General features: G+C 72.1%; 48 protein-coding genes. 26 read left to right on the forward strand and 22 right to left on the reverse strand.

Annotated features, from left to right (window positions below; all coding sequences use genetic code 11):
• Positions 1-801: 801 nt before the first annotated feature.
• Positions 802-1,449 carry an NAD(P)H-dependent oxidoreductase gene (locus tag ACIGEZ_RS26510; protein ID WP_399835408.1) on the reverse strand — a complete coding sequence of 216 codons (648 nt, stop codon included), beginning with the start codon at positions 1,447-1,449 and terminating at the stop codon, positions 802-804.
• Between the two features lie 175 nt (positions 1,450-1,624).
• On the opposite strand from ACIGEZ_RS26510, the gene ACIGEZ_RS26515 reads away from it, so the two are divergent.
• Positions 1,625-2,554: a DMT family transporter gene (locus ACIGEZ_RS26515; protein WP_399835410.1), complete on the forward strand. Its 930-nt coding sequence runs from the start codon at positions 1,625-1,627 to the stop codon at positions 2,552-2,554.
• On the opposite strand, the gene ACIGEZ_RS26520 is transcribed toward ACIGEZ_RS26515, so the two are convergent.
• Positions 2,457-3,341, reverse strand: a complete 885-nt coding sequence (locus ACIGEZ_RS26520; RefSeq protein ID WP_399835413.1) for a LysR family transcriptional regulator — start codon at positions 3,339-3,341, stop codon at positions 2,457-2,459. The two genes, ACIGEZ_RS26515 and ACIGEZ_RS26520, sit on opposite strands and share 98 nt — an antisense overlap.
• The gene (locus ACIGEZ_RS26525; protein ID WP_399835415.1) at positions 3,341-3,739 is read right to left on the reverse strand and encodes a PLD nuclease N-terminal domain-containing protein; all 399 of its coding nucleotides are present in this window, start codon (positions 3,737-3,739) and stop codon (positions 3,341-3,343) included. Before ACIGEZ_RS26525 ends, ACIGEZ_RS26520 begins: the two co-directional genes overlap by 1 nt.
• A gap of 91 nt (positions 3,740-3,830) precedes the next feature.
• On the opposite strand from ACIGEZ_RS26525, the gene ACIGEZ_RS26530 reads away from it, so the two are divergent.
• Together ACIGEZ_RS26530 and mqnP are read left to right on the forward strand one after the other, a co-directional pair.
• On the forward strand, positions 3,831-5,288 hold the full coding sequence (locus tag ACIGEZ_RS26530; protein WP_399835418.1) for a menaquinone biosynthesis decarboxylase: 1,458 nt from the start codon (positions 3,831-3,833) through the stop codon (positions 5,286-5,288).
• Positions 5,285-6,187, forward strand: coding sequence for a menaquinone biosynthesis prenyltransferase MqnP (gene mqnP / locus ACIGEZ_RS26535; protein WP_399835420.1), 903 nt, complete (start codon positions 5,285-5,287; stop codon positions 6,185-6,187). The genes ACIGEZ_RS26530 and mqnP overlap by 4 nt, the downstream gene beginning before the upstream one ends.
• A gap of 15 nt (positions 6,188-6,202) precedes the next feature.
• Here mqnP and ACIGEZ_RS26540 read toward each other — a convergent pair whose 3' ends face one another.
• Positions 6,203-6,799 (reverse strand): rhomboid family intramembrane serine protease, encoded by a 597-nt coding sequence (locus ACIGEZ_RS26540; RefSeq protein WP_399835423.1) that lies wholly within the window; start codon positions 6,797-6,799, stop codon positions 6,203-6,205.
• A gap of 94 nt (positions 6,800-6,893) precedes the next feature.
• Between ACIGEZ_RS26540 and ACIGEZ_RS26545 the strand changes: the two genes are divergently transcribed.
• Positions 6,894-7,571 (forward strand): UbiX family flavin prenyltransferase, encoded by a 678-nt coding sequence (locus ACIGEZ_RS26545; RefSeq protein ID WP_399835425.1) that lies wholly within the window; start codon positions 6,894-6,896, stop codon positions 7,569-7,571.
• Here the strand turns inward: ACIGEZ_RS26545 and ACIGEZ_RS26550 are convergent.
• Positions 7,568-7,693 (reverse strand): hypothetical protein, encoded by a 126-nt coding sequence (locus ACIGEZ_RS26550; protein ID WP_399835880.1) that lies wholly within the window; start codon positions 7,691-7,693, stop codon positions 7,568-7,570. The genes ACIGEZ_RS26545 and ACIGEZ_RS26550 overlap by 4 nt on opposite strands.
• A 126-nt stretch (positions 7,694-7,819) precedes the next feature.
• Here ACIGEZ_RS26550 and ACIGEZ_RS26555 point away from each other — a divergent pair, with 126 nt between their 5' ends.
• Together ACIGEZ_RS26555 and mqnE are read left to right on the forward strand one after the other, a co-directional pair.
• Positions 7,820-8,275, forward strand: a complete 456-nt coding sequence (locus ACIGEZ_RS26555) for an Lrp/AsnC family transcriptional regulator (protein WP_031013392.1) — start codon at positions 7,820-7,822, stop codon at positions 8,273-8,275.
• Between the two features lie 67 nt (positions 8,276-8,342).
• Positions 8,343-9,506, forward strand: a complete 1,164-nt coding sequence (gene mqnE / locus ACIGEZ_RS26560; protein ID WP_399835428.1) for an aminofutalosine synthase MqnE — start codon at positions 8,343-8,345, stop codon at positions 9,504-9,506.
• 7 nt (positions 9,507-9,513) lie between these two features.
• Here the strand turns inward: mqnE and ACIGEZ_RS26565 are convergent, their stop codons facing one another.
• Positions 9,514-10,056, reverse strand: coding sequence for a GNAT family N-acetyltransferase (locus ACIGEZ_RS26565; protein WP_399835430.1), 543 nt, complete (start codon positions 10,054-10,056; stop codon positions 9,514-9,516).
• A 108-nt stretch (positions 10,057-10,164) separates the two neighbouring features.
• Between ACIGEZ_RS26565 and ACIGEZ_RS26570 the strand changes: the two genes are divergently transcribed.
• Both ACIGEZ_RS26570 and ACIGEZ_RS26575 read left to right on the forward strand, forming a co-directional pair.
• Positions 10,165-10,431, forward strand: a complete 267-nt coding sequence (locus ACIGEZ_RS26570) for a DUF4229 domain-containing protein (protein WP_399835433.1) — start codon at positions 10,165-10,167, stop codon at positions 10,429-10,431.
• Between the two features lie 361 nt (positions 10,432-10,792).
• The gene (locus ACIGEZ_RS26575) at positions 10,793-12,124 is read left to right on the forward strand and encodes a dicarboxylate/amino acid:cation symporter (protein WP_399835436.1); all 1,332 of its coding nucleotides are present in this window, start codon (positions 10,793-10,795) and stop codon (positions 12,122-12,124) included.
• 83 nt (positions 12,125-12,207) lie between these two features.
• On the opposite strand, the gene ACIGEZ_RS26580 is transcribed toward ACIGEZ_RS26575, so the two are convergent.
• Both ACIGEZ_RS26580 and ACIGEZ_RS26585 read right to left on the reverse strand, forming a co-directional pair.
• Positions 12,208-15,420: a tetratricopeptide repeat protein gene (locus ACIGEZ_RS26580; RefSeq protein ID WP_399835439.1), complete on the reverse strand. Its 3,213-nt coding sequence runs from the start codon at positions 15,418-15,420 to the stop codon at positions 12,208-12,210.
• Positions 15,420-15,770: a hypothetical protein gene (locus ACIGEZ_RS26585; protein ID WP_399835441.1), complete on the reverse strand. Its 351-nt coding sequence runs from the start codon at positions 15,768-15,770 to the stop codon at positions 15,420-15,422. Before ACIGEZ_RS26585 ends, ACIGEZ_RS26580 begins: the two co-directional genes overlap by 1 nt.
• A 139-nt stretch (positions 15,771-15,909) precedes the next feature.
• Between ACIGEZ_RS26585 and ACIGEZ_RS26590 the strand changes: the two genes are divergently transcribed.
• Complete coding sequence (locus ACIGEZ_RS26590) at positions 15,910-16,455, forward strand: TetR/AcrR family transcriptional regulator (protein WP_399835855.1); 546 nt, start codon at positions 15,910-15,912, stop codon at positions 16,453-16,455.
• A 137-nt stretch (positions 16,456-16,592) separates the two neighbouring features.
• Here ACIGEZ_RS26590 and ACIGEZ_RS26595 read toward each other — a convergent pair whose 3' ends face one another.
• Both ACIGEZ_RS26595 and ACIGEZ_RS26600 read right to left on the reverse strand, forming a co-directional pair.
• Positions 16,593-17,831, reverse strand: coding sequence for an ATP-binding protein (locus tag ACIGEZ_RS26595; protein ID WP_399835443.1), 1,239 nt, complete (start codon positions 17,829-17,831; stop codon positions 16,593-16,595).
• Positions 17,828-18,487 carry a response regulator transcription factor gene (locus tag ACIGEZ_RS26600; protein ID WP_399835445.1) on the reverse strand — a complete coding sequence of 220 codons (660 nt, stop codon included), beginning with the start codon at positions 18,485-18,487 and terminating at the stop codon, positions 17,828-17,830. The genes ACIGEZ_RS26595 and ACIGEZ_RS26600 overlap by 4 nt, the downstream gene beginning before the upstream one ends.
• A gap of 89 nt (positions 18,488-18,576) precedes the next feature.
• On the opposite strand from ACIGEZ_RS26600, the gene ACIGEZ_RS26605 reads away from it, so the two are divergent.
• Genes ACIGEZ_RS26605 through ACIGEZ_RS26620 form a run of 4 tightly spaced genes read left to right on the forward strand, consistent with a single transcriptional unit; the run spans position 18,577 to position 22,287 of the window.
• Positions 18,577-19,080 (forward strand): hypothetical protein, encoded by a 504-nt coding sequence (locus ACIGEZ_RS26605; protein ID WP_399835446.1) that lies wholly within the window; start codon positions 18,577-18,579, stop codon positions 19,078-19,080.
• Positions 19,077-20,216 carry a peptidoglycan-binding protein gene (locus ACIGEZ_RS26610; RefSeq protein WP_399835449.1) on the forward strand — a complete coding sequence of 380 codons (1,140 nt, stop codon included), beginning with the start codon at positions 19,077-19,079 and terminating at the stop codon, positions 20,214-20,216. Before ACIGEZ_RS26605 ends, ACIGEZ_RS26610 begins: the two co-directional genes overlap by 4 nt.
• Entirely contained in the window at positions 20,213-21,046 is an 834-nt protein-coding gene (locus tag ACIGEZ_RS26615) for an ABC transporter ATP-binding protein (RefSeq protein ID WP_399835452.1), read from the forward strand. Before ACIGEZ_RS26610 ends, ACIGEZ_RS26615 begins: the two co-directional genes overlap by 4 nt.
• Positions 21,046-22,287, forward strand: a complete 1,242-nt coding sequence (locus ACIGEZ_RS26620) for an ABC transporter permease (RefSeq protein WP_399835455.1) — start codon at positions 21,046-21,048, stop codon at positions 22,285-22,287. Before ACIGEZ_RS26615 ends, ACIGEZ_RS26620 begins: the two co-directional genes overlap by 1 nt.
• 56 nt (positions 22,288-22,343) lie before the next feature.
• Here the strand turns inward: ACIGEZ_RS26620 and ACIGEZ_RS26625 are convergent, their stop codons facing one another.
• The 4 genes from ACIGEZ_RS26625 to ACIGEZ_RS26640 all read right to left on the reverse strand — a co-directional run bounded on the left by ACIGEZ_RS26625 (position 22,344) and on the right by ACIGEZ_RS26640 (position 29,113).
• Positions 22,344-23,006 (reverse strand): pyridoxal 5'-phosphate synthase, encoded by a 663-nt coding sequence (locus ACIGEZ_RS26625; RefSeq protein WP_399835458.1) that lies wholly within the window; start codon positions 23,004-23,006, stop codon positions 22,344-22,346.
• Between the two features lie 53 nt (positions 23,007-23,059).
• The gene (locus ACIGEZ_RS26630; protein WP_399835460.1) at positions 23,060-26,440 is read right to left on the reverse strand and encodes a hypothetical protein; all 3,381 of its coding nucleotides are present in this window, start codon (positions 26,438-26,440) and stop codon (positions 23,060-23,062) included.
• Positions 26,441-26,584: 144 nt separating this feature from the next.
• Complete coding sequence (locus tag ACIGEZ_RS26635; protein WP_399835463.1) at positions 26,585-27,826, reverse strand: FAD-dependent monooxygenase; 1,242 nt, start codon at positions 27,824-27,826, stop codon at positions 26,585-26,587.
• A gap of 120 nt (positions 27,827-27,946) precedes the next feature.
• Positions 27,947-29,113: a thiolase C-terminal domain-containing protein gene (locus ACIGEZ_RS26640; protein WP_399835465.1), complete on the reverse strand. Its 1,167-nt coding sequence runs from the start codon at positions 29,111-29,113 to the stop codon at positions 27,947-27,949.
• 108 nt (positions 29,114-29,221) lie between these two features.
• On the opposite strand from ACIGEZ_RS26640, the gene ACIGEZ_RS26645 reads away from it, so the two are divergent.
• Together ACIGEZ_RS26645 and ACIGEZ_RS26650 are read left to right on the forward strand one after the other, a co-directional pair.
• Positions 29,222-30,421 (forward strand): acyl-CoA dehydrogenase family protein, encoded by a 1,200-nt coding sequence (locus tag ACIGEZ_RS26645; protein ID WP_399835466.1) that lies wholly within the window; start codon positions 29,222-29,224, stop codon positions 30,419-30,421.
• The gene (locus ACIGEZ_RS26650; RefSeq protein ID WP_399835468.1) at positions 30,422-30,895 is read left to right on the forward strand and encodes a nitroreductase family deazaflavin-dependent oxidoreductase; all 474 of its coding nucleotides are present in this window, start codon (positions 30,422-30,424) and stop codon (positions 30,893-30,895) included.
• A 110-nt stretch (positions 30,896-31,005) separates the two neighbouring features.
• Here the strand turns inward: ACIGEZ_RS26650 and ACIGEZ_RS26655 are convergent, their stop codons facing one another.
• Positions 31,006-31,653, reverse strand: a complete 648-nt coding sequence (locus tag ACIGEZ_RS26655) for a TetR family transcriptional regulator (RefSeq protein WP_382541633.1) — start codon at positions 31,651-31,653, stop codon at positions 31,006-31,008.
• Positions 31,654-31,895: 242 nt separating this feature from the next.
• Here ACIGEZ_RS26655 and ACIGEZ_RS26660 point away from each other — a divergent pair, with 242 nt between their 5' ends.
• Positions 31,896-32,687 carry a VOC family protein gene (locus tag ACIGEZ_RS26660; RefSeq protein ID WP_399835470.1) on the forward strand — a complete coding sequence of 264 codons (792 nt, stop codon included), beginning with the start codon at positions 31,896-31,898 and terminating at the stop codon, positions 32,685-32,687.
• A 187-nt stretch (positions 32,688-32,874) separates the two neighbouring features.
• Positions 32,875-35,397 (forward strand): PQQ-binding-like beta-propeller repeat protein, encoded by a 2,523-nt coding sequence (locus ACIGEZ_RS26665; RefSeq protein WP_399835473.1) that lies wholly within the window; start codon positions 32,875-32,877, stop codon positions 35,395-35,397.
• A 16-nt stretch (positions 35,398-35,413) separates the two neighbouring features.
• Here ACIGEZ_RS26665 and ACIGEZ_RS26670 read toward each other — a convergent pair whose 3' ends face one another.
• On the reverse strand, positions 35,414-36,028 hold the full coding sequence (locus ACIGEZ_RS26670) for a hypothetical protein (RefSeq protein WP_399835475.1): 615 nt from the start codon (positions 36,026-36,028) through the stop codon (positions 35,414-35,416).
• Between the two features lie 122 nt (positions 36,029-36,150).
• On the opposite strand from ACIGEZ_RS26670, the gene ACIGEZ_RS26675 reads away from it, so the two are divergent.
• Positions 36,151-36,726, forward strand: a complete 576-nt coding sequence (locus ACIGEZ_RS26675; RefSeq protein ID WP_399835478.1) for a hypothetical protein — start codon at positions 36,151-36,153, stop codon at positions 36,724-36,726.
• Between the two features lie 23 nt (positions 36,727-36,749).
• Here the strand turns inward: ACIGEZ_RS26675 and ACIGEZ_RS26680 are convergent, their stop codons facing one another.
• The 4 genes from ACIGEZ_RS26680 to ACIGEZ_RS26695 form a co-directional block, all read right to left on the reverse strand.
• On the reverse strand, positions 36,750-37,898 hold the full coding sequence (locus ACIGEZ_RS26680; protein ID WP_399835480.1) for a hypothetical protein: 1,149 nt from the start codon (positions 37,896-37,898) through the stop codon (positions 36,750-36,752).
• A gap of 130 nt (positions 37,899-38,028) precedes the next feature.
• Positions 38,029-38,799: an enoyl-CoA hydratase/isomerase family protein gene (locus ACIGEZ_RS26685; protein WP_399835483.1), complete on the reverse strand. Its 771-nt coding sequence runs from the start codon at positions 38,797-38,799 to the stop codon at positions 38,029-38,031.
• Positions 38,796-39,227 (reverse strand): Zn-ribbon domain-containing OB-fold protein, encoded by a 432-nt coding sequence (locus tag ACIGEZ_RS26690; protein ID WP_399835858.1) that lies wholly within the window; start codon positions 39,225-39,227, stop codon positions 38,796-38,798. The genes ACIGEZ_RS26685 and ACIGEZ_RS26690 overlap by 4 nt, the downstream gene beginning before the upstream one ends.
• Positions 39,228-39,244: 17 nt before the next feature.
• Positions 39,245-40,387: a lipid-transfer protein gene (locus ACIGEZ_RS26695; protein ID WP_399835485.1), complete on the reverse strand. Its 1,143-nt coding sequence runs from the start codon at positions 40,385-40,387 to the stop codon at positions 39,245-39,247.
• Between the two features lie 86 nt (positions 40,388-40,473).
• Here ACIGEZ_RS26695 and ACIGEZ_RS26700 point away from each other — a divergent pair, with 86 nt between their 5' ends.
• A complete protein-coding gene (locus tag ACIGEZ_RS26700; RefSeq protein ID WP_399835488.1) occupies positions 40,474-42,015 on the forward strand; it encodes a FadD3 family acyl-CoA ligase in 1,542 nt (513 codons plus the stop codon).
• A gap of 401 nt (positions 42,016-42,416) precedes the next feature.
• Here the strand turns inward: ACIGEZ_RS26700 and ACIGEZ_RS26705 are convergent, their stop codons facing one another.
• Together ACIGEZ_RS26705 and ACIGEZ_RS26710 are read right to left on the reverse strand one after the other, a co-directional pair.
• Positions 42,417-42,626, reverse strand: a complete 210-nt coding sequence (locus ACIGEZ_RS26705; protein ID WP_399835491.1) for a hypothetical protein — start codon at positions 42,624-42,626, stop codon at positions 42,417-42,419.
• Between the two features lie 237 nt (positions 42,627-42,863).
• Positions 42,864-46,028, reverse strand: a complete 3,165-nt coding sequence (locus ACIGEZ_RS26710; RefSeq protein WP_399835494.1) for a BTAD domain-containing putative transcriptional regulator — start codon at positions 46,026-46,028, stop codon at positions 42,864-42,866.
• Between the two features lie 180 nt (positions 46,029-46,208).
• Between ACIGEZ_RS26710 and ACIGEZ_RS26715 the strand changes: the two genes are divergently transcribed.
• The 7 genes from ACIGEZ_RS26715 to ACIGEZ_RS26745 all read left to right on the forward strand — a co-directional run bounded on the left by ACIGEZ_RS26715 (position 46,209) and on the right by ACIGEZ_RS26745 (position 55,643).
• Entirely contained in the window at positions 46,209-47,426 is a 1,218-nt protein-coding gene (locus ACIGEZ_RS26715; protein WP_399835497.1) for an amidohydrolase family protein, read from the forward strand.
• 88 nt (positions 47,427-47,514) lie between these two features.
• Complete coding sequence (locus ACIGEZ_RS26720) at positions 47,515-48,435, forward strand: TIGR03619 family F420-dependent LLM class oxidoreductase (RefSeq protein ID WP_399835500.1); 921 nt, start codon at positions 47,515-47,517, stop codon at positions 48,433-48,435.
• A gap of 16 nt (positions 48,436-48,451) precedes the next feature.
• Positions 48,452-49,213: an SDR family NAD(P)-dependent oxidoreductase gene (locus tag ACIGEZ_RS26725; RefSeq protein ID WP_399835503.1), complete on the forward strand. Its 762-nt coding sequence runs from the start codon at positions 48,452-48,454 to the stop codon at positions 49,211-49,213.
• Between the two features lie 103 nt (positions 49,214-49,316).
• Entirely contained in the window at positions 49,317-50,441 is a 1,125-nt protein-coding gene (locus ACIGEZ_RS26730; RefSeq protein ID WP_399835506.1) for an LLM class flavin-dependent oxidoreductase, read from the forward strand.
• A 190-nt stretch (positions 50,442-50,631) separates the two neighbouring features.
• Positions 50,632-52,371 carry an amidohydrolase family protein gene (locus ACIGEZ_RS26735; protein WP_399835509.1) on the forward strand — a complete coding sequence of 580 codons (1,740 nt, stop codon included), beginning with the start codon at positions 50,632-50,634 and terminating at the stop codon, positions 52,369-52,371.
• Positions 52,368-53,834 carry an aldehyde dehydrogenase family protein gene (locus tag ACIGEZ_RS26740; RefSeq protein ID WP_399835511.1) on the forward strand — a complete coding sequence of 489 codons (1,467 nt, stop codon included), beginning with the start codon at positions 52,368-52,370 and terminating at the stop codon, positions 53,832-53,834. The genes ACIGEZ_RS26735 and ACIGEZ_RS26740 overlap by 4 nt, the downstream gene beginning before the upstream one ends.
• A 228-nt stretch (positions 53,835-54,062) precedes the next feature.
• A complete protein-coding gene (locus ACIGEZ_RS26745; RefSeq protein ID WP_399835514.1) occupies positions 54,063-55,643 on the forward strand; it encodes an APC family permease in 1,581 nt (526 codons plus the stop codon).
• Positions 55,644-55,719 lie beyond the last annotated feature (76 nt).

The raw sequence follows: 55,719 nt of genomic DNA on the forward strand, positions 1-55,719 counted from the left end.
GGTGACCGTCAACGGAAGACCCCGGCGAGGTGGCTAGACCTCCCGGGGCATGGCCACCAACCTCAACGGAGTTGATGACGTGCGAAACCCTATCGCGCGGGTACTGGGCCGGGCCTGGATCCCGCCCCTCCTCTGGCTGCTGATGCTGGCCCTGCCGCCCACCGGCAGGCATCGCCCCCGCCCGGTCACCCACCCCCGCCCGACGCGCCCGGCCACCACCCCACGCCACCGCGCCCCTACCCAGCGGTCCCCCTACGCCCGGGAACAGACAGCACCACTCGACGGCTCCCGATCGCCGCTGGCCCGCCCCTACCTGCCAGGCCCCTGCACACGGTCGGCCCAGCACAGTCGGCGGCGGCCGCCATGGCCGGCCACGGTCGGGGTGGACGTCGACCGCCGGAACATCCATGCCGGGAGCGCCCGATGAGCCGCTGCGGCGCCCAGCGTTCCGTGTTCGCCGTCGCGGATGCGGTGCGCCTGGGGCGGGACGGCTCGGTCTGCGTGCTCGCTGTCGGGCACGACGGTCCGCACCGCGACTGCGCGGCCGACGGCTGGTGGGTGACACCGGAGATCGCCGACGCGGTGACCGTGTCTTTGCTGACTCGCGCCCTTACGGCGACGACTCCCGAGCCGGAGTTCCGGTCACCGCGCTGCATCGTCGGCCGCCACGACCAGTGCGCTGACTACGCGCCCCGTGACGGCGGCGTGCCGGGGATCCGTTATTCGGGGGCGGGTGATGTCGTCGTCAGTCGCGGAAGGCCCGGCTCGTGCCCGGATGGACTTGATCACGTCGGCGGAGCCTCACGCGGCGGCGTCGGCCTCCTGTTCGTAGGGGAAGCGGGCGAGGGGGGCGTCGCGGTGGAAGAAGGTCTTGGCGCGGATCATGGACTGTTCGTCGGCGCGTATGCGGCCGGGGCGGGAGGCCGTGCCGGTGAGAACGCCGCCGAAACGCATGCGGAGGTACGCGGCCGAGTGGCTCAGGCCGGTGGCCAGGCCGTCGGCGACGACGTGTTCGTCGTGGGCCATGGCGGTGACGCCCCAGAGGGTGCCGCCGGCCATGCGGGCCTTGAAGTCCGAGCCGGGCATGTTCAGCCAGCCGGACCAGTAGTCGAGGTAGCGCTTGGACTGGGCGGAGAGGCTGTACCAGTAGAGCGGGGAGACGATGACGACGTCGGTGGCCTCGATCGTGGCCTGGCGGAGGAGTTCCTCGTTCTCCACGGCATGGTGGCCGGCGGTCTCGTGGCGGCCGTCCTGGAAGTCGGGGAGGGGGAGCCGGTTCAGGTCCACCCAGCGCTGCGGGATGTCGGCGGGGAGGTGGGCGGCGGCGGCGCGGGCCAGGATCTCGGAGTTGCCGTCGGAGCGGGAGCTGCCGAGGACGAAGAGGAACGAGCGGGGCGAGTGGTCCGGGCGGTTCGGGAGCTCCGGGGCGGGGGCGGCGTCGAGGGTCATGTCTGTCTGCTCCGGTCTGGTGGGGTAACCGTTGCCAACTCCGCCCTTCCCGGTGCTATTCCGGGCACCGGTCCGGCCCCGCCGGGTCCGTCCATCGGCTCCTCCGATGGGGTCATCGGGAGGACGCACCACTGGCTCGTGGACCGGTACCCGGCCTCTTCGTAGCGTCGGGGACATGAGAAACGAGACCAGGGGAACCCTTGAACTGACGCTCGCCATGGTGCTCTCCGGCACCCTCGGCGTCTTCGTCGTCGAGTCGGGGGCCTCGCCCTTCAACGTGGTGTTCTTCCGGTGCCTCTTCGGGGCTCTCGCCCTCGGCTCGTACAGCCTCGCCCGTGGCTTCTTCACCGGGCACGGTTTCACGGCGAGGAAGTTCGGGCTGGCCGCGCTCGGTGGGGCGTTCATCGTCTTCAACTGGGTGTTGCTCTTCGAGGCGTACGAGGCGACCTCGATCTCGTTCGCCACCGTCGTCTACCACACCCAGCCGTTCTTCCTGGTGCTGCTCGGTGCAGTCGTCCTGCGGGAGCGGATCGGGATCGCGAAGCTCGGCTGGCTCGGCGTCGCCTTCGGCGGGCTCGTGCTGGTGTCGGGGGTGCGGCCCGGGGACACCGCCTCGCTCAGGGGGCTCGGGCTCGCGCTCGGGGCCGCCGTGCTCTACGCGCTGTCGACGATCGTCACCAAGCGGATCAGCGGAGTCCGGCCGCACCTCATCGCGCTCGTGCAGGTCACCGTCGGCATCCCGCTGCTGCTGCCCTTCGCCGACTTCGGCGCGGCCGCCGGGCTCGGTGCCGGGTGGGGCTGGCTCGCCGGGCTCGGGCTGATCCACACGGGAGTGATGTACGTGCTGATGTACGCGGCGTACGCCAAGCTGCCCACCGCCCGGATCGCGGTGCTCGCCTTCACCTACCCCGCCGTCGCGATGTTCGCCGACTGGGCGGTGTACGGGCACCACATCGGCCTCGTCCAGGCGCTCGGCGTCCCGCTGATCGTGCTGGCCAGCCTGAAGGTCACCCTGGCTGCTCGGACACCAGCCGCCGCGCCTGCTCCACGAACAGCCGCACATGCGCAGGAAGCCGCTTCCCCCGCCGCCACGCGATCTGCGTGAAGAGGGTGAACGGCGGCTCCCAGTCGAGCGCCGCCAGTGCCCCGGACTCCAGCTCCTCGGAGACGGTGATCCGGGGCACCAGGGCGATGCCCAGGCCGCCGGCCACGCCCCGCTTGGTCGCCTCGATCGTGCCGAACTCCATGAACGGCGGGGACCATTCGCTCAGCGACTGCTCGAACAGGTCGCGGTACGGACATCCGGGCTCGGTCCCCACCAGCTGCGCCGCCGCGAGGTCCACCGCGGTCAGACCGGTCCGTCCGGCCAGGGGGTGTCGCGGCGAGGCCACCAGGACCAGCGGTTCCTCGGCGAGGACCTCGCTCTCCAGGCCCGGGTGCTCGGTCTCGGGCTCCATCAGGAAGCCCAGGTCGTACGTCCCCTGGCGCAGCGCCTGCCGGGTCTCGTCGCCCAGCGTCGGGCGCAGGGTCAGCCGCACCTTCGGGTAGCGGTGGTGGAAGAGCTCCAGGAGCGGTGGCAGCCGGTAGGAGGTGAGCGATTCCATGGTGCCGACGGCGATCGCGCCGGTCGGCTCGTCGGTCGCGGTGACCGCGGCCCTGGCCTCGTCGGCGAGCCCGATGATCTGCCGCGCGTACGGGAGGAGGCGTTCGCCGGCCTCGGTGAGGCGGATGCGGGAGCCGAGCCGCTCGAAGAGCTCGACGCCGAGGGAGGACTCCAGGGCGCGGATCTGGCTCGTCACGCTGGACTGGGCGTACGCCAGCTCGGCGGCGGCGCGGGTGAAGGAGAGGACCGTGGCCACCTTCTCGAAGGTGACCAGGAGCCGGAGCTCCATCAGCCGTCCGTGCCCTTGTCCTGCTCCCCGCCCTGCTCGCGCTTCTTCAGCTCCTCCTCGCGGCGGCGCAGGTCGGCCTCCCAGTCCTTCAGGAGGGCCTCGTCCTTCTGGTTCTCCTCGCGCAGGGACCTGAGGAACTCCGGGTTGTCGTCCGGGGCGACCCACTCGTGGCGGTGGTTGCGGTGCCACTCGGAGGGGGTGCGCCCGCCGGCCGGGGCGTGCCGCATCTTGCCGGCCGCGAACCAGACGATCGGTCCGACGATCCAGAAGAGCAGGATGATGATGACCCAGACCACCTTGGGCAGGTGCTTGGCCTCGTCCTCGGGGGTGTTGAGGCAGTCGATGAACGCGTAGATGGTCAGCGCCAGCGGCAGGATGTACATCAGCGCCCTGAGCATGTGGGACAGCCCCCTGGAAGCAGCGACGGGGAACGCGGTTCGACGGCCCCGGTGACGACCCCAGACTATCGGGTGCCCGATACTGGCCCCTATGGCTTACGACGATCTCCGCTCGCTGCTCAGGGCGCTCGAGCGCGAAGGCGACCTCAAGCGCATCAAGGCCGAAGTCGACCCGTACCTGGAGGTCGGGGAGATCGTCGACCGGGTGAACAAGGCGGGAGGCCCGGCGCTGCTCTTCGAGAACGTGAAGGGCTCCGCCATGCCGCTCGCGATGAACGTCTTCGGGACCGACCGCCGGCTGCTCAAGGCGCTGGGCCTGAAGTCGTACGAGGAGATCAGCGAGAAGATCGGCGGGCTGCTCAAGCCCGAGCTGCCGCACGGTTTCGTGGGGGTCCGGGAGGCCTTCGGGAAGCTGGGCTCGATGGTGCACGTGCCGCCGAAGAAGGTGAAGTCCGAGAACGCCCCGGTGCAGGAGGTCGTGCTCACCGGCGACGACGTCGACCTGGACCTGCTGCCGGCGCTGTTCACCTGGCCGAAGGACGGCGGCTCCTTCTTCAACCTGGGCCTGACGCACACGAAGCACCCGGAGACCGGGGTCCGCAACCTCGGTCTGTACCGGCTCCAGCGCCACGACAAGCGCACCATCGGCATGCACTGGCAGATCCACAAGGACAGCCGGAACCACTACGCGGTCGCCGCGAAGCGGGGCGAGCGGCTGCCGGTCGCGATCGCCTTCGGCTGCCCGCCGGCCGTCACGTACGCGTCGACGGCGCCGCTGCCGGGCGACATCGACGAGTACCTGTTCGCCGGCTTCGTGCAGGGCAAGCGGATCGAGATGGTGGACTGCAAGACGGTCCCGCTCCAGGTCCCCGCCCAGGCGGAGGTGGTGATCGAGGGCTGGCTGGAGCCGGGCGAGACGCTGCCGGAGGGTCCCTTCGGCGACCACACCGGCTTCTACACGCCGCAGGAGCCGTTCCCCGCCCTGAAGATCGACTGCATCACGATGCGGAAGCGTCCGCTGCTCCAGTCGATCGTGGTCGGCCGCCCGCCGACGGAGGACGGCCCGCTGGGCCGGGCGACGGAGCGCTTCTTCCTGCCCCTCCTCAAGATCATCGTGCCGGACATCGTGGACTACCACCTGCCGGAGTCGGGCGGCTTCCACAACTGCGCGATCATCTCGATCGACAAGAAGTACCCGAAGCACGCGCAGAAGGTCATGCACGCCATCTGGGGCGCGCACATGATGTCGCTGACCAAGCTGATCGTGATCGTGGACAGCGACTGCGACGTCCACGACCTCCACGAGGTCTCCTGGCGCGCCCTGGGCAACACCGACTACGCCCGCGACCTCACCGTCGTCGAGGGGCCGGTGGACCACCTGGACCACGCCTCGTACCAGCAGTTCTGGGGCGGCAAGGCGGGCATCGACGCGACGAAGAAGTGGCCCGAGGAGGGCTACACCCGCGACGGCGGCTGGCCGGACATGGTCGAGTCGGACCCGAAGACGGCGGCCCTGGTGGACCGCCGCTGGAAGGAGTACGGGCTGTGACCACTGCCGCCGTCCCCGGCGCCCAGCCGGGCCGTACGAAGGCCTTCCTGCGGCTCGTGATGATCGAGCACTCGGTCTTCGCGCTGCCGTTCGCCTACATCGCCTCGCTCACCGCGATGTTCCGGCTCGACCGGGAGATCCACTGGTGGACGCTGTTCCTGGTGACGGTGTGCATGGTGGGGCTGCGGACGTTCGCCATGGCCTGCAACCGGATCATCGACCGGGAGATCGACGCCCGTAACCCCCGGACCGCGAACCGGGAGCTGGTGACCGGTGCGGTGTCGGTGCGGTCGGCGTGGACCGGGGCGGGGGTGGCCGTCGTCGTGTTCCTGGGGGCGGCGGCGCTGCTCAACCCGTTGTGCCTGGCGCTCGCGCCGCTCGCGGTCATTCCGATGGTGGTCTATCCGTACGGCAAGCGGTTCACCAACTTCCCGCACGCGATCCTCGGGCTCGCCCAGTCCATGGGGCCGATCGGGGCCTGGCTCGCGGTCAGCGGGGAGTGGTCGTGGGAAGCGGTGATCCTGGGGCTCGCGGTCGGCATCTGGATCGGCGGCTTCGACCTCATCTTCGCCTGCCAGGACGTTCAGGCCGACCGCGCCCACGGCGTCATGTCGGTCCCGGCCCGCTTCGGCGTCCCGGCGGCGCTCTGGGGCGCGCGGGGCTCGGCGGTCGTCACGACCGGCCTGCTGGTCTGGTACGCGCTGGCCACCGGCGCCGGGGCGTTCTTCTGGGTCGGCCTGGTGATCGTGGTCGCCGCGTTCTGCTACGAGCACACGATCGTCAAGCCCCACGACCTCTCCCGCCTCAACCGCGCGTTCTTCACGACGAACGGCTTCATCGGCATCTCGCTCTTCCTGTGCGCCCTGATCGACCTGCTGGTGCGGGGCCTGGCCATCTAGGGGTTGTCTCGTCGATCAGGCCGGGCTCCCGGCCCGCTGCCGGAAGAGGAACGCGGCGCCCGCGCCCGCGGCCAGGCCGATGAGGTGGCCCTGCCAGCTGACGGTCGTGTTCGTGGGGGAGATGCCGACGAGGACGGAGCCGCCCCAGAGCGCGGCGAGCGTCAGCCCCACGGCGATGCCGAGCGGCTTGCGCTCCACGAAGCCGCGGACCACGAGGTAGCCGAAGAGGCCGAAGACCAGGCCGGACGCGCCCGCGGTGATCGAGTCCGACGGGGAGACCAGCCAGACGCCGACGCCGTCGGCCAGGATGATCAGTCCGCAGACGGCGAGGAAGCGGCGGATGCCGCCGAGCGCCGCGACGAAGCCGAGCACCAGCAGCGGGATGCTGTTGGAGGCGACGTGTCCGAAGCCGAAGTGCAGGAACGGCGCGGCGAGGATCCCGCCGAGGCTGTCCGGGTCGCGTGCGACGATGCCGTACTCGTCGAGCGCGTGGCCCGTCGCGTAGTCGATCCCTTCGAGCACCCACAGCAGGGCGACCAACCCGGCCATGAGCCGTGCCGCCGCCTTCGCCCGGTCGGACGTACGCCGACCTGTCGTCTCGATGTCCGTCATGACGATCCCCCTGCGGTGCGAACGCTGTGTAGGGGAGAACGTACGGGACCCCGTGCAGAGTTCTCGTACCAGGCAGCCGGATAGGCTCGTCGGCGTGGAGCCGGTAAACAAACAGCAGCGTCGTCCCTGGGTGGTCGGGGTGTCCGGGGCGTCGGGGACGCCGTATGCCGCCGCCGTGCTGCGGGGGCTGCTCGCCGCGGGGGAGAGCGTCGACCTGGTCGTGTCGCGGGCCTCGCGGCTGACCCTGCTCGACGAGACGGGGATCGCCTTCCGGGACGCGCACTGGCGCGAGGACCTGGAGGCGTGGCTGGCGCGGGGGGCCGACGGGAAGCCCGACGCCTTCGACGTGCGGGCGGACGACGTGCGGTACTGGCCGGCCGGGGATCTGGCCGCCGGGCCGTCCTCCGGGTCGTACCCCGTGAAGGGGATGCTGATCGTGCCGGCGTCGACGGCGGCGGTGGCCGGTGTCGCGCTCGGGCTTTCGAAGGATCTGCTGCAGCGGGTCGCGAGCGTCACGCTCAAGGAGCGGCGGCCGCTGGTGGTCGCCGTGCGCGAGACCCCGCTGAGCGGGCAGACCCTGAAGCACATGGTGGCGCTGGACGAGGCGGGCGCCGTGGTGCTGCCCGCCTCTCCGGCGTTCTACGCGGGGGCGACGCACATCCAGGATCTGGTGGACTTCGTCGCCGGGCGGGTGCTCGACGCGGCAGGAGTGCCGCACGAGTTGTACCGCCGTTGGGAGGGAGAGCTCGGTGGAGCGCTCCAGGCTGATTAGCGCTTCTTGGCGCGCTTCTTCGCGGCGCGCTTCGAGGCGGCGGACGGCTGGTGGGCACGCGAGCGGTTGGCCAGGTCCTGCAGCTCGCGCATACGGGCGTAGGCCATCTCGATCGTGTACACGGTGAACACCACTCCTGAAGATCGTCTTTGATCTGATTGAAAGATTCACAGGGTGTCGGGCCCTGTGTGCCTTAGATTCTATACCTATACTCGCGGTATCGCTGGACAATGGAAGGCTTCATACCTATGGACGCCGTGGACAGGCAGCTCATCCAGGCTCTGCGCGAGAACGGCAGGGCCTCGTACGCCGAACTCGGCCGGCTCGTCGGGCTCTCCGGCCCCTCCGTCACCGACCGCATCAACCGCCTCGAGGCGGCCGGCGTCATCACCGGCTACCGCGCCACCGTCGACGCCGCCTCCCTCGGCCTGGGCGTCACCGCCCTCATCGGCATCTCCCTCTCGGACGCCGCCGACCACGAGGACGTGGCCCGCCGGCTGAAGGACCTGGCCGAGATCGAGGACTGCTGGTTCATCGCCGGCGACGACTCCTTCATGCTCAAGGTCCGCGCCAACGACGTGGACGGCCTGGAGAAGACGATCCGGCGGCTCAGCGGGACGAAGGGCGTGTCGCGGACGCGTACCACGATCGTGCTGTCCACGAAGTGGGAGAACCGGGTCGGGGATCTGCCGGAAGAGGGCTGAGAGTACGGTTGGGGCAGCCTTTTGGCGCCTGGATTGCTGTAGTGCGGATGAGAGTGGAGGCGGCCGTATGGACGCGGGGCTCAAGCGTGAGCTGGAGCAGAAGGTCCGTGCCGGAGAGCGGCTGAGCCGCGAGGACGGCATCGCCCTGTACGAGTCGGACGACCTCGCCTGGCTCGGCGGACTGGCCCACGAGGTCCGGACCCGCAAGAACGGCGACGTGGTGCACTTCAATGTCAACCGGCATCTGAACATGACCAACGTCTGCACCGCCTCCTGCGCCTACTGCTCCTTCCAGCGCAAGCCGGGTGAGAAGGACGCGTACACCATGCGCATCGAGGAGGCCGTGCGCCTCGCGAAGGCGATGGAGAACGAGAACCTCACCGAGCTCCACATCGTCAACGGGCTCCACCCCAACCTGCCCTGGCGCTACTACCCGCGCTCGCTCTCCGAGCTGAAGAAGGCGCTGCCGAACGTCTCCCTCAAGGCGTTCACGGCCACCGAGATCCACCACTTCGAGACGATCTCGGGGCTCTCGGCCTCCGAGATCCTCGACGAGCTGATCGAGGCCGGCCTGGAGTCGCTGACCGGCGGCGGCGCCGAGATCTTCGACTGGGAGGTCCGCCGGCACATCGTGGACCACCGGACGCACTGGGAGGACTGGTCCCGGATCCACCGGCTCGCCCACGAGAAGGGGCTCAAGACCCCGAGCACGATGCTGTACGGGCACATCGAGGAGCCCCGGCACCGCGTGGACCACGTGCTGCGGCTGCGGGAGCTCCAGGACGAGACCGGCGGCTTCCAGGTCTTCATCCCGCTGCGCTACCAGCACGACTTCGTGGACATGCAGGACGGCAAGATCCGCAACAAGCTCCAGGCCCGCACCAAGATGGCCACCGGAGCCGAGGCGCTGAAGACCTTCGCCGTCTCGCGGCTGCTCTTCGACAACGTCCCGCACGTCAAGGTGTTCTGGGTGATGCACGGCGTCCAGACCGCGCAGCTGGCCCTCCAGCACGGCGCGGACGACATGGACGGCTCGGTCGTCGAGTACAAGATCACGCACGACGCCGACAACTACGGCACCCCGAACAAGCTGACCCGCGAGGACCTGCTGGAGCTCATCCGGGACGCCGGTTTCCGGCCGGTGGAGCGCAACACGCGCTACGAGGTCATCCGCGAGTACCCGGGGCCGGACGCGGAGCGCCGCGAGGCGCCGCAGCCGATGCGCTTCTGACCGCTGCTCACGTCAGCGGCAGCAGCATGATGATGTCGTCGCGGTCGTCGCCCGGGGCCACCCGGATGGCGGCCGGGACGCGTCCGACCTCCTTGTAGCCGGCCCGTGCGTAGAAGCCCTCGACGCCGGTGCCGCCGCGGCAGGTGAGCCGGATCGCCTCGATCTGCTCGAAGCCCCCGGCGGTACGGGCCGCCCGCTCGGCCGCGGCCATCAGGTCGAGCCCGTACCCCTTGCCCTGGTGCCGCGGGTGCACCATCACCGTGTACAGCCACACCCAGTGCGTCATCAGGGGGTGGCTGTTGTACGTGAAGAAGGCGGTGGCGGCGACCTCGCCGTCCGCGTCGTCGGAGTCCCGGCCCACCAGCAGGCGCGTGGTGCCCTCGGCCATCGCGGCGAGGTGCCGGAGCAGCGCGGGGCGGATCTCGTCGGGGGTCACGGGGGGAACGAATCCGACGGCACCGCCCGCGTTGGACACGTCCGCCCAGAGGGAGAGGACACCGTCGCGCAGGGCGGGGTCGATGGCCGGATCCAGCTGGAAGGTAAGGGTCATGCTCGGAGGTTATCCATTACGCCTAGCGCGCTCAACCCCCCGCTCCCGGCCCTCGGCCCTCCGCGTGCTTCACTGGAGGGACGCTCGTCCGGTATGGGAGGGACTCGCATGCTCCGCTACACCCTGATGCGCCTCGGCATCTTCGCCGGCAGCTTCCTCGCGCTGTGGGGCCTGGTCTACCTCGGCGTGCTGCCGCGCGGCCTCGGCGACTCCAACCTGCTGTGGGTCCTCGTGCTCTCCGTGGTCGTCTCCGCGCCGCTCAGCTTCGTGCTGCTGCGCAGGGAGCGGGACGCGATGAGCGCCGAGATCGTCGAGAAGGTGGACCGCGCCAAGGGTCGCCTGGAGGCGAACCGCTCGGCCGAGGACGCGATCTAAAGAACGCGTAAGTTACATCACACCCCGGGACGCCCCGGGCGGGAGCTTCGAAGGCTCCTGCCTGGGGCGTTCTGCGTTTCGAAGGCTCAGGACCGCCTCGAACCTCGCGTATCCCAAAGAAGAGCTTTGAGGATCTCAAAGTTCAAGTGTTAACGTGTCCGCCATGAAGACGACAGTGCGCCTCTCCCACGCCGCGGGCACCCCGCTCGTGGCGCGCCTGCACGTCGATCTCTGCCGCTGTATGTCCGCGGTCTGTTGCCGCGAGCTCTGACCCGGCATCATGCAGCGGCAAGCGCGTTGAACGTGTGTGCCGCACCCGCCCGTCCCCGTATTCCCCGATACGCACCAGTGGAGTGTGTCTGTGTCCGCGTCCTCGTCCGCGACCGTGGCGAAGTCCCGCATACCCAAGATCCCGTTCTGGGCCCAGATAGTCGCCGGCCTCGTGCTCGGTGTCCTGCTCGGCTGGCTCGCCCGCAGCCAGGACGTCGACTGGCTCAAGGAGACCCTGACCCAGGTCGGCGGGATCTTCGTCCAGCTCCTCAAGCTGGCGGTCGCCCCGCTCGTCTTCTTCGCGATCCTGGTCTCCATCACCAACCTCCGTAAGGTCAACAACGCGGCACGGCTCGCCGCGCAGACCCTCGTCTGGTTCATGATCACCTCGCTGATCGCGGTCGCCATCGGCCTCGCGATCGGCCTGATCACCAACCCGGGCGCCGGCACCGGCCTCACCCCGAAGGACGGCAAGCTCCCCGAGCACCAGGGCAGCTGGATCGACTTCCTCACGGGCATCGTCCCGACGGACGTCATCACGCCCTTCACCGAGCTGAACGTCCTCCAGATCGTCTTCATGGCCGCCGTCGCCGGTATCGCCGCGCTCAAGCTCGGCGAGAAGGCCCAGCCGATCCTGACCCTCTCCGAGTCGGTCCTGGAGCTGCTGCAGAAGGCCCTGTGGTGGGTCATCCGCCTCGCCCCGATCGGCACCGCCGGCCTCATCGGCCGCGCCATCGTGAACTACGGCTGGGACCTGATCGGCAAGTACGCCACCTTCACCGCCGACGTCTACATCGGCTGCGCCCTGGTCCTGTTCGGCGTCTACCCGCTGCTGCTCGCGACCGTGGCCAAGCTCAACCCGGTCCAGTTCTTCAAGGGCGCCTGGCCCGCGATCCAGCTCGCCTTCGTCTCCCGCTCCTCGGTCGGCACCATGCCGGTCACCCAGCGGGTCACCGAGCGCCTCGGCGTCCCGAAGGAGTACGCGTCCTTCTCCGTGCCCTTCGGGGCCACCACGAAGATGGACGGCTGCGCCGCGATCTACCCGGCGCTGGCCGCGATCTTCATCGCGCAGATCTTCGACGTGCAGCTGGGCATCAAGGAGTACCTGCTGATCGCGTTCGTCTCGGTCATCGGCTCGGCGGCCACCGCCGGTCTGACCGGCGCGACGGTCATGCTGACCCTGACCCTGTCCACCCTGGGCCTCCCGCTGGAGGGCGTCGGCCTGCTGATGGCCATCGACCCGATCCTCGACATGATGCGCACGGCCACGAACGTCGCCGGCCAGGCGCTGGTCCCGGTGCTGGTCTCGGCCCGCGAGAAGATCCTCGACGTCGCCGCGTACAACTCGGCCTCGGCCTCCCCGGTCGACGAGCGCGAGCCCGCCGGCGCGGAGCAGAAGGTCACGGTGCCGGTCGCGGCGTGACGCCGCGACGGTCGACCGCCTGACGCGACCGCGCCCCGGACCCTGCGAAGGGTCCGGGGCGCGGTCGCGTTCGCGTGCTCGGCTCAGGGCTCTCCGAGCGCGGCGAGGCCGTCGCGGCACTCCTCGGCGTTCTCCTCGTCGCCGAGTTCGGTGTAGAGGGCCAGGGCGGTGCGGTAGCCCTCGGCGGCGGCTGCGTGCCGGCCGCGTTGGCCGGCGATCTCGGCGGTGAGGCACGCCACGTCCGCCTGGCCGCGGGTGCTGCCCAGCGTCTTGTAGAGGGCGAACGCCTCCAGGCTCGCGGCTTCCGCCTGCTCGTAGCGCTGATGGGCGGAGTGCACGATCGCCATGCCGTGCAGCGTGGTCGCCTGACCGGACTGGTCCTTGATGGCCCGCTGGAGGACCAGGGCCTGCTCACTGAGCTCGGTGGCCTCGTCCCACTCCTGCTCGAGCATGTGGTGGGAGGCCATGCCGATCAGCGCGGTCGACTGCCCGAGCCTGTCGCCGAGCATCCGGTAGAGCGCGTACGCCTCCTCGAAGCGCCGCCTCGCCTCGACGCCGCGGCGCTGTACGAGCAGGGTCGCGGCGATACCTCTGATGACGTTGGCCTGGCCGCGCTGGTCGCCCATGGCCTCGAAGCTGCGCAGGATCTCCTCGCGCGCGGCGATCGATTCGTCGTGCCGCCCTTGGGCGGTGAGGACGGAGGCCATGTCGTCGAGGGCGTTCGCGTGGCCGCTGCGGTCTCCGAGGCTGGCGTAGAGGTCGCGGGCTTTTTCGAACAACTCGACGGCGGCCGGGTACTCCTCGCGGAACCTGAGGACCGCTCCGATGCCGAGCAGGCTGTCGGCTTGGCCGCGGCGGTTGCCGAGGGCCTCGTAGAGGGCGAGGGCCTCCCGCTGTGACGCCTCGGCCTCGTCGTACCTGTCCTGGATGCGATAGGTGTCCCCGAGACCGTCGAGGGCGTCGGCGCGGCCGTGGCTGTCACCGAGCTCGGCGTGCAGATCGTGGGACCGTCGGAACGCGTCGATCGCCTCCTCGTACCGGTCGTCGAGCAGTCTCGCCCGGGCCACGCCGTGGAGGACGATGGCCTGGCCGTATCGTTCGCCATGGGCTTCGTAGAGCGTGAGAGCCTCCGCGTAGCAGGCTTCCGCCTCGTCGAGGCGGTCCTGGAGCCGATGCCCCTCGCCGAGGCCGTGCAGCGCATGTGCGCGATCGAGCGAACCCGCGTCCGAACGGGCCAGGAGCAGTTCGTACAGATCCTGTGCCTCGGTGCGCAGGCCGTCGAGCGAAGCGGTCTTGCCGAGCCGCCTCAGGAAGCGGGGCGCGCGCTCCCAGCCGCTCTCGGCGGCCGCGCGGGCGGCCGCTCCCAGCTCCCGGGCGTGGTCGTTCAGCCAGCGCCGCGCATGGCGTAACGGCTCGTCGTCGGGGCTGCTGCCCAGCGTCGACGCGGCCTCCTTCAGCCCCTCGTACAGATAGGCGAACAACCGCTCCCGGCTCGCCTCCCGCTCCCCCTCCGGGGCGTCCCGCAGCGCCCGCTCCCTCGCGTACGTGAGGCTCAGGTCGTGGAAGGCGTAGCGGCCGTCGTGCAGGGTCAGGAGCTGTTCGACCTCGGTGAGGCGGACCTCCGTCTCGTGTTCCGGCAGGCCGGCCATCGCGGCCAGGGAGTCGGGGCCGAAGTCCGGTCCGGGGTGCCAGGCGGCGTGGCGGATGAGGGTGCGCAGGTCGGGGTCGAGGGCGTCGTAGGCGCTGGTGAAGGCGGCGCGTTCGGCGGCGTCGAGGTCGCGGAAGACGCGGTAGGGCGAGGGCTCGGAGAGGGAGGCGAGGACGGCTTCGGGGGAGGCGCCGCGCAGCAGGCGGGTGCTCAGCGAACGGACGGCCAGCGGGCTGCCGTGCACGCGGGTGGCGAGGTCGGCGAGGCGGCGGGCGGTTACCGGGACGCCCATCTTGTGCCAGACGGTCACGCATTCGTCGGTGGACAGCGGGCCCAGTTCGCGGGTGAAGTCCCTGGGCAGGTCGGGGAGTTCGGAGCGACTGGAGACCAGGACCAGGCTGCGGGAGGTCGCGCCGGGGAGCAGCGGGGTGAGCTGCCGGGTGTCGCGGGCGTTGTCGAGGACGAGCAGAACGGCCCGGTCCTCCAGGAAGAGGCGCCAGGTCTCGGCGCGGGCGGTGAGGTCGGCGGGGACGTCCTCGGCGGGGTGGCCGAGGTGGTGGAGCTGCTCGGCGATCACGGCGTACGGGTCGCGGGGGGTCTCGTCCGGTGCCCAGCCGCGCAGGTCGATCTCCAGGCAGCCGTCGGGGAAGAGGTGGGCGGTGCGGGCGGCGGCGGCCCGCAGGAGTTCGGACTTGCCGCGGCCGCCGCGGCCGTGGACGAGGCAGACGGCGGGGGCGCGGGCGGCCATCGCCTCCAGGTCGGCGAGTTCGGCTTCGCGGCCGGTGAAGTGAGGGGTGGGGGCGAAGGCCGTATGGGGGGTGCGGGCCGGGCGGGCGGTGGACGGCGGCTGCGGGTACGCGCCGTCGGCGGTGAGCGGGCGCCGGTGCGCGAGGTCGGCGGCGGGCGGCGGCCGGTACGCGCGGTTGGCGGCGAGCGGGATGCGGTGGCCGTTGTCCCGCGTACCCATCCGGGGCCGCGGCACCGCGTGGCCTTCGACGGTGCGGCCTTCCAGGCGGGTGACGAGGGTCTCGTAGACCTCGCCCATGGTGAGGACGGGAGTGCGGTCCTCACCCGGCAGGCCGGTCGTGAGCAGGTCGGCCAGGGCGGTGGTGAAGACGCTGCCGTCGGGCAGGCACAGCGAGCGTTCGGTCGCCGCCGCGGAGGCGAGGACGCAGGCGCCCTCGATCGCGAAGTCGGCGGGGACCGGGGCCGGTTCCGCCCCGTCCATGGGCAGGGCGCGGCCGCTGAAGCAGCAGTCGACGACGACGACCTTGTGCCGGGCGCGGGAGCGGGCGACGATCGCGCGCACGTCGTCGTAGGCGACGGAGTGGTGGTGCCGCTGTAAGTGGGAGGCGTGGGTGGCGAGCAGCAGGCTCTGTCCGTCCCGCCCGAAGTGCCCGTGGCCGGCGTAGTAGACGAGGAGCAGGTCGCGGGCCTCGTCGGCGGCGTCCTGTACGGCGTCGAGGAAGACGCCGGGGGCGCTGTCGGCGGGCACCGTGACGCAGTGGGCGGGGTCGAGACCGCCGACGTCGTCGGCGGTGAGCAGCGCGGTCAGGGCGGGGGTGTTGTGGCGTACCCCGTCGAGGGCGCCGAGGTGCCGGTAGGCGTGGACGCCGAAGAGCACCGCGCGGGAGACGGGCCTGCTCATCAGGCCGGCGAGCTCTCCGGGTCACCACCGTTCAACCGACCAAGGAGGTCGGCGAGTTGCTCGGGGGAGAGGTGGCTGATGTCGGTCGTCGTGTCGCCGTAGACGAGCTCGCCCGCGCCGTCCTCGGTCTGGTTCCTGGCCGAGCGCCAGGTGGCGTACGCGACGGCGAAGGCGGCGATGTCGGTGGCGTGGCCGAGGACGATGTCGATCGCTTCGAGCGCGCTCATGGTGGGGCCCACGCCCGCGACCGGTTCGACCGGCAGGGCCGCCGTGCCGGGGTCCTGGGCGAGCCACGACCGAAGGTCGGTGAGGGCGTACTCGTCGCCGCCGCTTGTGATCCGGATGCGCATGTGCGGCCGTCCCCCGTCTCGCCGGTTCCTCAAGTGGGGTCGAGTGTAGGTCGTTTGTAGGCTTGCGGGGGAGTCGGTGGACGGAGTGCGGGGAGTGGCGGGGACGAAGAGGCTGCCGCGGGCGGTGCGGGAGCGGCAGATGATGGACGCGGCCGTGCGGACCTTCGGGCGCCGGGGGTACCAGGCGGCGTCGATGGACGAGATCGCCGAACTCGCGGGCGTGTCCAAGCCGTTGGTCTATCTGTATCTGCGCTCCAAGGAGGAGCTGTTCACCGCGTGCATCCGGCGCGAGGCCGAGGCGCTGCTGTCGGTGGTGGCCGTCGCCGTGGAGGGGGAAGGGGCGGCGGAGGAGCGGCTGTGGGACGGGGTCCTCGCGTTCTTCACGCACACCGCGGAGCATCCCGACGCGTGGGCGGTGCTGAGCCGGCAGTCGCGGGCGCAGGGGGAGCCGTTCGCGACGGAGGCGGAGCGGATGCGGGAGGAGATCGCCGCGTACGTGGGCGTGCTGATCCGCGGCGCGGCGCGGGGGCCGTGCGACGCCGAGGGGCTGGCGCAGGCGCTGGTGGGTGCGGCCGAGTCGCTGGCGAACTGGGCGAACGGCGCGGGCGGGGTCGCGCCCCGGCAGGCGGCGACGACGCTGATGAGTCTGGTGTGGTCGGGGCTGGGGAGTCTGACCCGGGTCTGACGATCGAGGATCTGTCCAAAACCGACGAGTCGGGGAGGGCCGGTCGAGCGGGACGGGTCGGGCAGGGCCGGTCGGGCAGGGCCGGTCGAGCGGAGCCGGTCGAGCAGGGCGGGTCGGGCAGGGCCGGTCGAGCGGAACTAGGGGGTGTCCGGCGGGAAGGTGACCCGTACGGTCAGCCCGCCGCCCTTCGCGTTGGCCGTCGCCCTGGCCTTCGCCCCGTGGGCGCGGGCGATCGAGTCGACGATCGACAGGCCGAGGCCCGCGCCCTCCCCGGGCCCGTGCGTGCGGGCGGTCAGGCGGTGGAAGGGCTCGAAGAGCAGGGGGACGGTGGCGGGCGGCACCTCGGGACCGGTGTTCGTCACCTCGATCCCGCGCGGACCGGTGCGCAGTTCCACCCGGCCGTCCGGGACGTTGTGGCGCACCCCGTTCGCCAGCAGGTTGTGCAGCAGCCGGTCCAGCAGCACCGGGTCTCCGTCCACGGCCAGGGGCCCGGCCCGTACGACGACGCGCACCCCGTGCTCGGCCGCCTCGCCCGCGAGCGCGCCCGCCGCCCGCCGGGCCAGCTCGTCCACCGCCACCCGGCGGCGCTCCTTCAGCCCCTGGTCGGAGGCGGCGAGCAGCAGCAGCCCCTCGATGAGCCGCTCGCTGGAGTCGGCGACCTCGATCAGCTTCGACCGGATCCGCGCCACCCGCTCGGGGGACGGCTCCCCCGCGAGGCCGATCTCCGCCGCCGCGCGCTGCACGGCCAGCGGGGTGCGCAGCTCGTGCGCCGCGTTGGCGGCGAACCGCTGCTGGGCGGAGACGAGTTGCTCCATCCGTCCGAGCATGCCGTCGAAGGTGTCCGCGAGGCGCTTCAGCTCGCCGGGCGGCCCGGCGAGGGCGATCCTCTCGTGCAGGTTCTCGCCGGACAGCCGCCGGGCCGTGTCCGTGATCACGGCGATGGGTCCGAGCACCCGTCCGGCCGTCCACCAGGCGAGCGCGATCGACAGGATCGCGTAGCAGCCGAGGACGATCAGCGAGACCGTGAGGAGGCGGTCGAGGGCGGCGGACTCGGCGGCGTCGCTGACCGTCCGGGTGACCGCGAGGACACCGGGGACCACGCTCGCCCCGGGGCTCGGGGCGGCGGGGCTCGCCGGCGCGGCGCTGGGCGCACCGCTCGGCAGGCGGCTGGGCAGGGCCTCCAGGCGCTGGGCCGGTACGGCGGTGGTGACGGCCATGCTGATCGACGAGTACAGGCCCTCCTTCACCAGGAAGTACACGACGCCGGTGAGGAGGGCGCCGGCGAGGACGAGCAGCCCGCTGTACAGGGCGGTGAGGCGGGCCCGTTCGCTGCGGAAGGGAATCGGCGTCGCGATCCGGCTCACGGCGGCCCTCACGACGCGATCCGGTAGCCCGCGCCAGGCACCGTCTCCACCACCGGCGGCTCGCCCAGCTTGGCCCGCAGCTTGCTCAGGGTGACCCGGACGGCGTTCGTGCGGTAGCTGGTGTGCTCCTCCCAGACCTGCTCGATCAGGTCCTCGCCGCTGACCACCGCGCCCTCGGCCCGCAGCAGAGCCTCCAGGACCCCGAACTCCTTGCGGGACAGCTGGAGGTGCCGCCCGTCGCGGCTGGCCTGGCGGCGGGCGGTGTCCAGGACGATCCCGGCGCGTTCCAGGACGGGCGGCAGCGCGGGCCGGGCGCGCCGGCCCAGGGCCAGGACGCGGGCGAGCAGCTCGTCGTACGCGAAGGGCTTGGCCAGGTAGTCGTCGGCGCCGAGCCCCAGGCCCTCGACCCGGTCCCGTACCGTACCCGCCGCCGTGAGCATCAGGACCCGGGTCATCAGCCGCTGCTCGACCACCCGGCGGCACACGTCGTCGCCGTGTATGCCGGGCAGGTCCCGGTCCAGGACGAGCACGTCGTACTCGCCGAGCTGCAGCTTCCGCAGGGCTTCGAGGCCGTCGGCCGCCACGTCCACGGCGAGCGCGGCGCGGCGCAGCCCCTCGGCGATCAGCTCCGCGAGGAAGGCCTCGTCCTCCACCACCAGTACGCGCATGGCCCCTGTGTATCCGAAAGGGACCTTTCGCCGGTGTAAACGAAACCGCTGAGAGAAGCGAAACATCCCTTCGCTGCACCCTCCACGCCATGACGATTCGACGGATCACCCGCGCGGCCGCCGCCACGTCCCTGGCCGCCGCCCTCTCCCTGTTCGCCACCGCCTGTGCCGGTTCCTCCGGAGCGGGCGGGAAGGACGACGGGAGCGTGAGCGAGGAGGGCAAGAAGGCCGACCAGGCCTTCGAGCACCGCAAGTGCCTGCGCGAGCAGGGCCTCGACGTGCCGGAGCCCAAGCCGGGCGAGCAGGGCGTCGGGCTCACCATCGGGGGCGACGGCATGTCGAAGGAGAAGATGGAGAAGGCGTTCAAGGCCTGCCAGAGCAAGGCGGGCGGCGGGGCCGGCTTCGGCAAGGAGCCGACGCAGGCCGACAAGGACAAGGCGCTCGCGTACGCGAAGTGCATGCGCGAGAACGGCTTCGACATGCCCGACCCGAAGTTCGGGGGCGGCGGGCAGGCGGCCATGCCGATACCGCAGGGCGTGGAGAAGCAGAAGTTCGAGAAGGCCGCCAAGGCGTGCGAGGGCGTGGGCCGATGAGCGCCGGGGAGCGCCCGATGGGCCGGCGCAGGCTGCTGGTCGCCCTCGCGGCGATCGTCGCGGTCGCGGGCGCGGGCGCCGCCGTCACCGCCCTGTCCGCGGGCCCGGAGCAGCCGAAGACCGGGGCCGCCGGCTCCAGGGGCCTGCCGCCCGCCACCGGCACGATCACCCGCGGCGACCTCAGCAACAGCTCCCAGCAGGACGGCACCCTCGGCCACCTCGGCGAGCGCAAGATCAACGCGGGCGGCGCGGGCGGGACCCTGACCTGGCTCGCCCCGAGCGGTTCGGTCGTGAAGCGGGACGGGCGGCTCTACGAGGTCGACGGCGAGGCGGTCCGGCTGATGTACGGCTCCGAGCCCATGTACCGGACGCTCAAGACGGGCGACAAGGGCAAGGACGTACGGCAGCTGGAGGAGAACCTGGCCGCGCTCGGGTTCACCGGCTTCGACGTCGACGAGGAGTACACGGCGAAGACGGCCGCCGCCGTCAAGCGCTGGCAGAAGTCCCACGACCTGAAGCAGACCGGCACCGTCGGTCCGGACCGTATCGCCTTCGCGGGCAGCGCCGTACGGGTCAAGGAGCCGGGCGGGGGCGGGGGTTCGGGCTCGGGCGGCGGCTCCGGCGGCGACGGCCGGATCGCGCCCGGCGACCGGGTCACGCCCGGCGGCCCGGTCCTCACGGTGACCGGCTCGGAGCGGGTCGTGAGTTTTAAGGTGCCCGCGTCGGAGGCCGGTTCGGCGAAGGCCGGCACCCGGGTGCAGGTGACGCTGCCGGACGGCACGCAGCTGCCGGGGAAGGTGTCGGCCGTCGGCAAGACCGCGACGGCGGGCGACGACCCGCAGGACAAGACCCCGAAGATCGACATCACCGTCTCGTTCGACGACCCGGACAAGGCCGACGGCGTCGACCAGTCGCCGGTCACCGTCGACCTCACCGGCGAGACCCGCCAGGACGTCCTGTCCGTACCCGTCAACGCCCTGCTGGCCCTGCCCGAGGGCGGCTTCGGCGTCCAGGTGGTGGAGGACGGCAGGGCCAGGGACGTGAAGGTCGAGCTCGGGATGTTCGGGCAGGGCCGGGTGGAGATCAGCGGGGGCGGGCTGCGCGAGGGCATGAAGGTCGGGGTGCCGTCGGCATGAGCGAGGTCGAAGCGCCCGTGGGCACGAGCGAGGGCGAGGCGCCCGTGGGCACGAGCGAGGGCGAGGCGCCCGTGGGCACGAGCGAGGGCGAGGCGCCCGTGGGCACGAGCGAGGGCGAGGCACCCGTCAGTTCGCCCGTCGGTGAGCACGTCGTGGAGCTGAAAGGCGTCGTGAAGGAGTACGCGGGCGGTGTCCGCGCCCTCGACGGCGTCGACCTGACCGTCGGTGCGGGCGAGCTGGTCGGCATCGTCGGCCCCTCAGGCTCGGGCAAGTCGACCCTGCTGCACATCGTCGGCACCCTGGACCGTCCGACGAGCGGCACCGTCGCGATCGCCGGGCACGACATCGCCGCGCTCACCGACCGGCGGCTGTCCGCGCTGCGCGCCCGCCACATCGGCTTCGTCTTCCAGGCCTTCCACCTCGTGCCGGGCGTCGGCGCGCTGGAGAACGTCGCCGAAGGGCTGCTCTACTCCGGCCTGCCCCGGCCCAGGCGTCGGGCGATGGCCGCCGAGGCGCTGGCCCGGGTCGGCCTCGCCGACCGGATGCACCACCGGCCGCACGAGCTCTCCGGCGGCCAGAAGCAGCGCGTCGCGATCGCCCGGGCGGTGGTCGGACAGCCCGATCTGCTGCTCGCGGACGAGCCGACGGGCGCGCTGGACTCGGCGTCCGGCGAGGCCGTCATGGACCTGCTGCACACGCTGAACGCGGAGGGCGCGACGATCGCGGTCATCACCCACGACACCGAGATCGCGGGAAGACTGCCGCGCCAGGTCAGGATCAAGGACGGCCGGGTGGTGGCGGACACGGCCCGCGGAAAGGTCGTGGTCTGATGGCCGGTCGCAGAAGTGGTCGTGCTCGTGGCAGCGGTCGCGCTCGCGCTCGTGCGCTGAAGGCCGCCCGGCTCGGGCCGCGCGACGTCCTGCACGTCGGCTCGGCCGGGCTGCGCAGCCGCCCCGTACGCGTGGTGCTCTCGGCGCTCGGTATCGCGATCGGCATCGCGACGATGATCGCGGTGGTCGGCATCTCGGCCTCCAGTCAGGCGCAGTTGCTGCGGCAGCTGGACGCGCTCGGCACGAACATGCTGGTCGCGAAGCCGGGCGAGGGCATGTTCAGCGGTCAGCAGGTCAAGCTGCCCGAGGACGCGGTCGGCATGGTCGGCCGGATCGAGGGCGTCGAGAAGGCGGGCGGCACGGGCGACCTCGCCCGATCGGTGCGCCGCTCGGAGAAGATCCCGGAGGGCGAGACGGGCGGCATCGCGGTGAAGGCGGCGACGGAGGGGCTGCTCGACGTGCTGCGCGGCACTATGGGGTCCGGGACCTGGCTGAACGCCGCCAACGGCCGTTATCCGTCCGTGGTGTTGGGGCATGTCGCGGCCGAACGGCTCGGCGTCGACCGGCCCGGCCGGCAGGTCTGGATCGACGACCGGTACTTCACCGTCGTCGGCATCCTCGACCCGCTGCCGCTCGCCCCCGAGATCGAGCGCTCGGCACTGGTGGGCTGGACCGGCGCGCAGCGGCTGCTCGGCTTCGACGGGCACCCGACGGCGGTGTACGAGCGGTCCACGGACGCGTCCGTACGGCAGGTGCAGCGGCTCCTGGCCCCGACGATCGACCCGCAGAACCCGCAGAACGTCTCGGTCGGCGACCCGTCGTCGGCGCTCAAGGCGAAGGCGGCGACGGAGGGCGCGTTCTCGACGCTGCTCCTGGGCCTGGGCGGGATCGCCCTGCTGGTGGGCGGCGTCGGCGTCGCCAACACCATGATCATCTCTGTCCTGGAGCGCCGTCACGAGATCGGCCTGCGCCGCTCGCTCGGCGCGACCAGGGGTCAGATCCGGCTCCAGTTCGTCACCGAGTCCCTGATGCTCTCGGGTCTCGGCGGGCTCGCGGGCGTGGCGCTCGGCGCGGCGGCGACGGCGGTGTACGCGTCGACCGGCGGACTGCCCTGGGTGGTCCCGCCGTGGGCGGCGGCGGGCGGATTCGCCGCGACCCTGGCGATCGGCACGGTGGCGGGCCTCTACCCGGCCGTGCGGGCGTCGAGGCAGTCGCCGACGCTGGCGCTGGCGGCGGTGTAGCGGGCGCGGCGCAGAGGGGGCGGGTGTGCGGTCCGGTCGGGCCGCGCCCCCGTCGCCTACGGCCACAGCAGCTCGCGGTCCCAACCTCCCCCGGGCGTACGGCGGTAGCGCAGCCGTACGTGGCGGCGCTGGGCGTCGCCCTGGAAGAACTCCACCTCCGCCGGCTCCACCACGTACACGGTCCAGCCCGGGGCGGGCGCGTCCGGTTCGCGCCGCGCCCGCTCCCAGGCCGCCGCGCTCGCCCCGGCCAGCTCGTCGAGCGAGCCGAGGACCTCGCTCTGGTGCCCGACGAGCGCGGCGGCCAGGGCGCCGGTGGTCCGGGCGTGCAGGTCCGCGTACGCCTGTTCGGCGGTCCCGGTGACGACCCGGCCGCGCACCCGCACCTGGCGGCCCTGCACCGGCCAGTAGAAGGTGAGGGCGGCCTCGGGCCGGGCGGCGAGCTGCCGGCCCTTCGCGCTGCCCGCGTGCGAGCCGAAGTGCCAGCCGCGCGCGTCCGCGTCGTGCAGCATCACGATCCGTACGTCCGGCCGCCCGTCCTCGCCGACGGTCGCGAGCGCCATGGTGTGCGGCTCGGCGGCCTTGGCGTCCACCGCGGCCGTGAACCAGGCGCGGAACAGCGCGACCGGCTCGGCGGGCACGTCGGACGGGTCGAAGGAGGGCAGTTCGGCTTCCCAGACACGGGAAGACCGCAGGGCCTCGATGAAGCGCGACTCATTCATGTCGCCCATCATGAGGCCCTGCGGCGGGTGGTGCGGGCCGCGCGACGGCGGTATCAGTCGGTGTAGTAGCCGGTCACGTCCGCGATGAGGTCGACCGAGCCGTTCTTGTTGTAGAAGGTGACCTTGCCGTCCTTGACGGGGACGATCACCAGGTTGGGCACGGTCTGCCCGGTGGAGAAGTTGAGGCTCGACGCGGAGGTGCGGGCCGTCCCGTACGGGTACACCGAGACGAAGCTCCCCTCGGTCGGGTTCGTCGCGGTGACGTTGAGGACGACGGCCTTGTACTTCGTGCCGACGGTGAGCGAAACCGTCTTGCCCGGGCCGACCTTGGCCTTGGGGACGCCGGTGCCGTCACGGGTGTCCATCAGCCGCTTGGGCTGCATGCCGGTGAAGACCGATCCGGCGCCCGGCTTGAAGTAGCCGGCGACGTCGGCGAGCAGGTCGACCGTGCCGGCCCGGTTGTAGAAGGTGACCTTGCCGTCCTTGACCGGGACGATCACCAGGTTCGGAACGGTCTGCCCGGCCGCGAAGTTGAGGCTCGAGACGTCCGGACGGGCGGTGCCGTACGGGTAGACCGAGACGAAGCCCGCCGCCGTCGCGTTGGTCGCCGTCACGTTCATGGCGACCGCGGTGACCCCCGGCTCGGTGACCGCCAGCGTCACGGTGCCGCCTGCCGCGACCTTCGCCTTCGGCGCACCGGTGCCGGTGCGGGTGTCCAGGAGACGGGTCGGGGTGACGGGCTGGTAGGCCGAGCCCGCGGTGCCCTCGGTGTAGTAGCCGGCGATGTCGGCGAGCAGGTCGACGGAGCCGTTCTTGTTGTAGAGCTCCACCCAGCCGTTGACGACCGGGACGGTCACCAGATTGGCGGCGGTCCGGCCGGCCGTGAAGTTGAGGTTCGAGGCGGACGTGCGCTGCGTCTCGTACGGGTAGACGGAGACGAAGCTCGCCTTGGTCGCGTTGGTGGCGGTCACGTTGAGGACCACCGCCGTGAGCCCCTCGGCGGGCGCCCCCGCCTGGCCGGCCACCTTCAGGCGGACCGTGCCGCCCGGGCCGACCTTCGCCTTCGGGGCGCCGAGGCCGGAGCGGGTGTCGAGGAGGCGGGCGGGCGTCACGGGGGAGTAGGTGCCGGGCAGCGTGGTGAGCGAGCTGCCGGTGACGCCGAACGCGCCCCAGAACGACTGCGAGGGTCCGACGCCGTCCAGCGGACGGGCGACGAGCTCCCAGCGGTACTGCCCGGACTCGACGGCGCGGCCCCGCGCGTCCTTGCCGTCCCACTGCGGGCGGGCGGCGGCACCGGTGCCGCGCGTGCCGGTGAGGGAGCGGACGCCCTCGCCGTTGCCCTTCGCGATGCGCAGCTCCCAGGAGCCGACCGGCTTGGAGAAGCGGAACACGGGGGACCAGGTGGCGGGGCCGGGTTCGACACCGGCGCCCTGGAAGGTGACGGGGCCGATCGAGTGCGTCACGGCGCCGAGGCTCTGGGGAGTCGCGCCGGACCTCTTGACGTGGATGTTCTTCTCGGCGTCGAGGTAGGCGATACCGCCGCCGAACTTGTCCACGGTCCAGGTCGACCGGCGGCCCGAACCCATTCCGGCCGGGAGGTCGGCGAAGTCCCTGGTCGCGCCGGATGCGGCGGCGGTCAGCTTCAGCTTGTCGCCCTCGTGGCGCACGACGAAGCCGTCGCCGAGCAGGGCCTCCCCCGCCGGAACCGGCACGCTCTTCTTCTGGTCGATGTCGTAGACACCGGCCTTGTCGGCTCCGCAGGCCCAGTACAGCCACCGGCTGACGGCCTGGAGCTCGGTCGGCCGACAGCCGGAACCGAGGTCGACGTCGCCGACGGTGCGGAGTTCGTCCAGGTCGTACGTGTTGACGTGGCCGGGGGTGTCGGCCGGCTTCCAGACCTTGTCGTGCCACAGCGCCGCGGCGGAGTCGGTGAGCGTGAGCAGCACGTCCGGCCGGTCGGGATTGCCGTTCTCCAGGTCGGCGACGTACTTCGTGGTGCCGTGCTCGGCCAGCACGTAGCGACCGGCGCCGTCGATCACGGTGGCGTTGGCGACCGGCAGGTCCGCGGTGCGGGAGGTCGTGCCGTCGGTCCGGGCGTACAGGCGCTTGCCGTCGGAGTACACCGAGTCGCCGTCGCCGAGCGAGACCAGACCCGGCGAGGACGGTGCGATGAGCCTCGTCCGCAGTTTCGGTGCGCCGGCCGTGGGCGGGGTGGCGGCCAGGTCGGTGTCGACGTCGTGAAGGCCCACGGCGTCGATGCCGGGGAGGTCGGTGCTCAGGTAGCTCAGCCGGCCGCCGCCGAGGGCGATGCCTGCGAAGTGCGCGGGGTACGCCGGTACGTCGGCGACCGTCGCGAGCGTGGGGACGCCGTTCTCGCCGACGGTGACGCGGCGTACGGCCCAGGCGTCGGCGCCCGTGCCGCCGACGGCGAGGACGCTGCCGTCAGGTGCGGTCGCCAGCTGAGCTTCTGCGTGCGGCAGGAGTTCCTCGACCTGGCCGGTGTCGAGGCGGACGGCCCGCAGCGGGTTGCCCCCGGTGGTGGCGGTGCGGTCCGAGGCCCTCTCGGTGACGAGGAGCCAGTCGCCGACGGCCGTCACGACCGGTTCCCAGGTGTCCTGAAGCGCCGGCACCTGCGTCTCGGTGGTCGCCGCGGGGGTGGCGCGCGGTGCGGTGAACGCGCGGTTGTTCACGACGTCGTAGTAGGCGATGCGCTCGGCGCCCAGGGAGACGACGACGCCCTCGCCGGTCATCGCCGTGCCCTTGAGCGTCGCGGTCGCGTAGTCGAGGAGGTAGTCCTGCTCGAAGAGGTGCCCCTCCTGCCATACGCGGATGAAGGCGCCGTGGGCGTCCTGCCGGACCACGCTCAGCTCGTCGAAGGTCCCCAGGAGCCCCGTCACCGGAACCTCGGTGGTCTTGCCGTCCTTGACCTGCTGCAGCTGGAACGAGCCGTATTGCGCCTGGTCGGCGCCTCCCGTCGTCACCACGGTGTCGGTGGTGTAGGCCCCTGCGAACCGCCGGTTGCCCGGCAGCGTCAGCCTGAGGCGCTCCTGGCCGGTGGCGACCTCCTTGACGGTGACGCGGTCGAGGGTGATCTCCGGGTCCTCGTCGACCGTGGCGTACAGGCCCGAGTGGCCCTTGGCCTGCTCCTCGGTGATCGCCGTCTCCGCGCCGGTCCCGGTGTCCCTCCAGGCCCAGCCGCCTCCGCCCTCCCGGCGGTGGGCGTAGCCCGTGTCGCCGGCCTGGCCCAGTTCCTCACCACGCGGCTGGAAGCGGCCGGGGTTCGGGACGACGACCTCGTCGGTGGCGGTCGGGGCCGCCGGTGCGGCCGTGGCCGAGACCGTGGTCGCGGCGGTGAGGCCGGCCGCGATGGCCAAGGTCGTGGCGACGGCGAGCGCTGTCTGCGTGCGGGCGCGGGTGCGCGGGTTCTGGTTCACGAGAGTCCCCTCCAGGAGCCTGTTCAGGCATCGGGCGGCGCCTTTCGCGGTCGCGTCTCGCGCGCCGCCCCCTCCGGCAGCCCTGGCCCGAAGGCGTGATCGTAACAATCGGCACGGCTGTTCGGAAGAGGTTTTCGAACTCGTTCAAACCGTCTCGAAGGTCGCGTAGTCCTTCACCGGCACCGCGTTCGCCGCCTTCTGGATCTCCTCGCGGATCTTCTTCGCGATCAGGTTCTTCCAGGGGGTCTTCGGCAGGGTGCGCACCATGAACATCCGCAGGGCGATCTTCCAGCGCGAGGAGACCGTCATCTCCTTGGCGAAGGACGCCGCGAACCGCTGGTTCAGTTCCACGCCCGGCCGCATGACCTCCTCGTACGCCGCGAAGGCCGCCGCGTGGTCGCCGCCCGCCGCCGCGAGTTCGCCGGCCAGGACGTACGCGCCGGTGAGGGCGAGGCCGGTGCCCTGGCCGGAGGCGGGGGAGGTGCAGTGGGCGGCGTCGCCGAGCAGGACGACGCGGCCCCGGGACCAGCGGTCCATCTCGATGGTCGCGACGGAGTCGAAGTAGAAGTCGTCGGCGTGCGCCGAGTCCGCGATCAGCCGCGGGATCTCCCAGTCGTCGCCGGCGAAGGCGTCCGCGAGGAGGCGCTTCTGGGCGTCGGTGTCCCGGTGGTCGTAGGTGAGTTCGGCGGGGGCGGCGAAGACGAAGCAGTTCTTGGCGGTGTGCGCGCCCTCACCGGCCGTGCTGTAGACGGAGATCAGCTTGTCCGGGCGGGCGTGGTAGGTCTCCCAGCGGGTCAGGCCCAGGCGGTTGGGGGCCGTGAAGATCGAGATGTACGCGCCGAGGTGGCGCTTGAACCGCCGCTCGTCGCCGAAGACGAGCCGCCGGGTGTTCGAGTGCAGTCCGTCCGCGCCCACCACCAGGTCGAAGCGGCGGCGGTTGCCGCTCTCGAAGGTGACGTCCACGCCGTCGCCGTCGTCGTCGAGCGCGGCGATGGAGTCGCCGAACAGGTACTCGACGTCGTCCCGCGTGCGCTCGTACAGGATGCGGGCGAGGTCCCCGCGCATGATCTCGTCGTCCTGCTCCTCCCGGCCGCCGAAGATCTCGGCCGGCAGCTCCCCGACCGTGCGGCCCCGGGAGTCGACGTACGAGCCGCCGTCCATGTCGGTGGAGTGGGCGCGGACCTCGTCGAGGATCCCCATCCGCCGGCAGATCTCGATGGCGCCGCCGCGCAGGTCGACCTTGTAGCCGCCGGTGCGCAGTTCGGGGGCGCGCTCGACGACGGTGGGCGCGAAGCCGTAGCGGTGCAGCCAGAGGGCGAGGGCCGGGCCGGCGATCGAGGCGCCGGAGATCAGGACGGTCTTGGCGGTGCGGGCGATGCCGGTCATGGCAGGACTCCTTGTCGGGTGGTGCGGGGCCCGTCCGGCCCCGCACCCATGACTATACGGATGTCCTACACGCTTGTCTATGACGCTTGTATAGATTTCTCGGCGCGGAGGCCGGGTGGCTCAGCCCCTTCCCAGGACCACCGTCCCCGACGAGCAGAACCAGCCGCCCGTGCCCGACGCCACCGCCAGTTCCGGGAGGGAGCCGTCCGGGCGGCGGACCTGGAGGCCCGGGGCCTCGCCGCGTAGTTGCCGGACCGCCTCGACGAGGAGGAAGAGGCCGCGCATGCCCGGGTGGCAGGCCGAGAGGCCGCCGCCGTCCGTGTTCAGCGGGAGGTGGTCCTTCGTCCCGACGAAATCCCCGCCCTCGCCCTTCGCGCAGAAGCCCAGGTCCTCCAGGGTCACCAGCGTCATGTACGTGAACGCGTCGTAGATCTCGGCCAGTTCGATGTCGGAGGGGCTCACGCCGGCGCGCTCGAAGGCGAGCCGGCCGCTGACCGCTGCCGGGGAGACCGTGAAGTCCTCCCATTCCGACATCGTCGTGTGCGAGACGTGCTCGCCCGTGCCGAGCACCCACACCGGCGCCTTGGCCGTGTCGGGGACGTACTCCTCGGCGGCGAGGAGCACCGCGCAGCCGCCGTCGCTGCGGATGCAGCAGTGCAGCTTGGTGAAGGGGTCCGCGATCATCGGGCCGTCGAGCACGTCGTCGACCGTGATCGGGTCCCGGAACATCGCCTCCGGGTTCAGCGCCGCGTTGGCCCGGGCCTGGACGGCCACCTCGGCCAGCTGCTCGAGCGTGGTGCCGTACTCGTGCATGTGGCGGCGGGCGGCCATCGCGTACTTGGCGATCAGTGTGTGGCCGTACGGCGCCTCGAACTGGAGCGGGCCGCGGGCGCCGAACGAGAGGTTGGAGGTCCGGCGCCGTGCCTTGATGTCGGCGCGGGCCGTGGAGCCGTACACGAGCAGGACCGCGTTGGCGTGGCCCGCGGCGATCGCGTCGGCGGCGTGCGCGGCCATGACCTCCCAGGTGGCGCCCCCGACGGCGGTCGAGTCCACCCAGCGGGGCCGGAGCCCCAGGTACTCGGCGACCTCGACCGGGGCGAGGGTGCCGAGGCCCGCCGAGGCGAGGCCGTCGATCACCGAGCGGTCGAGCCCGCTGTCCGCGAGGGCGCGGCGGGCGGCCTGGGCGTGCAGGGCGTAGGGGGTGGCCTCGTCGACGCGGCCGCAGTCGGAGAGGGATATGCCGACGACGGCGACGCGACGGCGGCGGTCCCGCGGGGTGGTGGCCATGAATCTGACGGTACATCAGATAGCCGGGAATCCCGAGGGCTTGACGGGCTGTGCTTCTGTCGTACACCCCTCTAACATGACGCCCCGTCAGATACGGAGGGGAGCCCCATGCGTACCGCCGCCGTCACCGAAGAGCAGCAGGAGATCCGCCGCACCCTGCGCGAACTCCTGGCCAAACGAGCCGGACCGGCCGAGATCCGCGCCGCCGTCCGGACGCCCGAGGGGTACGACACCGAACTCTGGGCCACCATGGCCGGCACCCTCGGCCTGCCCGGACTCGCCCTGCCCGAGAAGTACGGCGGAGTCGGCTGCACCGCCGCCGAACTCGCCCTCGCCTGCGAGGAGACCGGCCGCGCCCTCGCCCCCTCCCCGCTCCTCGCCACCGCCGTCCTCGCCGCCCCGCTGATCCACGCCCTCGGCACCGAGCGGCAGCGCGCCGAGCTCCTGCCCCGGATCGCCGACGGCTCCCTGACCTGCGCCCTCGCCATTCCCGGCGGTGTCCTCCCGCTCGCCCTCGGGCTCACCGGGGACAACGCCGCCGAACCCTGGGCCGGCGGCGGGCGCTCCGGCGGCATCCAGGCGACCCGGCCGGCCGGCGCCGAGCGCTGGTCGCTGTACGGAGAGGCCGTCCACGTCCTCGACGGGCACAGCGCCGGACTGCTCCTGGTCGCCGCGCACACCGGCGGCTTCCCGTGCAGCCGCACCCTGCTCTTCCTCGTCCGGACCGGCGCCACCGGTCTCGTACGACACCGGCAACCCGCCCTGGACGTCACCCGCTCCCAGGCCACCATCCAACTCCGCGACGTCGAAGCCGAGTTGCTGGGTGATGAGGCGGGCGAGCCGCTCCCCGTACTCGGCGCCCTCGCCGCGACCGGACGCACGGCGGCCGTCGCCCTCGCCGCCGAGGCGGTCGGCGCCGCCCGCGCCGCCCTCGACCGCACCGTCGAATACGTCGGCACCCGCGAGCAGTTCGGGCGTCCCGTCGGCTCCTTCCAGGCGGTCAGGCACCGCCTCGCCGACCTCCTCGTCCAGGTCGAGTCGGCCCGCTCGCTCACCTACTGCGCCGTCCTGGACGAGGGGGAAAACGAGGAGGAGTCCGGCGGGCTCGCCCTCGCCCAGGCCCTCGAAGCCCTGCGCGCGGCCGCCGCCGAGACGATCCAGCTGCACGGCGGGATCGGCATCACCTGGGAGCACGACGCCCACCTCTACTTCAAGCGCGCGGCCGCCGACGAGCTCCTCTTCGGCCCCGCCCACCGGCTGCGCGCCCGCGCCGCCGAACGCGGCGGGCTCTTCGGAGAGGTGGCCTAGATGCCCATCGGGCTCCGCGTGATGCAGAAGGTCTCCTCCACCCGCGCCTTCGCCAAGGTCGCCCCGCACTTCATCCCCGCCATGGACCGGGCCGTGCACCGGCTGACCCGCGGCAAGGTGCTGCTCAGCGCCCGGATGCTGCCGGGGGTGATCCTCACCGCCAAGGGGGCGAAGTCCGGGCAGCCGCGCGTGACGCCGCTCGCCTGCATGCCCGAACCGGACGGGACCTGGCTCCTGATCGGCTCCAACTTCGGCCGCCCGGGGCACCCGGCCTGGACCGCCAACCTGCTCGCCCATCCGGACGCCGAGATCAGCTGGCGGGGCGACCGCTTCCCCGTACGGGCGCGGCTGCTCGCCGGTCAGGAGCGGGCGGCGGCCTGGCAGGCGGTCCTGGCCTTCTGGCCGCCGTACGCGACGTACCAGGCGCGGATCGAGCGGGAGATACGGCTCTTCAGGCTGACCCGCGTCCCCTGACGCGGTGGGGCGGCGCCCCGGAACAGGAACGCCGGCGGCAGCACCCGTACGGATACGGGGCCGCCGCCGGCGCGACAGGACGGGTGAAGGGAGTCGGTGCTCCCTGGGGGCTACTTCGTCGGCTTCTTGCCCGTGATCCCCAGGTGCACCAACAGGGCCAGGTTCGGCTTCAGTTCGGCCTGCTTCACGCCCCAGGTCTGGAAGCCCTTCTGGTGGCCGGCGACCGAGGCCAGCATCGCCACCAGCGAACCCGCCATCGCCGCGGGGCTGACGTCCTTGTCGACCTTGCCCTTCGACTGGAGCTCCTTCACCGCGTCCGTCAGGGAGTTGGTGACCGAGTTCAGGATCTTCATGCGGATCTTGTAGAACCGCTTGTCGCCTTCCGCGGCCCCGAGGTCCACCACCCGCAGGATCGCGTCGTGCCGGCGCCAGAAGTCCAGGAATCCCTCGACCAGTTCCTCGGAGGTCTGCCAGCCGGCCTTGCCGACCCAGGAGCGACCGGAGACCAGATCGGTCAACCCCGCGCCCTCCTTGGCCATTTCCTCCGCGATCTCGAGGACGGCGCCCTCGACGTCAGGGAAGTACTGGTAGAACGTCGCGGGTGACGTACCCGCCTTCCGGGCCACGTCGATGACCTTGACGTCCCGGTAAGGCGAGGAGCTGAGCATCTCGCCGAGGCAGTCGAGCAGCTTCTGCCGCGTCGCCTGGCCGCGTCGTCCGGCCACGCGGCCGTCGACGGTGCGTACTTGTCCTGTCATGCCGTCAGCTTACCGACGGGTGATCGGCGCGCGATTCGGCCGACTGCAAATGGGGTGCGGGCCCGCCTCCGGCTCGCCTCGGGCCCGTCCGGCACCACCCCGCACCTCGATAGGCTTATTAACAGCCTGTGGACAACTTCGGTGGACAACCCAAGCAGGACAAGGGCTCCCGCCCCCCTAAAGGCTCATATGTTCGTTTTTGGAGGGGTGCGGCGCAGGGGTCAGGACCCTAGCGTGGAGCCATGGCCGTATTCACACAGGGCACCCCGTGCTGGGTGGACGCGCAGCTTCCCGACCTCGAGGCGGGCAAGCGCTTCTACGGCGAGCTCTTCGGCTGGACCTTCGACCCCGACCGCGACGAGGCCCTCCTCGACGGCCGCCGCGTCGCCGGCCTCCTCCCCAAGCGCGACGGCCGGATGCCCACCACCTGGACCGTCTACCTCGCCACCGGTGACGCCGGCACCGTCGCCGCCCGGATCAGGGCGGCAGGCGGGCAGATGGTCATGGAGCCCTACCCCGTCGGCCCCTTCGGCGTCCTGGCCCTCGCCGCCGACCCCGGTGGCGCCGTCTTCGGACTCCGGCAGTCCGGTGAGGACGACGGCTTCGAGACGATCAACGAGCCGGGCGCCTTCTGCTGGATGGAGGTCTACACCCGCGATCCCGGGGCGGTCGACACCTTCTACGCCACCGTCTTCGGGTGGCTCGGCCGCCAGGTCGACCCCGCCGATGAGGACCGTTCGAGCGGCTTCGACTACCGCGTCTGGTCCCCGCCCGGCTCCCGAACGGGCGACGACACCGCCTTCGGCGGCCGGGCCGTCATCACCGACGCCTTCCCCGCCGAGATGCCCGGCCACGTGCTCGTCTACTTCGCCGTCCACGACTGCGACGAGACCTGCGCCACCGCCGTACGCCTCGGCGGCCGGATCGCGACCGACCCCTTCGACACCCCGCACGGCCGCATCGCCGTCCTCCACGACAACCAGGGCGCCCGCTTCGCGATCCTGGCGGAGCCGGAGCCGGACCCGGAGCCGTAGCCGTAGCCGTAGCCGGATCCCGATGCCGAGGGCGGCTCCCGGATCTGGGCCCGGACCGATGAAAAGCCCGGCGATATGACGTAGGACACCCCGATCTGCCCCCGGGTTCGCAACCACCGCCTCGGACAGGAAGAATCAGGGTCCACGGGGCCGTAATCTCATGGCCCTACGGGGAGGTGGCAGGCAAGTGGAGCAGCTGACGCAGCACGACCCGAGAAGGATCGGGCCCTTCGAGGTGCTGGGCCGGCTCGGTGCGGGCGGAATGGGTCTCGTCTATCTCGCGCGCTCGGCGTCCGGGCGTCGCGTGGCGATCAAGACGGTGCGGACCGAGCTCGCGGAGGACCAGCTGTTCCGCGTCCGTTTCACCCGTGAGGTGGAGGCGGCGCGCGCGGTGTCCGGCTTCTACACCGCGGCCGTCGTCGACGCCGATCCGCGCGCCGCCGTGCCGTGGCTCGCGACCGCGTACGTCCCCGCGCCCTCCCTGGAGGAGATAGTGAACGAGTGCGGGCCGCTCCCGGCCCAGGCGGTGCGCTGGCTCGCGGCCGGCGTCGCCGAGGCCCTGCAGTCCATCCACGGTGCCGGCCTCGTCCACCGCGACCTCAAGCCGTCCAACGTCCTCGTCGTCGAGGACGGCCCCCGGGTGATCGACTTCGGCATCGCGTCCGGCGTCTCCAACACGCGCCTGACCATGACCAACGTCGCCGTCGGCACCCCGGCCTACATGTCCCCCGAGCAGGCCCGCGACTCGCGCAGCGTCACCGGCGCGAGCGATGTCTTCTCGCTGGGCTCCATGCTGGTCTTCGCCGCCACCGGGCACGCGCCCTTCCATGGCGCCAACCCGGTCGAGACCGTCTTCATGCTGCTGCGCGAGGGCCCCGACCTGGAGGGGCTGCCCGACGAGCTGCGGCCGCTGATCGACTCGTGCATGCAGATGGACGTCGCGGGGCGCCCCACCCCGGCCGACCTCCAGGCCCAGCTCGCCCCGCACCTCTTCGGCTCCGGCAGCGACGACAGCGGTACGGCGGCGGCCTGGCTGCCCGAGCGCGCCACCGCCATGATCGAGGCCCGCCGCGGCGGCCGCAGCACCCCGCCCCCGCCCGGCCCGCAGATGCCGCCCCGCCCGCCCCGGCAGCCCGCCGACTGGAGCGGGGACCCCAGGTCGGACCGGCACGGAGACCGCCACACGGACCGCCACACGGACCGGCTCGGGGATCCGCACGGGGACCGCCATACCGACCGCCTCGGCGACCGGCACGCGGACCGGCACGCGGACCGCCACGGAGACTGGGCCACGGACCGCCTCGGCGGCGGCCGGCACGCCGGTCCCGCCGAGTCGGACGCCGGTCCCGTACGGCTCGCCGGCGCGGCCGTGCCCATCGGCCCCGGCCCCCGGGTCGCCGACACCCGCGCCCACGTCGGCCTGGGCCTCGGCGCCGCCGCGGGCACCGCCACCGGCTGGGTCCGCCCGCCCGGCGGCGGCACGAACGGCGCCGAGCCCGGCCCGCCGCCGGGCTCCCGCCCACTGCCGAGCCCCGCCCAGGCCCCCGAGGCGCAGCCCCCGTCCGCGCCCGACGCGCCAGGACACTGGCGGCCCTGGCGCTTCCGCATGTCCAACGACGTGTGGGGCACCCCGGTCGTCGACGGCGACCTGCTCTACGTCACCTCGTTCGAGGTGCACGCCCTGGACACGGCGAGCGGCCGGCGCCAGTTCAAGACCCGGGACGTGGCCTGGTCGATGGCGGTCGCCGGCGGCCGTATCCACGCCTCCGACGGGCCCACCCTCTACGCGCTCGACGCCACTGACGGCAGCGAGCGCTGGCGGCTGCACACGGACGCCTGGGTGTACTCCCTCCAGGTGGACCGCGGCACCGTCGTGACCGGCACCAGGGGCGGCGGCGTCCAGGGCTGGGAGGCCTCCAACGGCGCGAAGCTGTGGGAGGTCACCGGGGCCCAGACCGACTTCGAGACGCCCGAGGGCGGCCCCGCCGTGCACGGCGACACCGTGTACGTGTGGCGCGACGCCCGGCTTCAGGCGCTGGACGCCCGTACGGGGGTGGAGCGCTGGTCGTACCCGGTCGGCGACGCGGCCTCCTGCGCCCACGTGCCGGTGCGGGTCGCCCCGGCCGAGGACGGCTGCGTGTACATCGCGGCCGGTACCCGGGTGCTGTCCGTCGACATCGCGAGCGGGCACGTGCGCTGGCACTTCGAGGCGCCGGCCGTCTTCCTGTCGCCGCCGGCCTTCGCGCCGGGACCGGCCGTCACGGGCGGCGGGGTCTACCTCGCCGACCACCTCGGCACGGTGTACGCGCTCGACGCGACCACCGGCAAGGACCGCTGGCGGATCGCGACCGAGCCCCGCCAGTCCACCGAGCCGGTGCTCGTGACCGCGGGCAACGTCCACGTCGGCAGCGGCAGCGCGCTCTACACCCTGGACGCGGTCACCGGCACCCCGAAGTGGCGCTTCGCGGCGGGCGGCGAGCTGATCGGCACCCCGGTCGTCGCCGACGGCCGGGTGCACTTCGGCTCGGCCGACCACGTGCTCTACACCCTGGACGCGACCGGCGGCCAGCTCCGCTGGAAGCTCGCGACCGGCGGCGAGATCACCGGCTCGCCGGTGGCAAGGAACGGCGTCGTGTACGCGTGCAGCAAGGACCGCTGCGTGTACGCGCTGGACGCGGTGAAGGGGACGGCGACCAACCGGGGCTCGTAGCCCTGGAGGCGTATCCCTACGCCCGGTGCTCCGGGGGCGGCGGCTCCCGGTCCCAGCTCGGCGTCCCGGCCGTCTGGGTCGGGCCCGTGTACGGGGACGGCGGTGTCGGGTACGCGTCGGGCGCCGGGTGGTCGGGATCGGGCGCCGGGTACGGATCCGGGGCCCGCTCGTCGGGCGCCGGGTGCGCGGGCGCCCGGTCGACCCGGGTGGTGTGTCGCTGGGGCCGCCCGGACATGACGAGCGCGCCGATGAGCAGCAGCACCCCGCCGCCGAAGGCGTTCGCGACCCCGTCGCCGAGGCCCTGCCCCCCGGAGTCGATGGCCAGCCCGCCCTCGGCCTGCCCGACCCGCACCATCCACAGGATGGTGAAGCCCAGCACGATCACCCCGGCGAGGGCGACGAGCAGCCGGGAGCGCAGCACGATGCCGACGAGGGTGACCAGGGCGGCGAAGGCGAAGGGCAGCAGGATCGAGCCGATCACCTCGGAGTCGGCGTCCGTGATGCCGCCGAACAGGTCCTCGATGCGGTAGTCGCTGCCGTGACGGCCGTCGTACCAGGCACGGAAGGGGCTCCAGACGGCGGCCGTCGCTCCGGCGAGGGCCAGGACCGAGCCGACGACGTTGCGGATCATCGTTCGGCCTCCTCACGATCCGGCTCTCGGTGTCGACGCTACGCCGGGTGCGGGGGCCCCGCCACGCGGCCCGGCCGCGGCGCTAGGGTGACGCGAACACGACGAAGGAACAGGGGGCGGCGATGGTCCGCACACGGCTGAAGCTCGCGGCCACCCTCACGGTGGTGGTGCTCGCGCTCACCGGCTTCCAGACGAGCAGCCACGGCGGCAGCAGTGGCGGCACGAGCAAGTCGGGCAAGAGCAAGAGCGGGAGCAAGAGCGGCAGCGGCTCCGGTGGAGGCTGCTCCAGCTCCAAGAAGAAGAACGACGACTACGACGACTACGACGGCGACGCCTCGGGCGGCTTCGGCGGCTCGGGCGACTCCACGTACACCCCGTCGCCGACCTCTTCCCCGACCTCCGGCCTGGAGGTCGTCGTGGTCGACTGCGTGGACCCCGCGCAGAAGAAGCGCAAGGGCAAGGCGGCCCGCAAGGCGGACACGACGGCGGCGGTGCGGGTCACGGCACGGGCCGGGCAGGAGGGGTCCTACCGGATCGTCGTGGAGTTCGAACGGGGCGACGGCTCGCCGGTCGACCTGGGCGAGATCACGGTCGCCGTCGACGGCCCGGGCGAGAAGCGGTACGACATCGCGATGAAGAGCCCGAACGCCGTCGGCCAGGTGAAGAACTGCTCCCTGTACGACGTACGGAAGCAGTAGCGCCGGCCGACGGCGTCAGAGGCTCAGCTCCAGCGGACCAGGGCGGTCCGGTGGTGCTCCGCGCCGTCGATCGGCCTGTCCACGTTGCCGATCTTGACGGGCTGGCCGCCGCTGAAGTCGCCGCGGAACAGGGCCCACTGGTCGTCCTCGCCGTGGGAGAGGAAGGCGAAGCTCTTGCCGTCCGGGGCGAGGACCGGGGGCAGGCTGATCCGGTCGTTCTCCGGGACCAGCTGCTCGGTCTTCAGGACCTTCTTGTAGTCGGCGCTGAAGGTGAGCTGCTTGAACTCACTGCAGACCAGGGTGGTGGCGTCGCGCCAGAACGACGGCTCGCACCACTCCTCCTTCTCCCCCAGGCCGACCGTCTCGATCTCGCTGAGGAAGCCGTCGGAGCGGAGGGTGTCGACGCGGCTGAGGTGGAGGCCGAAGGTGCTGTTTCCGGTGGCCACGATGCCGCCCTGGGGGGTGGCGACCGAGTCGCCGTTGATCGCGAGGATGGTGTTCGCGGTGGCGCCGTCCCGCTTCACGAGGTCCGGGACCTTGTCCTCGGCGACGCGCTCCTCGGTCGACGGGCCGCCCTTCGGGTCGCGCGAGGCGTAGCCGGTGGCGGAATCGTGCAGGTCGTACCAGAGGCGGCCGGTGACCGGGTGGAACGCGGCTCCGTCGTTCTTCGGGGGCTTGGCGAAGGTGTCCTTGTCGGGCGGCGAGATCTCCTGGCCCGTGGTCAGGTCGAAGGCGGCGGCCCGGTCGGTGGTGGCGCTGACGATGGCGGCCACCTGGGTGAAGTCCTTGTTGAAGGCCGACGACTCGTCGTGGTCGGGGCCGTCGCTGCCGCACCCGGACGTCGGCTCGACGCCTTCCGGCAGGACGAGGCTGCGCTCGGCGACGACGGCGGCGTCCTTGGCGGAGAGGGAGCGCACGGTGAGCGCGTAGAGCTCCCCACCGTTCCCGTTCGGGATGTCGTGGCAGAAGGAGACGGTGAGGGTGCCGGGCCGGCCGAGCGGCGCCGTCTTCACGCCACCGTCGGACCCGCCCTCTCCGGCGCCGCCGTTCTTCCCGCCGCCGTCGGCGCCGCCGGTGCTTCCGATCGCGGCAGGGTCGCTGCCGCCACCACAGGCGGCGAGCATGAGTGCGGCTCCGGCCGCGAGCCCGGCCTTGACGATGCGTCGTCCCACTTCACAGCTCCCCGTTACAGGTCACAGCGGCCGGGCGTGGCCCGATCCGGTTGCGAACGCGGGGCTGTCCCACCGCCGTTGACGGTGTCTCATCAAACTGAAGATCCATTAAAACAGACCTGCCGGGACTCTAGCGGAGTCGGTGCCCGCCGCTCCTTCGGGTGAACAGCTCGGCCTGCCGGTCCGGTGGCAGATTCCCGAGTGCAACCAGGTGCGGCGCGTGGGCGAGGGCCTGGGCGCGGGCCGCCTCCTTGGCGGACCAGAGCGCCCGTACGGTCCCCTGCACGGCCTCGGTCGGGTACGAGGCGATGACGGCCGCGGCCCGGCGCGCGGCGGCGAGCGCCCCGCCCGTCGGAGTCAGCTCGCTGACCAGCCCCGTCTCGTACGCCCGCCGGGCCGAGATCCGCTCGGCGGTGCCCATCAGGGCCATCCGGGCGACCTCCCCGAAGGGCATCCGCTGGGCCATGTGGATGGTTTCGAAGGCGCTGACCATCCCGTACGTCGTGTGCGGGTCGAAGAAGGCGGCGTCCTGGCCGGCGACGAGGAACTCGGCCTCGCCGAGCAGGTAGAACGCCCCGCCGCAGGCCATGCCCTCCACGGCGGCGATCACCGGTTTCCACAGGTCGTTCGCCTTGGGGCCGATGCCGATCAGCGGATCGTCGATCGCGTACGGGGAGGAGGGCTGCGGCACGCTCGCGGACCGGTCGATGCCGGTGCAGAAGGCCCGCCCGCCGGCCCCGGTGACGACGATCGCCCGGACCTCGTCCTCGTAGCGGAAGACGCGCCAGGTCTCGGCGAGGGCGCGGGCCATGTCCAGGGTGATCGCGTTGTGCTTCCCGGGTCGGTCGAGGGTGACGACGGCGACGCCGGTCTCCTTGTCCCGCTCCACGCCGATGCTCATCCGCGCTCCAGGAGCCAGCGGGGCACGGTGACGCCGTCGATGTCGGCGAAGACGACCTTCACGGCGGCGCCGATGCGCAGCCGGGCGGGGTCGACGGAGTTCAGGGGGGCGTCGGGGGAGGCGACGACGTTGCCGGCAAGACGGATGCGGGGGGCTTCGGCGAGTTCGACGAGGACCGCGTTGTAGGGGGCCTGGGCCGCGTAGTCCGGGAGCAGCGGCGGGTGGGGGACGACGAAGGACCAGATGCGGCCACGGCCGGACATCAGGCGCCATGTGCTGTCGAAGGAGTGGCAGTGCGGGCAGCAGGGGCGGGGCGGGAAGCGCAGTTCGCCGCAGCCGGGGGCCGCGCAGGCCTGGACGCGCAGCTCTCCGCGGGCGGCGTACTCCCAGAAGGGCGCGCCGTCCTCGTCGGTGACGGGGGTCAGCATGGGGCTCATGGGGCTTCTCAGCTCCTCAGCAGGATCGCGGACGTGGGGACGCCCTCGCCGGCGGTGACGAGGCAGGTGGCGGCGTCGGGGACCTGGGCGGTGGAGACGCCGCGGAGCTGTTTGACGCCCTCGTTGATGAGGTTGAAGCCGTGGACGTACGCCTCCGAGAGCCCGCCGCCGCCGGTGTTGAGGGGCAGCCGGCCGCCGATCTCCAGGGCGCCGCCCTCGGTGAACGCGGCGCCTTCTCCACGGCCGCAGAAGCCGTAGCCCTCCAGGGAGAGCGGGATCAGCGGGGTGAAGGCGTCGTAGATCTGGGCCACGTCGACGTCGGCGGGCCCGAAGTCGGCCTGCTTCCACAGGTGTCGGGCGGCCGTCCAGGCGGGCCCCGAGAGCGGGTCGTCGTTCCAGTAGTTGACCATGCCGTGGTGCTGGGCGGGCAGGCCCTGGGCGGCGGAGTGCACGTAGACGGGCTTCTGGCGGCAGTCGCGGGCGCGTTCGGCGGAGACGACGACGCAGGCGAGGGCGCCGTCGGTCTCCAGGCAGTTGTCGAAGAGGCAGAGGGGTTCGCTGATCCAGCGGGAGGTCATGTACATCTCCCGGGTCAGCGGCCGCTCGTACATGATCGCGGCGGGGTTCTGGTTGGCCCGGTTGCGGCAGGCGAGGGCGACGTTGAAGAGGTGGTCGCGGGTGGCGCCGTACTCGTGCATGTAGCGGCGGGTGAGCATGCCGATCTCGTCGGAGGGGCGGAGCAGTCCGAAGGGCCGGGTCCACTGGCCGGGGGTGGGCAGCTGGACGGCGGTGTTCTTCCAGGGCCGAGGCCCGCTGCCGCGCTTGCGGGAGCGCCAGGCGACGCCGACGGTGGCCTGGCCGGTGGCGATGGCGGCGGCGAGGTGTCCGACGGTGGCGCAGGACCCTCCGCCGCCGTATCCGATCCTGGAGAAGAAGGTGACGTCCCCGGCGCCGATCGCCTTGGCGACCTCGACCTCGTCGGTCTCCTCCATCGTGTACGAGGCGAAGGCGTCGACCTCGGAGGGGTCGATGCCCGCGTCGTCGAGGGCGGCGAGGATCGCCCGGCAGGCGAGGGTCTTCTCGGACTCCGGGAGGTGTTTGGCGAAGGGTGTCTGGCCTATCCCGACGATGGCTGTTGCGTCCTTGAGCAAGGCGACCTCCAGGCCCGGCAGCACTGCTGACAGCGCGTCAGGCTACAGCTAATCTGACGGATAGTCAGCTACGGGAGGGGTGGGCGATGTCGGCGGAGTACGGCTCGATACCGGAGTTGGTGCGCTGGGCGGCCGGGCGGTACGGACCTCGCGAGGCCGTCGTCGAGGGCCGCACCCGGATCTCGTACGCGGAACTCGGCGAGCGGGTGGAACGCGCGGCGGCGGCATGCGTCGTCACCGGCGTACGGGCGGGGGACCGGGTCGCGATCTGGGCGCCCAACACCCTCGACTGGATCGTCTCGGCGCTCGGCGCCGTGACCGCGGGCGCGGTCCTGGTCCCGCTCAACACCCGCTTCAAGGGGGCGGAGGCCGCCGACGTCCTGGCCCGCTCCCGGGCCCGGCTGCTCTTCGTCACGGGCACGTTCCTGGGGACCTCGTACGTGGCCTCGCTGCGCCGGGCGGGCGTCCGACTACCGCACCTGGAACGGGTGGTGGTCTTCGGCGACACGGCGCCCGACGACGACGGCTACACGACCTGGAAGTCCTTCCTGGCGGAGGGCGACGGGATCCGGCCCGAGGAGGTCCGGTCGAGGGCGGCGTCGGTGCGCCCGTCGGACCCCTCGGACATCATCTACACCTCCGGCACCACCGGCCGCCCCAAGGGCGCCGTCATCACCCACGAACAGACCCTGCGCTGCTACGCGGTCTGGAGCGAGCTCGCCGGACTGCGGGAGGGCGACCGCTATCTGATCGTGAACCCCTTCTTCCACACCTTCGGCTACAAGGCCGGCATCATCGCCTGCCTCCAGCGGGGTGCGGTGATGATCCCGCAGCCGGTCTTCAACGTGGACACGGTCCTGGCCAACATCGCCGCGGAGCGCGTCACGGTCCTGCCCGGCCCGCCCACCCTCCACCAGTCCCTCCTCGACCACCCGGCCCGTGCGGCCCACGACCTGTCGAGCCTCCGCCTCGTCGTGACGGGCGCGGCGGTCGTCCCGCTCCAGCTGGTGGAGCGGCTGAGGTCCGAGCTGGGGGTCGGCACGGTCCTCACGGCGTACGGCCTCTCCGAGGCGAGCGGCATCGTGACGATGTGCCGGCGGGGCGACGCACCGGAGGTGATCGCGCGGACGTCCGGCCGGCCCGTCCCCGGCACGGAGCTCCGCCTCTCGGAGACGGGCGAGGTCCTGGTCCGCGGCTTCCACGTGATGCGCGGCTACTTCGAGGACGAGGAGGCGACGGCCGCGGCGATCGACGCGGACGGCTGGCTGCACACGGGCGACGTGGGGGTCCTCGACGAGGCGGGCAACCTCCGCATCACCGACCGGATCAAGGACATGTTCATCGTCGGCGGCTTCAACGCCTACCCCGCCGAGATCGAGCAGCTCCTCGGCCTCCACCCCGACATCGCCGACGTCGCCGTCATCGGCGTCCCGGACCCGCGGCTCGGCGAGGTCGGCAAGGCCTTCGCCGTCCGCCGCCCGGGCGCCCGCGTCACCGCCGACGACCTGATCGCCTGGTCCCGCCGCGAGATGGCCAACTACAAGGTCCCGCGCGAGGTCGAGTTCGTCCAGGAACTCCCGAGGAACGCGAGCGGGAAGGTCCTGAAGGGCGCCCTGCGCGCCCGCTGACCGCGGCGCCCGGAACGCCAAAGGGCCCGGACCGGTTGTGCGCCGGTCCAGGCCCTCCCCCCTGCGCGCTCATGGCGAGCCGGCCGGGTCAGGCGGGCGGTCCCCACCACCTGCCGTTCCCGACGTGATCGATCATGACCCATGTCGAACGCGAGTACGAGGAGATCGCGCCGAATCCGTCAGGTCGATACGCGCCACCCCCCCCGCGCGTGACGGAGGGGCCGGGCTTTCGCCCGGCCCCTCCGCTCTCGACCGCCCGCCCGCGCCGCGCCGGGCCGTCCCCTCGGATCCCCCCGACCCGGGGGCGTCCCCCGAGCCCGGTGCGGCGTTTCGTGCGGGCGGTCATGGCCCCGGCGACTCCCCCGATGGCGTCTCCGCGACCTCCCCCGTTGCGAGATGGCTCAGGGCTGCGTCGGCTTGAACGGCTCCGTGGTGGCGTGCATGTCCTGGGTGACGAGCTCCTCGCCCTTGCCCGTGACCTTCGCGGTGATCGCGTCGACCGCCGGCTCGGACGTGGCGTGCATGTCCTTCGTCGTGATCCCCTCGGTGCCGCCGGTGGCGTGCATGTCCTGGGGCTTCACGACCGCGTCCTTCTCGATCGGGTTGCTCATCGCGTCAACTCCTGCGTCTGATGGGTGGGATCCGGCGCGCGATCCGTCCGGCCGCTCCCCCGTGACCAGCCGGACGGATCACTCACGGCCGCTCACCCTAGTTCTCAGAGGTGACGGCTGCGCCGGCGACCCGTCTGCCCCCCGACGCGACGGATCGACAAGAAGAAGCATGCCGCTCGGCGATAAACGAACGATGAACGGGCAGGCCGAGGGGCCGGGGCGGGGTCTGGCGCCGCGCTACGCCGCCATGGGGGCCAGCAGCCTGCGGACCTCCGCCGCCTCGGGAGCGCTCAGCGACTCGAAGATGTCGAGGGCCTCCTGCCAGCAGACCTGCGCCCGGCCCGGCTGCCCGATTCCGTCGAGGGCGCGCCCGAGCACGGTCAGCACATTGCCCCGCCGCCACTCGCCGCCGATGCCGCGCAGGACGGTGAGAGCCATCTCCGCGTTGGCCGCCGCCTGGGCGTGCCGTCGCGCGGCGATGTCCACCTCCGACAACCGGAACAGGGTCATCCCCTCCCACAGCCGCTGTCGGCTGTCCCGGAAGACCTCCAGTGCCTCGCGCAGCCGGTCGACCGCGTCGGCCAGTTGCGCGGCCTCGGTCAGCGCGAGGCCCAGCGCGTACCGGCCGTTGGCGCCGCGCAGCGAGTGCCCCATCGAGTCGTAGATCTCCGTGCCCTCCCGCGCGAGAGCGATGGCCTGTGCCGTGCGTCCCGTCGCGAGGTGGATACGGGACAGGTTGCACAGGGCGCTCGCCTCGCCGGGACGGTCGCCGATGCTGCGGAAGCGCTCGATGGCGTGGGCGAGGTGCACCTCGCCCTCCTCGAAGCGGCTCTGGTACAGCGCGATGATGCCCCGGGCGTTCGCGGACCAGCAGACCGGCAGCGGATCCCCGGCGTCCTCCGCGTACGGAAGGGCCAGTTCGGCGTCGCGGTCCGCCTCGGCGAAGCGGCCGGCGGTGTGGTGGACGCCCGCGAGCGCCATCAGCGCGCGGCCCTCGGCCCGGGCGTCGCCGTGGCCGTGGGCCGCTTCGCGGACGAAGGTGCCGACGGCCTCGAACTCCTTCGCGTTCGCCCCCGACTCGCCGAGGTCCAGCGCCGCCCACAGCAGGTCCACGGCCCGCCGCAGGGTGTCGCGGGTGTGGGCGGCCTGGCGGACGCAGGCGAGGAGGCAGTTGGCCTCGGCGTACAGCCAGTCCTGCGCCGTGTGGCGGTCGGTGAAGGTCAGGCCCTCGTACCGGGTGGGCTCCAGGTGGTCGACCAGACGGTCGCCGGGGCGCTCGATCGCGTAGACCCGCGCGGCGGTCGCCAGGTAGAAGTCGAGCAGTCGCGACAGCACCAGCTCCCGTTCCGCCGGGGGCTGTTCGTCGCGTTCGGCGCAGGCACGCGCGTAGAGGCGTACGAGGTCGTGGTAGCGGTAGCGGCCGGGGGCGGCGGATTCGAGGAGCGAGGTGTCGACGAGGGCCTCCAGGAGGTCCTCGGTCTCCCACTCCGGCAGGTCCAGGACCGCCGCGGCCGCGGCCAGCGAGATGTCGGGGCCGTCGGCGAGGCCGAGCAGCCGGAAGGCGCGGGCCTGGGCCGGCTCCAGCTGGCCGTAGCCGAGTTCGAAGGTGGCCTTGACGGCCAGGTCGCCGGCCTGGAGCTCGTCCAGGCGCCGCCGCTCGTCGGCGAGCTTCGCGGCGAGCACCGAGACGGTCCAGGTGCGGCGCGCGGCCAGCCGGGAGGCGGCGATCCGGATGGCGAGCGGCAGGAAGCCGCACGCCGCGACCACGTCGAGCGCGGCCTCCCGTTCGGCCTGCACCCGCTCCGCGCCCACGATCCGGGTGAAGAGCTGGAGCGCCTCCTCAGGGGACATGACGTCCAGGTCGACGAGGTGCGCGCCGGCCAGGTCGACCATGCGGATACGGCTGGTCACCAGCGCCGCGCAGCCGGCCGTACCGGGCAGCAGGGGGCGGATCTGGGCCGCGTCTCGGGCGTTGTCGAGCAGCACCAGGACCCGGCGGCCGTCCAGCGTGGAGCGGTAGAGCGCGGACCGCTCCTCCAGCGAGTCGGGGATGGCCGAGTCGGGGGTGCCGAGGGCGCGCAGGAAGGCGCCGAGCACGGTCTCGGGGGCCGCGGCCCGCGCCCCGGCGCCCATGAGGTCGACGTAGAGCTGGCCGTCCGGGAAGTGCGGGCGGGCCTCGTGGGCGACGTGCACGGCGAGGGTGGTCTTGCCGACGCCGCCGATGCCGGCGAGCGCGGAGACGGCCATGACGGAGCCCTCGGCGGTGGCGAGCCGGTCGCCGAGCTCGCGTACGAAGGAGGTGCGGCCGGTGAAGTCGGGGACCGTGGCCGGGAGTTGGGCGGGACGTGCGAGGGGCGGCGCGGCGGGGTGCTGCTCCTCGACGGGCCGGGCGAGTTCGGCGTCGGCCTGGAGGATGCGCTGCTGGAGCCGGGAGAGCTCGGGGTTGGGGTCGACGCCGAGTTCGTCGGCGAGGAGCCGCCGGGTGTCGGCGTACACGGCGAGCGCCTCGGCCTGCCGGCCGCTGCGGTAGAGGGCGAGCATGAGGAGCTCGCGGAGCCGTTCGCGCAGGGGATGCGCGGCGGTGAGCGCGGTCAGCTCGGAGACGGCCTCGGCGTGGGCGCCGACCTCCAGGTCCATGTCGAGCCGGCTCTCCAGCAGCTGCATCCGCCACTCCTCAAGGCGGGTGCGCTGTGTCTCGGCGTACGGCCCGGGGACGGAGGCGAGGGTCTCGCCCTCCCACAGTGCGAGCGCCTCGTTGAGCCGGTCGCGCGCTGCGTTCCGCCGGCCGGCGGCCCGCAGCTTCTCGGCCTCGGCGGCCCGCTCGTGGGCCTGGTGGAGGTCGAGGGCGGTGGTGCGGATGGCGTACCCGCCGGACTCGCTGACCAGGACCCCGGGGTCGAGGATCTTGCGCAGCCGCGAGGCGTACGTCCGCACGGCGGCGAGCGCCTGCGACGGAGGTTCCTCGCCCCAGATGGCGTCGATCAGCTCGGCGGCGGTGGCGGTCCGCCCCTCCCGCAGGAGGAGCGCGGCGAGCAGCGCCCGCTGCTGGGGCGACCCGGTGAGCAGCGTCTGGTCGCCACGGGCGGCCCGCACCGGCCCGAGGACACCGAAACGGAGGCCGGGGGGTGCGGGCGAGCCGTTCTCGGCGGGTGTCGGCGAGGCGCCCGTGGCGGCGCCGGTAGAGGCGCCCGTGGGCGAAGGCGTGGACCCGGCGCCCGGCCTCGGCGCCGCCCCCGATGCGGCCTCCGGGGCGGTGGCCGTCGCGCCCCCGGTGCCCGCGGACGGCTTCGCGCCGCCCGTCGCGCCGGAGTGCGGCTCGACGGCCGGCCCGGTGCCGGTTCCGCCGGAACGCGTTGCCGGAGCCCGCTGCCCCGGAACCCGCGGCCCGTTCTCCCGGTCCATTAGCTCCCCCTGCCCGTACCGCTGGTTTCGCCCAAGACAGTCTGCCTTGTCCGGAGGGCGCGCGTCAGCATCGGGTCGGCCGATGAGGAGCCGAATCGGAGGCCGGCTCCGGAGCGGATCCGCGCTCCCCGCGCGCAGCATAAGCTGACGGATCGTCAGATCAGCGCTACCGTGAAGGACATGGAGACCTTCCCCAAGATCATCTCGGTGGACGACCACACCGTGGAGCCCCCGCACGTCTGGCAGGACCGGCTCCCGTCCCGATTCCGCGACATCGGGCCCCGGATCGTCCGTGCCCCGCTGAAGGAAATGACCTTTCTGGGCGGAAAGTTCGCCCCCGTGATGGGCGCCAAGGGGGACGAAGGCCCCATAGGCGACTGGTGGGTCTACGAGGACCTGCACCGCCCGCTCACCCGGCTCGACACGGCCGTCGGCTACGACCGCGACGAGATCCGCCTCGAGGTCATCACGTACGAGCAGATGCGACCCGGCTCGTACTCCGTCCCGGACCGGCTCGCCGACATGGACGTGAACCACGTCCAGTCGGCACTCTGCTTCCCCACGTTCCCCCGATTCTGCGGGCAGACCTTCACGGAATCCGCCGACCGTGAACTCGGCCTCCTCGGGGTCCGGGCCTACAACGACTGGATGGTCGAGGAGTGGTGCGGCCCCGAGGCGCGGGGCCGGCTCATCCCGCTCACCCTGATCCCGCTGTGGGACCCGGAGCTCGCCGCCGCGGAGGTCCGCCGCAACGCGGCCCGCGGCGTGCGCGCGGTCGCCTTCTCCGAGATCCCGCCGCACCTCGGGCTCCCGTCCGTCCACACCGACCACTGGGACCCGTTCCTGCGTGCCTGCGACGAGACCGGCACCGTGATCGCGATGCACATCGGCTCCTCCAGCCGCATGCCGTCCACGTCGGCCGACGCCCCGCCCGCCGTGGGCTCCACGATCACCTTCGCCAACTGCTGCTTCTCGATGGTCGACTGGCTGATGAGCGGCAAGTTCGAGCGCTTCCCGAACCTGAGGATCATGTACGCCGAGGGGCAGATCGGCTGGATCCCGTACATCCTGGAGCGCGCCGACGTCGTGTGGGAGGAGAACCGCGGCTGGGGCGGCGTCGCCGAGAAGGTGCTGCGCCCGCCGTCGGAGCTCTTCGCCGAGCACGTCTACGGCTGCTTCTTCGACGACGCCTTCGGCCTGCGCAACCTCGACGCGATCGGCGTCGGCAACGTCCTCTACGAGACCGACTACCCCCACTCGGACTCCACCTGGCCCAAGTCCCGCGAGGTCGGCGAGGCCCAGATGGGTCACCTCGCCCCCGATGTCGTCGACCGCATCGTCCGCGGCAACGCGATCGGACTCCTCGGCCTCACGCAGGACGGCCTCTGGCGCCCGTAGAGGCGGCACACCTCTTGTCTGATGGAGCGTCAGCGGCCAGCATGGGGGCCGTCATCGAAACTGACGATCCGTCAGATTGGGGAGCCCCATGGTGGTCTACGGGATGCAGCTGCCCGTCCAGTCCCAGAGCGCCCTCTACGCGGAGCCCTGGGAGGCCGCCGCCGGGCCCGAGGATCTCGTCGCGGTCGCCCGGGCCGCCGACGCGCACGGGTTCGACTACGTCGCGAGCTGCGATCACGTCGCCATCCCGCGCCGGCTCGCGGGGGCGATGAGCACGGTCTGGTACGACACGGTGGCCACGCTCTCCTTCCTCGCGGCGGCCACCGAGCGGGTGCGGCTGCTCTCGCACGTGGCCGTCGTGGGGCTGCGGCACCCGTTGGTGACCGCCAAGGCGTACGCGACGCTCGACCACCTCTCCGGGGGGCGGCTGGTCCTCGGGGTCGGGGCCGGGCACGTGCAGGAGGAGTTCGAGGCGGTCGGGGCCGACTTCGCCGGGCGCGGTGCGGTGCTCGACGAGACCATCGACGCCCTGCGGGCCGCGCTCGGACCCGAGGAGTATCCGGAGCACCGCGGCGAGCGGTTCTCCTTCGGCGGGCTCGGGCAGTTGCCGCGGCCCGCCCAGGAGCGGGTGCCGGTCTGGGTCGGCGGGTCCTCGCCCGCCGCCGTGCGCAGGGCCGCGCTCAAGGGGGACGGCTGGCTGCCGCAGGGCGACCCGCGCGGCCGGCTCGCCGAGCAGATCGTCCGGCTGAAGCGGCTGCGCGAGGAGGCCGGCGTCGAGGCCCCGATCACCGTCGGCGCCATCACCGAGGCGCTGTACGTGGGCGAGCCCGCCTGGGAGACCGGCCGGCGCGCTCTGACTGGCAAGCCGGAGGCGCTCGCCGAGTCCCTGCGCGCCTACGGGGAGATGGGCGTGCACCAGATCCAGGTGCGGTTCCGCTCCCGGAGCCGTACCGAACTCACCGACCAGATGGCCGCGTTCGCCGCCGAGGTCGCACCCCATCTCCGATAATCGCGAGGAGTACGCCATGGGCAAGCTGGACGGTCGCGTCGTCGTCATCACCGGCGCGGCGCGCGGGCAGGGTGAGCAGGAGGCGCGGCTCTTCGCCGCCGAGGGGGCCAGGGTCGTGCTGGGGGACGTCCTGGACGGCCCGGGCGAGGCGCTGGCCAAGGAGCTCGGGGAGGAGCGGGCCGGCTACGTCCACCTCGACGTGACCCGCGAGGAGGACTGGGCGGCGGCCGTGGCGACCGCCAAGGAGCGGTTCGGGCGGATCGACGGGCTGGTCAACAACGCCGGCATCCTTCGCTTCAACGAGCTCGTGTCGACGCCCCTCGACGAGTTCCAGGCCATCGTGCAGGTCAACCAGGTGGGCTGCTTCCTCGGGATCCGGAGCGTCGCTCCCGAGATCGAGGCCTCCGGCGGCGGCACGATCGTCAACACCGCCTCGTACACCGGCGTGACGGGCATGGCCGGCGTCGGCGCCTACGCGGCGACCAAGCACGCGGTCCTCGGCCTCACCCGCGTCGCCGCCCTGGAGCTGGCCGGGAAGGGGATCCGGGTCAACGCCGTGTGCCCGGGCGCCATCGACACCGCGATGAGCAATCCGGAGGGCGTGGATCCGGAGGCGACGGCGGAGCTGTACCGCAAGCTCGTGCCGCTGGGGCGGATCGGCCGGCCCGAGGAGGTGGCGGCGCTCGCGCTGTTCCTGACCGGCGAGGACTCCGCGTACATCACCGGGCAGCCGTTCGTCATCGACGGCGGCTGGCTGGCCGGCGTCAGCCTGTTCTGACGCCTCATCAGCTATTGACCGCACCCGTCACGCGGTGCGACAGTCGGGCACATCAACGAATCTGACGATACGTCAGAAACGAAACAAGGGGCGGTGAACTTCCTTGGAATTCGGGATCTTCGTGCAGGGATACGTCGGCAAGCGCGCCGAGACCGATCCCGAAGCCGAGCACAAGGCGCTCATGGAGGAGACCGAGTACGTCATCCAGGCGGACAAGTCCGGCTTCAAGTACGCCTGGGCCTCCGAGCACCACTTCCTGGAGGAGTACTCCCACCTCTCCGCCAACGACGTCTACCTCGGGTACCTCGCCCACGCCACCGAGCGCATCCACCTCGGCTCCGGGATCTTCAACCCGCTCGCCCCCGTCAACCACCCGGTGAAGGTCGCCGAGAAGGTCGCCATGCTCGACCACCTCTCCGGCGGCCGCTTCGAGTTCGGCTCCGGCCGGGGCGCCGGCTCCCACGAGATCCTCGGGTTCATGCCGGGCATCACCGACATGAACCACACCAAGGAGATCTGGGAGGAGACGATCGCCGAGTTCCCCAAGATGTGGCTCCAGGAGGAGTACGAGGGCTTCCAGGGCAAGCACTGGTCGCTCCCGCCGCGCAAGGTCCTGCCCAAGCCGTACGGCAGGTCCCACCCGGCCATGTGGTACGCGGCCGGCTCCCCCTCCTCGTACGCCATGGCGGGCAGGAAGGGGCTCGGCGTCCTCGGCTTCAGCGTGCAGAAGGTCTCCGACATGGAGTGGGTCGTCGAGTCGTACAAGACCGCGATCAAGGAGGCCAGGGCGGTCGGCGACTTCGTCAACGACAACGTCATGGTCACCTCGACCGCGATCTGCGCCGAGACGCACGACAAGGCGGTCGAGATCGCCGTCGGCGGCGGCCTCAACTACCTCCAGTCGCTGCTCTTCCGCTACCACGACACCTTCCCCCGGCCCGAGGGCATCCCCGAGTGGCCGGAGCTGCTGCCCGAGTACTCGGCCGAGATCATCGAACTCCTCATCGCCGAGGAGCTGATGATCTGCGGCGACCCGAGCGAGGTCCTCGCCCAGTGCAAGCGCTGGGAGCAGGCCGGCGCCGACCAGCTCTCCTTCGGGCTGCCGATCGGGATCCCGTACGAGGACACGATGAACTCGATCAAGCTGATCGGCGAGCACGTGATCCCCGAGATTGACACCGACCCGGTCCACCGCACCACCCGGTTCCGCCAGGCGGCGGGGCAGTAGCGGGTCCCGCACAGCGCGGGGCGGTGTCTTCCCGGACCACCGCCCCGTACCGGCCCCGGCCGGAGGCCGTTCCGCGGCGGCCCCCGGTCCGGGGCCCGTTCGCGCACCGCCGCGGAACGCGCTCCCCAGGACACACCGCCGGGGAACGCAGTGCCGCAGGACGCACCGCCGCAGAAAGGAACGGAACGCCATGCTGGACCACCTCATCAAGGGCGCCACCGTCGTGGACGGCACCGGTGCCCCCGCCTTCACCGCCGACGTCGGGATACGCGACGGGCGGATCGCCGTCGTCGCCGCGCCCGGCACCCTCACCGAGGAGGCCCGGAGCACCGAGGACGCCACCGGCCTCGTCCTCGCACCCGGCTTCGTCGACCCGCACACCCACTACGACGCCCAGCTCTTCTGGGACCCCTACGCCACGCCCTCCATGAACCACGGCGTCACCACCGTCGCCGGCGGCAACTGCGGCTTCACCCTCGCCCCGCTCCACCCGGACCGGCCCGAGGACGCCGACTACACGCGCCGCATGATGTCCAAGGTCGAGGGCATGGCGCTCGCCGCCCTCGAGGAGGGCGTCGACTGGAGCTGGTCCTCCTTCGCCGAGTACCTCGACGCCCTGGACGGCAGGACCGCCGTCAACGCCGGCTTCATGGTCGGCCACTGTGCCCTGCGCCGGTACGTGATGGGGGCGGACGCGGTCGGCGGGCAGCCGAGCGACGAGCAGCTGGCCCAGATGGTCGGCCTCCTGAAGGACGCCATGGAGGCCGGCGCCTGGGGCCTGTCCACCACCCAGTCCGCCACCCACTCCGACGGCGACGGCGCCCCCGTCGCCTCCCGGCACGCCCGGCCCGCCGAGCTCATCGCCCTGTCGAAGGCGGTCGGCGAGCACGAGGGCACCCAGATCGAGGCGATCCTGGCCGGCTGCCTCGACCAGTTCTCGGACGCCGAGATCGATCTGTTCGTGGAGATGACGGCCGCCGCGGGACGGCCCCTCAACTGGAACGTCCTCACGGTCGACGCCACCGTCCCCGAGCGCGTCCCGCGCCAGCTGCTCGCCTCCGAGCGGGCCCGCAAGTCCGGCGGCAGGATCGTCGCCCTCACCATGCCGATCCTCACCCCCATGAACATGTCGCTCGGCACCTTCTGCGCGCTCAACCTCATCCCGGGCTGGGGCGAGGTCCTGGGCCTGCCCGTACCCGAACGGATCGCGAAGCTGCGCGACCCGGAGGTGCGGGCCGAGATGCTGCGGCGCGCCGACTCCAGGGAAGCGGGCGTCTTCCGGCGCCTCGCGAACTTCGGGCGGTACGTCATCGGGGACACGTACAGCCCGGAGAACGAGGGCCTCACCGGCCGGGTGGTGAAGGACATCGCCGCCGAGCGCGGCCAGGACGCCTTCCAGTGTCTCGTCGAGATCTGTGCCAACGACGACCTGCGCACCGTCCTGTGGCCCATGCCCACCGACAACGACCCGGCCTCCTGGGCGCTGCGCCGTGAGACCTGGCAGCACGAGGACGTGCTGCTCGGCGGCTCGGACGCGGGCGCCCACCTGGACCGGATGTGCGGGGCGCCGTACACGACCCGCTTCATCGGCGACTGTCTGCGCGGCCGGAAGCTGGTCCCCCTCGAGCAGGCGGTGAAGATGCTGAGCGACGACCCGGCCCGGCTCTTCGGGCTCGTCGAGCGCGGCCGGATCGCCGAGGGCTTCCACGCCGACCTGGTCCTCTTCGACCCGGAGCGGATCGACGCGGGCCCGGCCACCCTGGTCCACGACCTGCCCGGCGACAGCCCGCGCCTGGACTCGCGCGCGGTGGGGATCGTGTCGGTGCGGGTCAACGGGGTCGAGACGGTACGGGACGACGAGGTGACGGGCGCGATCCCGGGCCGGGTGCTGCGCTCGGGCCGCGACACGAGGACGGTGAGTACGCGATGACCCTCCAGGAGCGCCTCTATATAGGGGGAGAGTGGGTCGAGCCCGACGGCGGCCACTACGAGGTGATCGACCCGGCCTCCGAGGACGTCGTCGGCCTCGCGCCCGAGGCCTCCCGGCGTCAGGTGTACGAGGCGGCCGACGCGGCCCGCGCGGCCTTCGCGACCTGGTCGCGGACCAGGCCGGAGGAGCGGGCGGCGATCCTGGACCGGGCCGCCGACCTGATGGCCCGCGACGCCGACGCGAACACCCTGCTCGCCCGGGCCGAGACCGGGGCCACCACGGCGACGGCCCGCGGGATGCAGGTGGCCGTCGGCGCGGCCCGCTTCCGGCGGTACGCGCGCGGCGCCCTGGAGCCGGTCGAGCAGGCGCTGCCCCCGCAGATCAACGAGGCCGGGCCGATGGGCAGGGCCGGGGTCTTCGGGGCGGTGGCGGTACGCCGCCCGGTCGGGGTGGTCACCTGCATCACCTCGTACAACAACCCCTGGGCCAATCCGGCCGGCAAGATCGCCCCGGCCCTCGCCATGGGCAACACGGTCGTGGTGAAGCCGGCCCCGCAGGACCCGCTGTCGGTCTTCGCGATGACCCGCGCCCTCGAGGAGGCGGGTGTCCCGGCCGGCGTGGTCAACGTGGTCACGGGCTCGGCGCAGGCGGTGGGCGAGGCGGCGGTCGACTCCCCGGAGGTCGACATGGTCTCCTTCACCGGCTCCACGGCCGTCGGCCAGGCGATCGGCGAGGTCTGCGGGCGCGGGATGAAACGCCAGCTCATGGAGCTGGGCGGAAAGGGCGCGGCGCTGGTCTTCGACGACGTGGACGACGAGGGGCTCGCCGCGGCGGTGCTGGGGATCGGGACGACGTTCTCCTTCTACAGCGGGCAGATCTGCACGGCCCCGACCCGGGTGCTCGCCCAGCGCGGGATCCACGACCGGCTGGTCGAGAAGCTGACCGGCTATCTCGGCCACATGAAGGTCGGCGACCCGGTGGCGCCCGGCACGGTGGTCGGCCCGGTGATCTCGGCGGCGCATCGCGACCGCGTGGAGTCGTACGTCGAGCTAGGGCGGAAGGAGGGGGCGCGGGTGGTCGCGGGCGGCGAGCGGCCCGACCTGGACCGCGGCTTCTACGTGGCCCCGACACTCCTCGCGGAGTGCACCAACGAGATGCGGGTGGTGCGGGAGGAGATCTTCGGCCCGGTGGTCGTCGTGGTGCCCTTCGACGACGAGGAGGAGGGTGTCGCGCTGGCCAACGACAGCGACTACGGGCTGATCGACTACGTGTGGTCGGGGGACGTGGCCCGCGCATTCCGTATCGCGGGGCGGCTGCGGGCCGGCGGGGTGGGGGTGAACACCGTCGGCCGGAACATGGAGGCGCCGTTCGGCGGGTTCAAGAAGAGCGGTGTGGGGCGGGACGTGGGCTCGTACGCGCTGCATGCCTACAGCGAGCTGCAGGCGGTGGTCTGGTCCGGCTGAAAAATTGCCTCGGGAAATTTTGAAAACGGACATTTGGGGCGGAGCTGCGGTTCCCGCATATCGGACACTCCGCGAGGGACCTGCCGCTTGGTCGGTCCCTCGCGGTCGTCGATCTTTCAATCATTGGTGAGGATCGGTTTCCGGCCTAATAATGCAAGGCGCAAAGCGATCAAGCGGGCGGAGTTCGATCCTCCGGATGTGGAAACCGCAGCACTTAACGTCCTGTTCATGACTCAGGTGGATGTGCGGCCCCAGGCCGGAGACACGGTAAGGGGCGCCGCGCCGGGCGACAGCCACGGCGTGCGCACCGAGGGCGGTGTGCGCACCAAGGGCCTCGGCGGGAACTCCGTGGGCCTGCTCGGCAGTGCCGTCATCGGCATCTCCACCGTCGCCCCCGTCTACTGCCTCACCTCGACCCTCGGCTCCACCGCCGGCGAGGTCGGGCTGCAGATGCCCGCCGTCTTCCTGGCCGGCTTCCTGCCGATGCTGCTCGTCGCCTTCGCGTACCGCGAGCTCAACAAGGTCATGCCCGACTGCGGCACCTCCTTCACCTGGACGGTGAAGGCCTTCGGCCCCAAGATCGGCTGGATGTGCGGCTGGGGCCTGGTCATCGCGACGATCATCGTGCTGTCCAACCTGGCCGGCGTCGCGACCTCGTACTTCTGGCTGCTCGCCGGGGAGATCACGGGCAACCCCTCGATCGGCGCCCTGGACGACAACAAGGCCGTCCACATCGTCACCTGCCTCACCCTGATCGCCCTCGCCACCGCGATCAGCTACCGCGGCATGACCGCCACCAAGGGCGTGCAGTACGCCCTCGTCGGCCTCCAGCTCGTCGTCCTCGGCCTCTTCGTGGTGATGGCGCTGTCGAAGGCCGGCTCCTTCGAGACCTCGGTCGACTTCTCCTGGTCCTGGATGAACCCGTTCGCGGTGCAGTCCTTCGCCGCCTTCACCGCCGGACTCTCTCTGTCGATCTTCATGTACTGGGGCTGGGACGCCTGCATGGCGACCAACGAGGAGACCACCGGCAGCCAGAAGACCCCCGGCCGCGCCGCCCTCATCGCCATGGTCGTCCTGGTCGGCTCGTACCTGGCCACCGGCGTCGCCGCCCAGATGGCCGTCGGCTCCGGCGACAAGGGCCTCGGCCTCGCCAACCCGGAGACCTCCGACAACGTCTTCGCCGCCCTGGCCGGCCCCGTCATGGGCCCCGCCCTCGGCATCCTGCTCTTCGTCGCGGTCCTCGCCTCGGCCGCCGCCAGCCTCCAGACGACCTTCATCCCGGTCGCCCGTACGGTCCTCGCGATGTCCACGTACGAGGCCCTGCCGAAGTCCTTCACCAAGGTCCACCCGGTCTTCAAGACCCCCGGCAAGGCCACCGTCGTGGCCGGTGTCGCCACCGGCGTCTTCTACACCGTGATGACCCTGGCCAGCGAGCACGTCCTGGTCGACACCATCTACGCGCTCGGCCTGATGATCTGCTTCTACTACGCCCTGACGGCCTTCGCCTGCGTCTGGTACTTCCGCGGCGAGCTGTTCCGCTCCGCCCGCGACTTCGCCTTCAAGGGCCTCATGCCGGCCCTCGGCGGCCTGATGCTGACCGCCGTCTTCGGCAAGACCCTGTACGACATGTGGGACCCGGACTACGGATCCGGCTCCGCCGTGTTCGGCGTCGGCTCGGTCTTCGTCATCGGCGTCGGCCTGCTGCTGCTCGGCGTGGTGATCATGCTGGTGATGCAGCGCCGCAGCCCCGCGTTCTTCCGCGGCGAGGTGCTGACGAAGGAGACCCCGGCGCTGGTGGTCGAGGACTGATGGACTCCTCGGCCGACCGGTGACGGACACGGCGAGGTGGCGGGCCCGTGGGGGGCCCGCCACCTTCGTCGTCCCG

Origin of the sequence: Streptomyces sp. NPDC085481, assembly GCF_044541845.1 — a bacterium.
Lineage (GTDB): Bacteria > Actinomycetota > Actinomycetes > Streptomycetales > Streptomycetaceae > Streptomyces.

Bases quoted from the DNA above. Each gene is read 5' to 3' on its own strand.
- ACIGEZ_RS26510 (WP_399835408.1), bottom strand. From the start codon at position 1,449: ATGACCCTCGACGCCGCCCCCGCCCCGGAGCTCCCGAACCGCCCGGAC.
- ACIGEZ_RS26515 (WP_399835410.1), top strand. From the start codon at position 1,625: ATGAGAAACGAGACCAGGGGAACCCTTGAACTGACGCTCGCCATGGTG.
- ACIGEZ_RS26520 (WP_399835413.1), bottom strand. From the start codon at position 3,341: ATGGAGCTCCGGCTCCTGGTCACCTTCGAGAAGGTGGCCACGGTCCTC.
- ACIGEZ_RS26525 (WP_399835415.1), bottom strand. From the start codon at position 3,739: ATGCTCAGGGCGCTGATGTACATCCTGCCGCTGGCGCTGACCATCTAC.
- ACIGEZ_RS26530 (WP_399835418.1), top strand. From the start codon at position 3,831: ATGGCTTACGACGATCTCCGCTCGCTGCTCAGGGCGCTCGAGCGCGAA.
- ACIGEZ_RS26540 (WP_399835423.1), bottom strand. From the start codon at position 6,799: ATGACGGACATCGAGACGACAGGTCGGCGTACGTCCGACCGGGCGAAG.
- ACIGEZ_RS26555 (WP_031013392.1), top strand. From the start codon at position 7,820: ATGGACGCCGTGGACAGGCAGCTCATCCAGGCTCTGCGCGAGAACGGC.
- mqnE (WP_399835428.1), top strand. From the start codon at position 8,343: ATGGACGCGGGGCTCAAGCGTGAGCTGGAGCAGAAGGTCCGTGCCGGA.
- ACIGEZ_RS26565 (WP_399835430.1), bottom strand. From the start codon at position 10,056: ATGACCCTTACCTTCCAGCTGGATCCGGCCATCGACCCCGCCCTGCGC.
- ACIGEZ_RS26570 (WP_399835433.1), top strand. From the start codon at position 10,165: ATGCTCCGCTACACCCTGATGCGCCTCGGCATCTTCGCCGGCAGCTTC.
- ACIGEZ_RS26580 (WP_399835439.1), bottom strand. From the start codon at position 15,420: ATGAGCAGGCCCGTCTCCCGCGCGGTGCTCTTCGGCGTCCACGCCTAC.
- ACIGEZ_RS26585 (WP_399835441.1), bottom strand. From the start codon at position 15,770: ATGCGCATCCGGATCACAAGCGGCGGCGACGAGTACGCCCTCACCGAC.
- ACIGEZ_RS26590 (WP_399835855.1), top strand. From the start codon at position 15,910: ATGATGGACGCGGCCGTGCGGACCTTCGGGCGCCGGGGGTACCAGGCG.
- ACIGEZ_RS26600 (WP_399835445.1), bottom strand. From the start codon at position 18,487: ATGCGCGTACTGGTGGTGGAGGACGAGGCCTTCCTCGCGGAGCTGATC.
- ACIGEZ_RS26605 (WP_399835446.1), top strand. From the start codon at position 18,577: ATGACGATTCGACGGATCACCCGCGCGGCCGCCGCCACGTCCCTGGCC.
- ACIGEZ_RS26610 (WP_399835449.1), top strand. From the start codon at position 19,077: ATGAGCGCCGGGGAGCGCCCGATGGGCCGGCGCAGGCTGCTGGTCGCC.
- ACIGEZ_RS26615 (WP_399835452.1), top strand. From the start codon at position 20,213: ATGAGCGAGGTCGAAGCGCCCGTGGGCACGAGCGAGGGCGAGGCGCCC.
- ACIGEZ_RS26620 (WP_399835455.1), top strand. From the start codon at position 21,046: ATGGCCGGTCGCAGAAGTGGTCGTGCTCGTGGCAGCGGTCGCGCTCGC.
- ACIGEZ_RS26625 (WP_399835458.1), bottom strand. From the start codon at position 23,006: ATGAATGAGTCGCGCTTCATCGAGGCCCTGCGGTCTTCCCGTGTCTGG.
- ACIGEZ_RS26635 (WP_399835463.1), bottom strand. From the start codon at position 27,826: ATGACCGGCATCGCCCGCACCGCCAAGACCGTCCTGATCTCCGGCGCC.
- ACIGEZ_RS26640 (WP_399835465.1), bottom strand. From the start codon at position 29,113: ATGGCCACCACCCCGCGGGACCGCCGCCGTCGCGTCGCCGTCGTCGGC.
- ACIGEZ_RS26645 (WP_399835466.1), top strand. From the start codon at position 29,222: ATGCGTACCGCCGCCGTCACCGAAGAGCAGCAGGAGATCCGCCGCACC.
- ACIGEZ_RS26650 (WP_399835468.1), top strand. From the start codon at position 30,422: ATGCCCATCGGGCTCCGCGTGATGCAGAAGGTCTCCTCCACCCGCGCC.
- ACIGEZ_RS26655 (WP_382541633.1), bottom strand. From the start codon at position 31,653: ATGACAGGACAAGTACGCACCGTCGACGGCCGCGTGGCCGGACGACGC.
- ACIGEZ_RS26660 (WP_399835470.1), top strand. From the start codon at position 31,896: ATGGCCGTATTCACACAGGGCACCCCGTGCTGGGTGGACGCGCAGCTT.
- ACIGEZ_RS26670 (WP_399835475.1), bottom strand. From the start codon at position 36,028: ATGATCCGCAACGTCGTCGGCTCGGTCCTGGCCCTCGCCGGAGCGACG.
- ACIGEZ_RS26675 (WP_399835478.1), top strand. From the start codon at position 36,151: ATGGTCCGCACACGGCTGAAGCTCGCGGCCACCCTCACGGTGGTGGTG.
- ACIGEZ_RS26685 (WP_399835483.1), bottom strand. From the start codon at position 38,799: ATGAGCATCGGCGTGGAGCGGGACAAGGAGACCGGCGTCGCCGTCGTC.
- ACIGEZ_RS26690 (WP_399835858.1), bottom strand. From the start codon at position 39,227: ATGCTGACCCCCGTCACCGACGAGGACGGCGCGCCCTTCTGGGAGTAC.
- ACIGEZ_RS26700 (WP_399835488.1), top strand. From the start codon at position 40,474: ATGTCGGCGGAGTACGGCTCGATACCGGAGTTGGTGCGCTGGGCGGCC.
- ACIGEZ_RS26705 (WP_399835491.1), bottom strand. From the start codon at position 42,626: ATGAGCAACCCGATCGAGAAGGACGCGGTCGTGAAGCCCCAGGACATG.
- ACIGEZ_RS26710 (WP_399835494.1), bottom strand. From the start codon at position 46,028: ATGGACCGGGAGAACGGGCCGCGGGTTCCGGGGCAGCGGGCTCCGGCA.
- ACIGEZ_RS26715 (WP_399835497.1), top strand. From the start codon at position 46,209: ATGGAGACCTTCCCCAAGATCATCTCGGTGGACGACCACACCGTGGAG.
- ACIGEZ_RS26720 (WP_399835500.1), top strand. From the start codon at position 47,515: ATGGTGGTCTACGGGATGCAGCTGCCCGTCCAGTCCCAGAGCGCCCTC.
- ACIGEZ_RS26725 (WP_399835503.1), top strand. From the start codon at position 48,452: ATGGGCAAGCTGGACGGTCGCGTCGTCGTCATCACCGGCGCGGCGCGC.
- ACIGEZ_RS26735 (WP_399835509.1), top strand. From the start codon at position 50,632: ATGCTGGACCACCTCATCAAGGGCGCCACCGTCGTGGACGGCACCGGT.
- ACIGEZ_RS26740 (WP_399835511.1), top strand. From the start codon at position 52,368: ATGACCCTCCAGGAGCGCCTCTATATAGGGGGAGAGTGGGTCGAGCCC.
- ACIGEZ_RS26745 (WP_399835514.1), top strand. From the start codon at position 54,063: ATGACTCAGGTGGATGTGCGGCCCCAGGCCGGAGACACGGTAAGGGGC.